At 70.7% G+C, this 56,901-nt stretch carries 46 protein-coding genes and 5 pseudogenes (2 of these 51 cut by a window edge); 24 read left to right on the plus strand and 27 right to left on the minus strand.

Annotation, left to right across the window (positions count from 1 at the left end):
• From OG407_RS04250 to OG407_RS04270, 5 genes are all read right to left on the minus strand, one after another.
• On the minus strand, positions 1-740 hold the start of the coding sequence (locus OG407_RS04250) for a sensor histidine kinase (RefSeq protein ID WP_405855126.1). It extends 1,087 nt beyond the left edge of the window; the window shows 740 of its 1,827 coding nt (coding positions 1-740); it begins with the start codon at positions 738-740; its stop codon lies off the left edge, out of view.
• On the minus strand, positions 737-1,435 hold the full coding sequence (locus OG407_RS04255; protein WP_405855128.1) for a response regulator: 699 nt from the start codon (positions 1,433-1,435) through the stop codon (positions 737-739). Before OG407_RS04255 ends, OG407_RS04250 begins: the two co-directional genes overlap by 4 nt.
• Before the next feature lie 18 nt (positions 1,436-1,453).
• Entirely contained in the window at positions 1,454-2,200 is a 747-nt protein-coding gene (locus tag OG407_RS04260) for a L,D-transpeptidase family protein (RefSeq protein WP_405855130.1), read from the minus strand.
• A gap of 41 nt (positions 2,201-2,241) precedes the next feature.
• Positions 2,242-3,678 (minus strand): M1 family metallopeptidase, encoded by a 1,437-nt coding sequence (locus OG407_RS04265; protein ID WP_405855132.1) that lies wholly within the window; start codon positions 3,676-3,678, stop codon positions 2,242-2,244.
• A gap of 110 nt (positions 3,679-3,788) precedes the next feature.
• Complete coding sequence (locus OG407_RS04270) at positions 3,789-4,268, minus strand: RrF2 family transcriptional regulator (protein WP_405855134.1); 480 nt, start codon at positions 4,266-4,268, stop codon at positions 3,789-3,791.
• Positions 4,269-4,440: 172 nt separating this feature from the next.
• On the opposite strand from OG407_RS04270, the gene OG407_RS04275 reads away from it, so the two are divergent.
• Together OG407_RS04275 and OG407_RS04280 are read left to right on the plus strand one after the other, a co-directional pair.
• The gene (locus OG407_RS04275; RefSeq protein ID WP_405855136.1) at positions 4,441-4,917 is read left to right on the plus strand and encodes a nuclear transport factor 2 family protein; all 477 of its coding nucleotides are present in this window, start codon (positions 4,441-4,443) and stop codon (positions 4,915-4,917) included.
• 33 nt (positions 4,918-4,950) lie between these two features.
• Positions 4,951-5,253: an NAD(P)-binding domain-containing protein gene (locus tag OG407_RS04280; protein WP_405868273.1), complete on the plus strand. Its 303-nt coding sequence runs from the start codon at positions 4,951-4,953 to the stop codon at positions 5,251-5,253.
• Here OG407_RS04280 and OG407_RS04285 read toward each other — a convergent pair.
• The 6 genes and pseudogenes from OG407_RS04285 to OG407_RS04310 form a co-directional block, all read right to left on the minus strand.
• Positions 5,247-6,311 carry an enoyl-CoA hydratase/isomerase family protein gene (locus OG407_RS04285; RefSeq protein ID WP_405855138.1) on the minus strand — a complete coding sequence of 355 codons (1,065 nt, stop codon included), beginning with the start codon at positions 6,309-6,311 and terminating at the stop codon, positions 5,247-5,249. The two genes, OG407_RS04280 and OG407_RS04285, sit on opposite strands and share 7 nt — an antisense overlap.
• A pseudogene (locus OG407_RS04290) lies at positions 6,308-6,598 on the minus strand (acyl-CoA dehydrogenase family protein); the annotation flags it as partial. The pseudogene OG407_RS04290 and the gene OG407_RS04285, both read right to left, overlap by 4 nt.
• Positions 6,553-7,250: pseudogene (locus tag OG407_RS04295) on the minus strand (ECF transporter S component); the annotation flags it as partial. The pseudogenes OG407_RS04295 and OG407_RS04290, both read right to left, overlap by 46 nt.
• 16 nt (positions 7,251-7,266) lie before the next feature.
• Positions 7,267-7,432 (minus strand): annotated as a pseudogene (locus OG407_RS04300) (DUF4430 domain-containing protein); the annotation flags it as partial.
• A 21-nt stretch (positions 7,433-7,453) separates the two neighbouring features.
• Positions 7,454-8,335, minus strand: a pseudogene (locus OG407_RS04305) (oleate hydratase); the annotation flags it as partial.
• A 151-nt stretch (positions 8,336-8,486) separates the two neighbouring features.
• A complete protein-coding gene (locus OG407_RS04310; protein ID WP_405855140.1) occupies positions 8,487-9,233 on the minus strand; it encodes an SDR family oxidoreductase in 747 nt (248 codons plus the stop codon).
• Between the two features lie 96 nt (positions 9,234-9,329).
• Between OG407_RS04310 and OG407_RS04315 the strand changes: the two genes are divergently transcribed.
• Positions 9,330-10,193 (plus strand): LysR family transcriptional regulator, encoded by an 864-nt coding sequence (locus OG407_RS04315; RefSeq protein WP_405855142.1) that lies wholly within the window; start codon positions 9,330-9,332, stop codon positions 10,191-10,193.
• Positions 10,194-10,356: 163 nt separating this feature from the next.
• Here OG407_RS04315 and OG407_RS04320 read toward each other — a convergent pair whose 3' ends face one another.
• Positions 10,357-10,647, minus strand: coding sequence for a DUF5958 family protein (locus OG407_RS04320; RefSeq protein ID WP_405855144.1), 291 nt, complete (start codon positions 10,645-10,647; stop codon positions 10,357-10,359).
• 160 nt (positions 10,648-10,807) lie between these two features.
• Between OG407_RS04320 and OG407_RS04325 the strand changes: the two genes are divergently transcribed.
• The 3 genes from OG407_RS04325 (at position 10,808) to OG407_RS04335 (ending at position 14,284) form a co-directional block, all read left to right on the plus strand.
• Positions 10,808-13,033, plus strand: coding sequence for a glycoside hydrolase domain-containing protein (locus OG407_RS04325; RefSeq protein ID WP_405855146.1), 2,226 nt, complete (start codon positions 10,808-10,810; stop codon positions 13,031-13,033).
• A gap of 53 nt (positions 13,034-13,086) precedes the next feature.
• Entirely contained in the window at positions 13,087-13,755 is a 669-nt protein-coding gene (locus OG407_RS04330) for a hypothetical protein (RefSeq protein WP_405855148.1), read from the plus strand.
• Positions 13,756-13,816: 61 nt separating this feature from the next.
• Positions 13,817-14,284, plus strand: a complete 468-nt coding sequence (locus tag OG407_RS04335; protein ID WP_405855150.1) for a hypothetical protein — start codon at positions 13,817-13,819, stop codon at positions 14,282-14,284.
• Between the two features lie 135 nt (positions 14,285-14,419).
• Here OG407_RS04335 and OG407_RS04340 read toward each other — a convergent pair whose 3' ends face one another.
• Together OG407_RS04340 and OG407_RS04345 are read right to left on the minus strand one after the other, a co-directional pair.
• The gene (locus OG407_RS04340; protein ID WP_405855152.1) at positions 14,420-16,390 is read right to left on the minus strand and encodes a potassium transporter Kup; all 1,971 of its coding nucleotides are present in this window, start codon (positions 16,388-16,390) and stop codon (positions 14,420-14,422) included.
• Between the two features lie 165 nt (positions 16,391-16,555).
• Positions 16,556-17,677 (minus strand): FAD-dependent oxidoreductase, encoded by a 1,122-nt coding sequence (locus OG407_RS04345; RefSeq protein ID WP_405855154.1) that lies wholly within the window; start codon positions 17,675-17,677, stop codon positions 16,556-16,558.
• A 53-nt stretch (positions 17,678-17,730) separates the two neighbouring features.
• Here OG407_RS04345 and OG407_RS04350 point away from each other — a divergent pair, with 53 nt between their 5' ends.
• Complete coding sequence (locus OG407_RS04350) at positions 17,731-18,423, plus strand: TetR/AcrR family transcriptional regulator (RefSeq protein WP_405855156.1); 693 nt, start codon at positions 17,731-17,733, stop codon at positions 18,421-18,423.
• A gap of 72 nt (positions 18,424-18,495) precedes the next feature.
• Here the strand turns inward: OG407_RS04350 and OG407_RS04355 are convergent, their stop codons facing one another.
• From OG407_RS04355 to OG407_RS04365, 3 genes are all read right to left on the minus strand, one after another.
• Positions 18,496-19,707: an RNA-guided endonuclease InsQ/TnpB family protein gene (locus tag OG407_RS04355; protein WP_405855158.1), complete on the minus strand. Its 1,212-nt coding sequence runs from the start codon at positions 19,705-19,707 to the stop codon at positions 18,496-18,498.
• 184 nt (positions 19,708-19,891) lie between these two features.
• Entirely contained in the window at positions 19,892-20,545 is a 654-nt protein-coding gene (locus OG407_RS04360) for a CatB-related O-acetyltransferase (protein WP_405855160.1), read from the minus strand.
• Between the two features lie 35 nt (positions 20,546-20,580).
• Positions 20,581-22,134, minus strand: coding sequence for an FAD-dependent monooxygenase (locus tag OG407_RS04365; protein ID WP_405855161.1), 1,554 nt, complete (start codon positions 22,132-22,134; stop codon positions 20,581-20,583).
• 68 nt (positions 22,135-22,202) lie between these two features.
• Between OG407_RS04365 and OG407_RS04370 the strand changes: the two are divergent.
• A pseudogene (locus tag OG407_RS04370) lies at positions 22,203-22,397 on the plus strand (VOC family protein); the annotation flags it as partial.
• Positions 22,398-22,461: 64 nt separating this feature from the next.
• Here OG407_RS04370 and OG407_RS04375 read toward each other — a convergent pair.
• Positions 22,462-26,715, minus strand: coding sequence for a CHAT domain-containing protein (locus OG407_RS04375; RefSeq protein ID WP_405855163.1), 4,254 nt, complete (start codon positions 26,713-26,715; stop codon positions 22,462-22,464).
• Positions 26,716-26,758: 43 nt separating this feature from the next.
• On the opposite strand from OG407_RS04375, the gene OG407_RS04380 reads away from it, so the two are divergent.
• The 4 genes from OG407_RS04380 to OG407_RS04395 all read left to right on the plus strand — a co-directional run bounded on the left by OG407_RS04380 (position 26,759) and on the right by OG407_RS04395 (position 29,866).
• On the plus strand, positions 26,759-27,103 hold the full coding sequence (locus OG407_RS04380) for a hypothetical protein (protein WP_327406418.1): 345 nt from the start codon (positions 26,759-26,761) through the stop codon (positions 27,101-27,103).
• Between the two features lie 5 nt (positions 27,104-27,108).
• Positions 27,109-28,020, plus strand: coding sequence for a hypothetical protein (locus tag OG407_RS04385; protein WP_405855165.1), 912 nt, complete (start codon positions 27,109-27,111; stop codon positions 28,018-28,020).
• A gap of 377 nt (positions 28,021-28,397) precedes the next feature.
• Complete coding sequence (locus tag OG407_RS04390; protein ID WP_405855167.1) at positions 28,398-29,351, plus strand: serine protein kinase RIO; 954 nt, start codon at positions 28,398-28,400, stop codon at positions 29,349-29,351.
• A gap of 164 nt (positions 29,352-29,515) precedes the next feature.
• On the plus strand, positions 29,516-29,866 hold the full coding sequence (locus tag OG407_RS04395) for a DUF488 domain-containing protein (RefSeq protein WP_405855169.1): 351 nt from the start codon (positions 29,516-29,518) through the stop codon (positions 29,864-29,866).
• Between the two features lie 31 nt (positions 29,867-29,897).
• Here OG407_RS04395 and OG407_RS04400 read toward each other — a convergent pair whose 3' ends face one another.
• The gene (locus tag OG407_RS04400; RefSeq protein ID WP_405868275.1) at positions 29,898-31,571 is read right to left on the minus strand and encodes an FAD-binding dehydrogenase; all 1,674 of its coding nucleotides are present in this window, start codon (positions 31,569-31,571) and stop codon (positions 29,898-29,900) included.
• Between the two features lie 44 nt (positions 31,572-31,615).
• Positions 31,616-32,242: a TetR/AcrR family transcriptional regulator gene (locus OG407_RS04405; protein WP_405855170.1), complete on the minus strand. Its 627-nt coding sequence runs from the start codon at positions 32,240-32,242 to the stop codon at positions 31,616-31,618.
• A 104-nt stretch (positions 32,243-32,346) separates the two neighbouring features.
• Between OG407_RS04405 and OG407_RS04410 the strand changes: the two genes are divergently transcribed.
• The 3 genes from OG407_RS04410 to OG407_RS04420 all read left to right on the plus strand — a co-directional run bounded on the left by OG407_RS04410 (position 32,347) and on the right by OG407_RS04420 (position 35,133).
• A complete protein-coding gene (locus tag OG407_RS04410; RefSeq protein ID WP_405855172.1) occupies positions 32,347-32,976 on the plus strand; it encodes an alpha-ketoglutarate-dependent dioxygenase AlkB in 630 nt (209 codons plus the stop codon).
• A gap of 162 nt (positions 32,977-33,138) precedes the next feature.
• Positions 33,139-33,888 carry an MBL fold metallo-hydrolase gene (locus tag OG407_RS04415; protein WP_405855174.1) on the plus strand — a complete coding sequence of 250 codons (750 nt, stop codon included), beginning with the start codon at positions 33,139-33,141 and terminating at the stop codon, positions 33,886-33,888.
• Positions 33,889-33,897: 9 nt separating this feature from the next.
• A complete protein-coding gene (locus tag OG407_RS04420; RefSeq protein WP_405855176.1) occupies positions 33,898-35,133 on the plus strand; it encodes a DUF4032 domain-containing protein in 1,236 nt (411 codons plus the stop codon).
• A 6-nt stretch (positions 35,134-35,139) separates the two neighbouring features.
• Here the strand turns inward: OG407_RS04420 and OG407_RS04425 are convergent, their stop codons facing one another.
• A complete protein-coding gene (locus tag OG407_RS04425; protein ID WP_405855178.1) occupies positions 35,140-36,177 on the minus strand; it encodes a LacI family DNA-binding transcriptional regulator in 1,038 nt (345 codons plus the stop codon).
• 183 nt (positions 36,178-36,360) lie between these two features.
• Here OG407_RS04425 and OG407_RS04430 point away from each other — a divergent pair, with 183 nt between their 5' ends.
• Both OG407_RS04430 and OG407_RS04435 read left to right on the plus strand, forming a co-directional pair.
• Positions 36,361-37,146, plus strand: a complete 786-nt coding sequence (locus OG407_RS04430) for a TIM barrel protein (RefSeq protein ID WP_405855180.1) — start codon at positions 36,361-36,363, stop codon at positions 37,144-37,146.
• Positions 37,147-37,183: 37 nt separating this feature from the next.
• On the plus strand, positions 37,184-38,215 hold the full coding sequence (locus tag OG407_RS04435; protein ID WP_405855182.1) for a Gfo/Idh/MocA family oxidoreductase: 1,032 nt from the start codon (positions 37,184-37,186) through the stop codon (positions 38,213-38,215).
• An 18-nt stretch (positions 38,216-38,233) separates the two neighbouring features.
• Here OG407_RS04435 and OG407_RS04440 read toward each other — a convergent pair whose 3' ends face one another.
• Positions 38,234-39,106, minus strand: coding sequence for a universal stress protein (locus OG407_RS04440; RefSeq protein ID WP_405855184.1), 873 nt, complete (start codon positions 39,104-39,106; stop codon positions 38,234-38,236).
• A 61-nt stretch (positions 39,107-39,167) separates the two neighbouring features.
• Here OG407_RS04440 and OG407_RS04445 point away from each other — a divergent pair, with 61 nt between their 5' ends.
• The 5 genes from OG407_RS04445 to OG407_RS04465 all read left to right on the plus strand — a co-directional run bounded on the left by OG407_RS04445 (position 39,168) and on the right by OG407_RS04465 (position 46,161).
• Positions 39,168-39,521 carry a VOC family protein gene (locus OG407_RS04445; RefSeq protein ID WP_405855186.1) on the plus strand — a complete coding sequence of 118 codons (354 nt, stop codon included), beginning with the start codon at positions 39,168-39,170 and terminating at the stop codon, positions 39,519-39,521.
• Between the two features lie 120 nt (positions 39,522-39,641).
• Positions 39,642-41,318 carry an FAD-dependent oxidoreductase gene (locus tag OG407_RS04450; protein WP_405855188.1) on the plus strand — a complete coding sequence of 559 codons (1,677 nt, stop codon included), beginning with the start codon at positions 39,642-39,644 and terminating at the stop codon, positions 41,316-41,318.
• Positions 41,315-42,772: an ATP-binding protein gene (locus OG407_RS04455; protein ID WP_405855190.1), complete on the plus strand. Its 1,458-nt coding sequence runs from the start codon at positions 41,315-41,317 to the stop codon at positions 42,770-42,772. Before OG407_RS04450 ends, OG407_RS04455 begins: the two co-directional genes overlap by 4 nt.
• Entirely contained in the window at positions 42,769-43,119 is a 351-nt protein-coding gene (locus OG407_RS04460) for a UBP-type zinc finger domain-containing protein (RefSeq protein WP_405855192.1), read from the plus strand. Before OG407_RS04455 ends, OG407_RS04460 begins: the two co-directional genes overlap by 4 nt.
• Positions 43,120-43,197: 78 nt before the next feature.
• Complete coding sequence (locus OG407_RS04465; RefSeq protein ID WP_405855194.1) at positions 43,198-46,161, plus strand: AAA family ATPase; 2,964 nt, start codon at positions 43,198-43,200, stop codon at positions 46,159-46,161.
• 9 nt (positions 46,162-46,170) lie between these two features.
• On the opposite strand, the gene OG407_RS04470 is transcribed toward OG407_RS04465, so the two are convergent.
• The 4 genes from OG407_RS04470 to OG407_RS04485 all read right to left on the minus strand — a co-directional run bounded on the left by OG407_RS04470 (position 46,171) and on the right by OG407_RS04485 (position 52,831).
• Positions 46,171-47,397, minus strand: a complete 1,227-nt coding sequence (locus OG407_RS04470) for an SGNH/GDSL hydrolase family protein (RefSeq protein WP_405855196.1) — start codon at positions 47,395-47,397, stop codon at positions 46,171-46,173.
• Entirely contained in the window at positions 47,394-49,760 is a 2,367-nt protein-coding gene (locus OG407_RS04475; RefSeq protein WP_405855198.1) for a glycosyl hydrolase family 95 catalytic domain-containing protein, read from the minus strand. The genes OG407_RS04470 and OG407_RS04475 overlap by 4 nt, the downstream gene beginning before the upstream one ends.
• A gap of 22 nt (positions 49,761-49,782) precedes the next feature.
• Positions 49,783-51,582: an alpha-galactosidase D gene (locus OG407_RS04480; RefSeq protein WP_405855200.1), complete on the minus strand. Its 1,800-nt coding sequence runs from the start codon at positions 51,580-51,582 to the stop codon at positions 49,783-49,785.
• A gap of 76 nt (positions 51,583-51,658) precedes the next feature.
• The gene (locus OG407_RS04485; RefSeq protein ID WP_405855202.1) at positions 51,659-52,831 is read right to left on the minus strand and encodes an ROK family protein; all 1,173 of its coding nucleotides are present in this window, start codon (positions 52,829-52,831) and stop codon (positions 51,659-51,661) included.
• A 135-nt stretch (positions 52,832-52,966) separates the two neighbouring features.
• Between OG407_RS04485 and OG407_RS04490 the strand changes: the two genes are divergently transcribed.
• Positions 52,967-53,710 (plus strand): hypothetical protein, encoded by a 744-nt coding sequence (locus OG407_RS04490; protein WP_405855204.1) that lies wholly within the window; start codon positions 52,967-52,969, stop codon positions 53,708-53,710.
• 72 nt (positions 53,711-53,782) lie between these two features.
• On the opposite strand, the gene OG407_RS04495 is transcribed toward OG407_RS04490, so the two are convergent.
• Positions 53,783-55,588: a M4 family metallopeptidase gene (locus OG407_RS04495; RefSeq protein WP_405855206.1), complete on the minus strand. Its 1,806-nt coding sequence runs from the start codon at positions 55,586-55,588 to the stop codon at positions 53,783-53,785.
• A gap of 304 nt (positions 55,589-55,892) precedes the next feature.
• Here OG407_RS04495 and OG407_RS04500 point away from each other — a divergent pair, with 304 nt between their 5' ends.
• A protein-coding gene (locus tag OG407_RS04500; protein ID WP_405855208.1) for a serine hydrolase domain-containing protein crosses the window boundary here: on the plus strand, positions 55,893-56,901 show its 5' portion. 275 nt of this gene lie beyond the right edge of the window; the window shows 1,009 of its 1,284 coding nt (coding positions 1-1,009); it begins with the start codon at positions 55,893-55,895; its stop codon lies off the right edge, out of view.

Consider the following 56,901-nt stretch of genomic DNA (forward strand, 5'->3'; position numbering starts at 1 on the left):
CCGAGGCTCTTGTCGAAGACGTCGACACCGAAGTACGGGACCGTGAGGCTCAGGCCCCCGCGCACCAGGCAGGGCTGGGCGCTCACGATCATGCTCTTCAACGCCTTGCCCTCGGTGGCGGTCGGGGTGTTGAGCTTCCCGTCGGCGCACGGCTCCGGCACGGAATCATTGGCGTCGTTGCCGTCCGCGTCGGTGAGGACGGGACGGCCGCTCGGCGTCATCGTGATGGTCGTGTCGATTCCGTTCTGCTTGAAGCACGCCTGCCGGTCCTTGGCCAGCTTCGCCAGCCGGGCCCGTTCCTTCGCGGTCAGCCGGTACGGCCCGACGACCCGGGGGTCGAGACCGCTGAGCTGTGCGCCGGGTTCCGTGTAGGTGTCGGTGTGCAGCGGGTCGACGCTCGCGGCGGCGCGGGGCGGCAGGGAGGTGCCGTGCGGTGCGGAGTCCGCGATGAGGACGCGGTCGGTGGTCGTGAGGGCGATGCGGCGGCCCATCTTCTTCGACAGTGCGCGGAGGGAGGGTTCGACGCCCTTCCACTCGGGGTGGGTCGCGGCGTATCCGCTGAGCTGCGCGAGGATGCGCATGTCGTCCGCGAGGTCCTGGCCCTGTTCCTCCCGGATGGCCCGGGTGGTGGTCTCCACCGCGAGCCAGGCCGTCGCCCCGACCGAGCAGAGGGCGATGAGCACGGTGGCGACGAGCAGCCGGACCAACAACCGCTTGCGCAGCGGTATCCGGGGCCTCACGCGTGACCACCGCGGAGCTTGTAGCCGACGCCGAACACGGTCAGCAGCCGGACCGGCCGTCGCGGATCGGCCTCGATCTTCTTGCGCAGGTTCATGATGTGGACGTCGACGGCCCGTTCCGTGGACGCCCGGTCGAGACCCCGGGTGTACTGGAGCAACTGCCGCCGGGAGAAGACCCGTTCGGGTTCGGCGGTCATGGCGAGGAGGATCTCGAACTCGGCCGGAGTGCAGTCGACGGGCACCCCGTCGCAGCGCACCTCGTGCCGCACCGCGTCGACCGACAGCCCCGCCGCCCGCACGACGGTGTCCTCCTGCCGATCCTCGGTGGCCCGGCCGCTGCGTCGCAGAACTGTGCGGATGCGGGCCATCAGCTCGCGCGGGCTGTACGGCTTGGTCATGTAGTCGTCGGCGCCGAGTTCCAGGCCGAGCAGGACGTCGTCCTCGGTGGAGCGGGCGGTGAGCATCAGCACGGGGATGTCGTCCTCGCCGCGCAGCACCCGGCACACCCCGAAGCCGTCGATCACCGGCAGCATGAGGTCGAGCACCACGAGGTCGGGTCTCAGCTCCCGGGCGGCCGCGATGGCGGCGGCCCCGTCGTGGACCACGGTCGCGGTGTGCCCTTCCGTCAGCAGGGAGCGTCGTATCAGCTCGGCCTGCATCTCGTCGTCCTCGGCGACCAGCACATGTGCGCACACGTGGCGGATCCTAAGCGGTCAGTGGTCGAGGGCGGCGGCGGCGCCCATGACGACGACGGGGTGCCGGGCCGGGTCCAGGGTGCGCAGGAGTTCCTTCATGTGGTCCTCGGCGATGCTGACGCAGCCGTGGGTGGGGCCGCCGTGGTCGACGTGGATCCAGATGCCGCCGCCGCGCGAGGCGCCGAGGGGGCGGGTCCAGTCGAGGGGCGAAGTGCCGGGCTGGCGGTTGTAGTTGATGGCGATCACGTAGTCGAAGGACCCTGCGAGGGGTTCGCCCTCGAAGCCGGTGCCGGGCGAGACGAAGCCCCTCCCGTGGTCGTACGACAGCTTGGTGCCGGGGTCCTTGAGCAGTCCGCCCGCGTCGGTGAGCGCGTAGACACCGATCGGCGAGCGCAGGTCACCGGCCATGTGGTGGTCGGACCAGCCCTTGAGCGCGTTGTGCGCGGCCCAGCTCGCGGTCTGCTGCCAGCCGTCGTCGGTGCGCTCGTACAGGGCGAGGGTGGAGAGGGGCGAGTCCTCGCCCCGGCCCGTCACCAGGACGACCTGTTCGGTGGCCGCCGGTATGCGCGCCAGCATCTTCGGCCCCACGCCCGGGAGTTGGCGGGGTGCCGCCTCGGCGGATATCTCCGACGAGGGCGACGGCGCGGACGAGGAGGCGGGTGTGGGGGCGGACGTGTGGTCCGTCGCCGCCAGCGCACCGCCGCCGCATCCCGTGAGGAGAACGGATGCGGCGACCAGTGCGACCGAGGGAATACGAGTGATCATGAGTCGACGATGACCGACACATGTGAGGAACTCGTCAGTTCCTACGGCAGGGTCGGCTTTCCTTTCGTGTAGAGCCAGACGTGGAACAGGACGTCCACCGTCTTCACCGACTCCTGCCCCGCCTTCCGCTCCGCAAGGCTGATGAACTGTGCTGTTGTTCCGTGCCCGTGGCGGTGTGCGCTCGCCCAGGCCCGCAGGATCGTGAAGAAGGTCTTGTCGCCGACGGCCAGGCGCAGTTGGTGCAGGGCCATGGCGCCGCGGTCGTAGACCGGCGTGCCGAAGATGTTCGCGCCGCTGCCCGGGTCGCCGGGCGGGAACGACCACAGGTCGTCGGTCGCCTTGCGGGCGTACAGCGCGTCGAAGGTCTGCTGGGCGGTCTTGCCGCCGTGCTGCTCGCTGTAGAGCCACTCCGCGTAGGTCGCGAAGCCCTCGTTGAGCCAGATGTCCTTCCAAGAGGTCAGCGACACGGAGTCGCCGAACCACTGGTGGGCGTTCTCGTGCACGAGGGTGCTGAGGTCCGGCGCCGAGTCGTAGATCGGCCGCCCCTGCGTCTCCAGCGCGTATCCGACGTCCGGGGCGTGGTCGACGATCGACCCGGCCGAGCGGAACGGGTACGGCCCGAACAGCTTGCTCTCCCACTCCAGGACGGAGGGCAGTTTCTTCAACACGGGTGTCGCGGCGGCGACTTCACGCGGGTCGACGGCGTTGTACACCTTGACGCCGTCGCGGGTGGTGTACTGCTCGACCTTGAACTTCCCGACCGTCGCGGTGGCGAGGTAGGCGGCCATCGGCTCCGGCGCGTGCCAGCGGAACGTGGTCTTCCCGTGGGCGGTCTTCTGCCCGAGGAGCACGCCGTTGGCGACCGCGGTGCGCCCCTGCGGGACCGTGATCGTGAAGTCGTACGACGACTTGTCCTTGGGGTGGCTGTTCGCCGGGAACCACGTCATCGCGCCCTGCGGCTCACCGGCCACGAAGGCGCCGTCGTCGGTGGCGATCCAGCCGTCGGCCGAGCCGTCCGGGTCCGTGACCTGCTTCGGGACGCCGTTGTAGGTGACGGTGACCTGGAACCGCTGCCCCTTGCGCACGGCCCGGCGCGGGGTGACGACGAGTTCCTGTCCGTCGCGGCGGAAGTCCGCCTTGGCACGGTCGACGGTGAGACCGGTGACCTTGAGGCCCTTGAAGTCGAGGTCGAAGCGGGTGAGCTTCTCGGTGGCGCGGGCGGTGAGCACCGCCCTGCCCTCCAAGTGGCGACTCGTCGGGTCGTAGCGGAGCGTCAGGCCGTAGTGGGCGACGTGGTAGCCGCCGTTGCCGGAGAGCGGGAAGTACGGGTCGCCCGCGCCGGCCGAACCGATCGTCGTGGCGCCCGCGGGTGCGGCGGCCGCGAGCAGAGCGGTGAGGGCGACGGGGACGGTGGCCACGACTGCGCTGCGGCGGAGGACGGCGGTGCGTCTTGTGGACTGCTGCCGGAGTTGCGTCACATGCGCTCCTAGCGGGTGAGGGGGGTTGATCATCCGCCTCAGAGACTAGGCCGCCGACTCCCTCCGGATCCCTCTTGTTAAAGCAAACTTGTTCGGCACTCGGTGAGCGGCTAGTGGCTGCGCGCGAGGAGCGGCGGTTCCGGAGCGGGAGTGGGGGCGGCCCGGTCGATGGCGCGTAGCTCGTCGAGGCTGTCGGCGAGGGTGCGGCCCGCCAATGTGTGGAGCACGGCCGTCTCGGTCTCGTCGGTGAGCCTGAGGAAGTACTCGGCGGAGTGGTTGGTGACCAGGCACTCGCGGGGTCCCTCCGGCCGGGGGGCCCACAGCGGCTTGTCGCCGATGGACGAGCGGTAGATCTCCTCCAGCGTGATCCGGTCCGCGGGCCGGCCCAGGCGGACACCTCCGCTGCGGCCCTTGATGGACGCGACGAGACCGTCCTGCACCAACGGCACCATCAGCTTCCGCACCAGGCTCGGGTTCGTATCCAGACTCCTGGCGAGCTGGGTCGAGCTGAGGACGGGACTGCCCGACTCCTCGGCATGCCCCAGCAGGAGCATGGCCTTCAGCGCGCTGGAGAACCGCACGTCCAGCATGGTCGCACCCCTTTTCTTCCGCTTCTTCCGCCGCTCGGTCCGGGTGAGCCCCGACGCCCCCATATTAGCAACTCCTACTGTTGCACTTCCGCCCAAGGATATGTACTTTTCACACATGCAGATTGCGGCCGCCCAAGGCGCCCGTCCAAGAGCAAGAGAACTGGAGAACGTCATGAGCACCGAGACCGAGATCAGGCAGATCGTCTCCCGCTACACCCGGGCCGCGGACCAGCGCGACGGCGAGGCGCTGGCCCAGCTCTACGAGGCCGACGCGGTCGTCGAGGTCCACTACCACCGCGGGCCCGACGGGACTGAGCTGCTGGGCAAGCTCTCCGGAGGGGCACAGATCGCGGCGGCCATGTCCACGGCCATGGCACCGCACCCGCCGCTGGGCTGGAGCCACCACACCACGTACGACCACCTGGTCTCCGTCGACGGCGACGAGGCAAGCATCGAAACCCAGTTCATCACCTTCGACGTCGCCGGAGCCAAGAAGCCCGCGGGCGGCTGGCCCGAGGGCACCTTCGGCGCCCAGGGCACCATCAAGCCGATCGAGTCCGGGTACTACCGCTTCACCTTCCACCGGGCCGACGGCGCGTGGCGCATCCGGCACCAGGACGTCATCCACGACATCCCGTACGTCTTCTGATACGTCGTCAGATCACCCGGCGGCCTTGGACTCATCGGCAGTGGAAACCTCGGGGGCACGCTCGCCCGGCTGGCGGTCGACGCCGGACTGGACGTCGCGCTCAGCAACTCGCGCGGGCCGCAGACGCTGTCCGGCCTCGTGGACGAGCTGGGGGCACGGGCCCGAGCGGCAACTCCCGCGCAGGCGGCGGCAGATGGGGACTGGGTCGTCGTGACGATCCCGGTCGGCGCAGTGGGGGCGGTTCCCCGGGAGCCGCTCGTCGGCAAGACGGTCATCGGCACCGGCAACTACTTCGCCCCACGTGACGGCACCACCTGCGCGCCCGACAACTATTGAGTGATGTCCGGTACGGCGAGGCCGAGTTCGCGCTCGCCGAGGGGTGCGAAGAAGCGCTCGACGTCCGCGTCGCCGACCTCGGCGAGTGTCGGCGGTGACCAGTGCGGGGTGCGGTCCTTGTCGATGACCTGGGCACGGATGCCCTCGACGAGGTCGGGGGCGGCCAGTGCAGCGCAGGAGACTCGGTACTCCTGGTTCAACACGTTCTCCAGCGCGCCGAGTTGGCGGGCCCGACGCATTGCGACGAGGGTGACCTTCAGTGCGGTGGGCGACTTGGTGAGCAGGGTTTCGGCGGCCTGCTTCGCCGCGCTGTCGCCGTGGTCGAGCAGGCGCTCGATGACCTCCTCGACGGTGTCTGCCGCGTAGCAGGCGTCGATCCAGGCCCGTGCCTCCGCCAGTTCGCCGAGTGGCGCCTCGCGCGTGTACCGGCCCAAGGCCTCCCGTACCGGCGCGTCGGCGAGGTCGTCGAGAAGCTGGGGCAGGGACTCGGAGGGGATGAAGTGGTCGGCGAGGTCGCAGTGCAGGGAGTCGGACGCGCCCACCGCGACTCCGGTCAGTGCCAGATGGGTGCCGAGTTCGCCGGGCACGCGGGCGAGGAGATACGTGCCGCCGACGTCCGGTACGAAGCCGATACCCGTCTCCGGCATGGCGACCCGCGACCGCTCGGTGACGATCCGGAAGCCGCCGTGCGCGGAGACGCCCACGCCGCCGCCCATGACGATGCCGTCCATGACGGCGACGTACGGCTTCGGGTAACGGGCGATACGGGCGTTGAGCCGGTACTCGTCGCGCCAGAACGCGGCGGACGCCGAACCGTCCCCGTCCCGCGCGTCGTTGTGGATGGCGCGGATGTCGCCGCCCGCGCACAGTCCCCGCTCCCCCGCGCCTGTCAGGACAACGGTCTCTACGGCCGGGTCGTGTTCCCAGGCCGTCAGCGCCTCGTCGATGCGGCGGACCATGGTGTGGGTCAGGGCGTTGAGGGCCTTGGGCCGGTTGAGGGTGAGGTACGCGGCGCGCCCTTCGACACGTACGAGTACGGAGTCCTCGGTGCCGTTCATCCGAACACCTCTGCCAGACCGCGGGCCATGGTTACGCGCATGATCTCGTTGGTTCCTTCCAGGATCTGGTGGACCCGCTGGTCGCGGACGATCTTCTCGCTACCGTATGCGCTCAGGTGGCCGTAGCCGCCGTGGAACCGGAGGACGCGGGCGGCGATGCCGAGACGGCCGCCGTTGAGCGCGTTCAAAGCGATGCAGAACCCCTCGCCCTCGGAACCGGTCGGCGGTCGGCGGTCGGCCGTCAACCGGACGCGGTCCAAGGCGACTTGGCGGGTCGGCCGGGCGCTCGGAAACCGTCCGGATCAGCAACCGGTGCGGGCGCCGCGAAGCGCACAGGCGCCTGGAAACGGGCCTTGCGGGCGGCCCGGCGGAAGGCGGTCAGGACCGCGGGCCCGGCCAGCAGGACGCAGACGAAGTTGGTGACCGCGCGGCCGGTGTCCCAGCCGAGGGATGTGGCGAGGTCGAAGGCGAGGTAGCGGTGCCACTGCTCGGTGAAGGGCAGGCCGGACAGATAGGCGATGGAGCTGTTCGGGTTGAGGGAGAACGGCCAGAAGGAGAGGTTGAGCAGGAAGCCGAACAGGTAGCCGGAGAGCGACCCGTAGACGGCCAGCATCAGCACCTCGTACCGGCCCCGCGCTCGGGGCAGGAACCCGGCGAGCATGCCGACGAAGGCGCAGCCGTACATCTGGTACGGCATCCAGGGTCCGACCCCGCCCGTGATGAGCGCCGAGGCGAACAGCGAGGTGCAGCCGAGGACGAAGCCGAAGCCAGGGCCGTAGACGCGGCCGGCGAGGACGAGGACGAAGAAGACGGTCTCGATGCCCTCGGTGCCGGCGCCCAGCGGGCGCAGCGCCGCGTTGACGGCGGACAGGACGCCGAGCATGGCGAGGGCCTTGGAGTCGATGCCCCCTCGGCGATCTCGGAGAGGACGACGCACAGCTGTGAGCCCCTCCGCTCAGAACACGGTCCAGGTGAAGGCCACCTTGTCGCCCAGGGTTCAGCTTGAACTGGCAGCCGCCGACCGGCGTCGGGGTGCCGTTGACGGAGATGTTCCAGTAGGCGGTCCCGCCCCCGGAGACGTTCTCGATCGTGTCGACCGAGTAGTCGTCGAACGAGGCGTGCTCCTCCGCTCGTTCGGCTGGTCAGTGGCGGTGCATCGTCTGCAGGGCCTCGACCAGGACCTTCGGGTCGTGCCCGCCCTTGTAGACCGGCGGTGGTTGCCGGTCCAGGTGCAGGAGTTGGGCTACGGCGGTCCAGGCGGTGCGTACCGAGTACTCCACGGTAAAGACGACATCGTCGGGGACCTCGGCGTACTGGCCGATGAAGGCCAGGTTGGTGGAACCCTCCGGGACGACCTGCGGCCGGTCTCCCGAACTGCGCACCAGGAACTGGCTGGTGATGTACGGCATCAGCACCGGGATGACGATCGAGCGGTCGAGGATCCGCGGACCCTCCTCGAAACGCAGATGCCGCAGAACCTCGTCCAGGACCTCCCGGCCCGTACACGCACGCATCGGCTTGCGCACGAAGTCGCCCTCCCTGTCCGGGAAGAGGCCATAACCCCACCACACGAAGGTGTCCTCGGGCTGCCCGCGGAAGTGCGGCTGGTGGTTGAGGACGATGGTCAGCAGCCAGTTGGAATCCTTGAACGTGATCAACCCGCCCCTGCCGGCCTCACTGCCGCTGAACTTCTCCATCAGCTCGAAGAACGCCGGATCCTTCGTCGTGACCGTGAAAGACGCCCAAGTCGAGTCCGGGATGGAGGAGTTGAAGACCGACGGGGCCCCTACTCGGCCCGGCCGCTTCGCCGCGAGCGTCTCCCACAGCCGCCAGGATCCCGCGTCACCGGAGGTGTCCAGCACGGGCGCGGTGTCGCTGGAACCGAGCGCGGAGCCGGCGGTCATCGAGCCGTTGGTGACCAACACCAGGTCACCCGGGCCGAGTTCCGTCTCCTCACTACGGCCCTCCCGCGTCCAGGCAAGGGCCTCGACGGTGAGCGCGTCCCCGTCGGCGAGACGCAAGTCGCCTTGATGCCTTGACGCCGCGACCACGAGCGGCCCGGGCGGAGGCACGGGCACTTCACCGGCGCGCGATCGGCTTTTCCAGGGTCGGGTGCGGGGTGGTCGCTCGCAGCAGGGCGGGGCCGGACGGGTGATCTCGCCGACAGGTGGCGGGCTACCAGGGAATCACCCCGTCGTCCTCCAAGAACGACCCGGTCGGGCCTCCGTCGGGCAGCGTGGCGAGCCGGATCGCTGTGGCCGCGCCCTGCTCAGGGGTGCGGGGTCCGTGGAAGCCGGTGAAGTCGGTGGCGACCAGGCCCGGGCAGGCGGCGTTGATGAGGATGTTCGTGTCGGCCAGTTGGCGGGCGTACTGGACGGTGACGGCGTTGAGGAACGTCTTCGACGGGGAGTAGGCCGCCATGACGGGGCCGATGTCGATGTCCGGGTCCGCCTGGCGGGTCAGGGAGGCGACGGCGCTGGAGATGTTGACGATGCGGGGCGAGGTCGAGCGTCGCAGGAGCGGCAGCATCGCGTTGGTCACCCGGATGATGCCGATGACGTTGGTCTCCATGACCGTGCGGACCAGGTCGAGGTCGAGCGTGGTCGGGTCCTGGATCCATCCCGGCCCCATGTCTCCTGAGATACCGGCGTTGTTGACCAGGACGTCCAGGCGCCCGGCGAGTCGTTCGATCAGTTCCGCGGCAGCGGTGACGCTCCGGTCGCCGGTCACGTCCAGCGGCACCCCGAACGCGTCGGCCCCGCCGGCGCGCAGCTTCTCCACAGCACTCTCGCGCCGGGCCTCGTCGCGGGCTCCCACGCCCACCCGGTACCCGAGGGCACCCAGCCCGGCCGCGATCTCGTACCCGATTCCCTTGTTCGCGCCGGTCACCAGCGCGGTCTTCGCAGTCTTCGTTTCGCTCATGCCGTTGATGGTCACTCGCGGGCCAGCGGTGCGGCCAACACCGATACGGTGCCCTGTCATACCCGGTGGGTATCACCCGGAAGTTACGCTGGGGCCATGGACGCCCTGGAGACCCGCGAGTTGAGGTACTTTCTGGCCGTCGCCGAGGAACTGCACTTCGGCCGCGCCGCCGAGCGCCTCGGCATGGCCCAGCCGCCGCTGTCCCGGGCGATCCAGCAGCTCGAACGGCGCCTCGGCGTCCGCCTGTTGGAGCGCGACCGGCGTGGCGTCGCCCTGACCGGTGCCGGTGAGGTGCTGCTGCACGAGGGCCGCGCCGCCCTCGACGCGAGCACCGCCGCCGCTCGCCGCACCCGTCGCGCCGGCGGCGCCGACCGTCCGGACGGTCCCCGCGACCGTCTGGTGCTGGCGGTGAAGGCCGCCGCGTCCCACGAACTGCTGCGGAAACTCCTCGACGCCTACCTGTCCGAGCCCGGCGCCGCCGAGATCGAGGTGCTGCCGTGCGGCATGTGCGAGCAGCCGGAGATGCTGCGCGACGGCCGCGCCGATGTGGCCCTCATGCACGCGCCGTACAACTCCCTCGCCGGGTTCGACAGCGAGGCACTGATGACGGAGGGGCAGATCGCCGTCCTGCCCGCCGGGCACCCCCTCGCCGCGCGCAAGGCGTTGACCATGGCCGACATCGACGACATCCCCGACCTTCCGCCCGCCCGCTGGCCCAACCACGGCACATACCCACCCGGCCCGGGCCCCGAGATCCACGACCAGACGCAGCTGGCCCAACTGATCGCCCTCGGACGCACCATGGCCGTCTTCCCCGAATCCGCCCGCTCCTGGCTGTGGGCCGGACACACCGCGGTCCCCCTGACCGACGCGCCTCCTGTCGTCACCCACATCGCCTGGCCCGCCCACAGCCGCTCGCTCGCCCTCGCGGGGCTGGTCCGCACGGCCGTAGAGCTATGACCCTTACGGCGGCTGAGGGTTAAAGGCTGGGGCGCACTCGGCGACATACCGGCCGACAGCCTGGGGGCATTGCGGCGCCACCCTCCGCATCACCCACAACGCCCACAGCACCCACGCGTCATCGGCGCTCACCACCGACCCCCACGGCTCAACACCCCGCCGTTCAGCCCGAATCCATCGGCCCCGCTTTCCGGACCAGCTGATGCCAGGCATGGGTGCACCCCTCGGCACAGAACCGCTCCCGGCGGCGCCCGTGCGTCGGCCGGATGCCGGCCAGACGCACGCTCTCGGGGCCGTCCTCCAGCGTCGCGCGGGCCTGCACGCAGAACCCGCCGAGGTCGCGCAGGACCTCGAACTGCTCGGCGGCGGCAAGGCCCTCGAACCACTCGACCCCCTGTACGAGCGGACGCAGTCCCCGCGCCAACTCGTTGAGCTTGACCGTGCGTTCATCCATCCACCCACCCCGTGATTCAGCTCGGGCCGACGCCTCTGCGGACCCATCGAAGCAGGCCGGCGCAGCAGATCGCGCAGGGCGACCGGCGTAGACGTACGACTGGAGTATTAGAGCGTGTTCGAATTCATTGCGAGGCCACCGCCCTTCGCGAAGTCTGTCGGTGCACCGTCAGCCGACCGAGCACGGTGCAGGGGGCGAGCCGGTCGTGGCCGACGCGATGGTGGAACAGGCTCAGAGATTCATCAACAGCTATGACGTCGACGGCATCCCGAAGGTGGAGGTCGACGGCAGGACCAGCTGGACGGTGATGTTCGCGCTCACCCGGGCGCTCCAGCACGAGTTGGGCATGACCACTCTGGCCGACAGTTTCGGACCGGCCACGCTGGCTGCTCTGCAGGCCCGTTTCCCGGTGATCGACGGCAACACCCGCAACGGCAACATCTACCGGATCGTGCAGTCCGGCCTGTACTGCAAGGGGTACGACGGCGACCAGATCAACGGCGACTACACGGAACGCGTCTCCGCGTCCGTCACCAGCCTCAAGCGGAACATGGGCGTCGACGCCGCCTACCCGGGCGACAGCCTGACCCCCAAGGTCTTCAAGGCCCTGTTGACGATGGACGCGTACGTGCTCGTCGAGGGCGGCACGGACGCCATCCGCTCCGTCGAGCAGTGGCTCAACAGCCGTTACGTCGGCCGCCGGGACTTCTTCGTGATCCCCTGCGACGGCAACTTCTCCAGGGACGTGCAGAAGGCGCTGATCTACGCCATCCAGTACGAGATCGGCATGAGCGACGACGTCGCCACGGGTGCGCTCGGCCCCGCCACGAAACAGGGACTGCGCGACCACACCGTGGCCCAGGGCTCCACCGGCACCTGGGTCGCCCTGTTCAGCGCGGCGATGCTCTTCAACCGGCGGCCCGGAAGCTCCTTCACCACCACCTTCGACGCCGGACTCGCCTCCAGGGTGCGGGACTTCCAGAGTTTCGTACGGCTCACCGTGAACGGTCAGGGCGACTTCCCCACCTGGGCCTCCCTGTTGGTGTCCACGGGCGACAACACCCGCGCCGGCACCGCCTGCGACACCGTCACCGAACTCACCCCAGCCCGCGCCACCGCCCTGTACTCGGCCGGCTACCGGTATGTCGGCCGCTACCTCTCCAACGTCCCGGGCTCCACCCTCAACAAGCAGCTCCAGCCGGGCGAGTTGACGGTCATCGCCGCGCACGGCCTCAACGTCTTCCCGATCTATCAGACCTACGGCGGAGAGGCGGCGTACTTCCGTCGTGCGCAGGGCATCGCCGACGCCCACGCCGCGATCGAGCGCGCCCGCCACTACGGCTTCAAGGCCGGCACCCGCATCTACTTCGCCGTCGACTTCGACGCCCTCGACTACGAGGTGACCGACAGCGTCCTGCCGCACTTCCGCGGCATCAAGGCCGTCATCGACGAGTACGGCCCCGAGTACCGCATCGGCATCTACGCCCCGCGCAACGTGTGCAGCAGGGTCGGGGCGGAGGGGCTGACCTCGGCCAGCTTCCTGTCCGACATGTCGACGGGCTTCTCGGGAAACCTCGGTTACCCGCATCCCGCGGACTGGTCGTTCGACCAGATCGCCACGATCTCCGCGGGCAGCGGCTCCGGCGCGATCTCCATCGACAACGACATCGCGTCGGGCCGTGACGAGGGGCAGAGCAGCTTCCTGGAGGAGAACGACGACAGTCACCTGGACGGCCGGTTCGACACGTTCTTCCGGGACGTACTGCTCGCCGACGTGCAGAACTACTTCGTCAACTCCATGGGGGTGCCCGAGCAGGGCGGTGAGGGCTCCCGGGCCTACAGCGTCCGCACCACCACCCAGTCGTTCCAGATGGTGATGGACCTGGACTGGCTGATCACCTCGCTGTCCCGCACGTACGGGATGCGCAAGGCGCTGATCCAGTGCCCGCTGCTGTGGGAGCTCAGGGCCCTCAACCTCGCCGACAAGGTCGCGGACGACGCCGTGGAGGCCGGCCTCGTGGACGACAGCAGCACCGGCCTCGGCCAGATCCGGGCGCACACCGGCATCGACGCCCGCAACTACTGCGTGGACGCGGGCATCATCACCGGCCGCATCATGAGCGTCGACAACGCCGACGACCTCAGCACCATGTGGCACAGCCTCCATGACGACGACGTCTACAACATCAGCACCATTCCGGCCGTCCTCGTCCAGGGAGCGGGCCTCATCGGCGTCGCGCGTCCCTCGGTCACCAGCAGCGACGCCGACAGCCAAGGGATCATGGGCCGCTACAACGGGACCGGCGAAGGGGCCCGGCAGTACGGAACCGCGATGATCGGCCTCTACGCCGTCTTCGAGAAGTACAACAGCCTCATGCGCGACTGACCGCGCCCCCCACTCACGTACTTCCCCCCTTCTTCTCTCCCCGGAGCCACGCCATGTCCCTACCCAGCCCTGCCCCGACCCGGCGCGTGCTGTTGCGCACGGCCACCGGACTCGCCGCCGCCGTGGCGGTACCCGGACTCGCCACCGCCGCCGTGGCGGCAACGGACGCGCCCGGCCCCGCAGTTGGCCCGTCTTCCCGAGTCGATCCGCGCACGGGCGACACCAGCGCGAACGGCTGGCCCACGGAGAAGGGCGCCGACATCGGGGGCGCCGTATGGACCAGAGCCGTACCGGGCACCGGCGCCACCGTCGCACTGCGGCTCGGCGCGGCCGCCGCCGTGCTCGTCCATGTGATCAGCCGCTACCACTACGAGGTCGAGGCGCTCGAACCGGACGACGTCCAGGGCTTCCGGGCACCGCGGGGCCTGACCGGTTTCCGGACCAACTACGCCTCCGGCACCGCCGTCGCCCTCCGCCCGGGCGCCCATCCGCCGGGCGCGACCGGCACCCTCTTCCCCGCACAACGCGCCGCGATCGCCGACATCGTCGCCGACTGCGCGGGCGTCGTGCGGTGGGGCGGCACCTTCAGCACCCCCTACGAAGCCCACTTCCAGATCGACGTCCCGCCGTCCGACGACCGCCTCGCGCGGCTCGCCGACCGGATAGGACGCCGCGATCTCGCGCTCGGGCAGGGCCCGGGAACGTTCGCCCTGCGCGGCTGAGACGTCACCCCGCACCACCAGCCACCGAACCGAACATGACCACGACCACGAGGAGACAGCAGTGAGAAACACCGCGAAATCGCTGGCCGCGACGTTCGCCGTCATGGCGGCGGCCGTCGTCACGGCCCTCGGCGTCACCGCCGCCCCGGCCTCCGCCGCGCCTTCCAGCGCGCAGTACGACACGGCCTGCAACGTCACCTACTCCTACATCTCGGGCGGTTCCCACCACGGCGCCGGCGAGGTGAACTACTGCCGCCTGTGGGGCGGCAGCATCGGCGTGCGCTCGGCACCCGGGTCCAGCACCCTCGTGGGCACCGTCAGCAGCGCCAACATCAACTGGTTCCGCGGGGACACCCTGAGTTCCACGTTCTGTTCCGGCAGCTACTGCAACGACGCCTGGGCCTTCACCGAGGCGGACAACGGCAATTGGGGCTGGGTACCGGAGGTGTACTTCTCCAGCTCCAACACCAGCTGGGACCCGAACCTCCGCGCCTGCGCCAGCCAGGCGGGCCTCTGCGCACCGTTCTAGGACCCGGCTGACGGAACCGCCGGCCACCAGGAACCATGAGCCATTCATGGCCGCGGCGCGTGTGCGCCGCGGCCATGAATGGCGTCGCCCGCGCTCAACTCCCGTGGTGCGACGGGCCGTAGACCACAGGCATGCCTACACCTCGATGTGCCAGCCCATGATGATCGTCCGGTCGCGGGGCAGGCCGAAGTGTTCGGCGGCGTCGGCCGTGATGTGGGACGTGGCGATGAACAGCCGTTTGCGCCAGGGGGCCATCGTCGGGGCGGGGCCACGCCGTAGGTCGATCGTCGACAGGAAGTAGGACGCCTGGTCGAGGAGAAGCGGCCCCTCGGTGTCGGACGGGTCGAGCATCGCCAGTGTGGCGGGCACATCCGGTGTCTCCATGTAGCCGAACCGGGCGGTGACGTGGATGATCCCGTCGTCGGCGTAGCCGAGGCCGTCGACGACGATCCGCCGGTCGGCCGGGACACGGGGCACGGGTTCGGTCTCGATGGAGAGGATCACGACCTGCTCGTGCCGTACGTGGTTGTGTTCCACGTTGGCGCGCATGGCCAGGGGCGCCGTCCGCTTGCCCCGGTTGAGGAACACCGCCGTACCGGGGACCTGGAGCACCGGCCGTTCCCCGCTGCGGAGTTGGTCGACGAACTCGCGCAACGAGCCCTCGTGTTCCGCGCGTTCCGCGGTGACGACCTCGCGGCCACGCTGCCAGGTCGTCATGACGGTGAACGCGGTGATGCCGATCAGCAGCGGCAGCCACGCGCCGTGGACGAGCTTGGTCAGGTTGGCCGCCACGAACAGCAGGTCCACGGAGAGCAGCAGGGTCGCGCCGGTCGCGATGAGCCAGAGAGGCGTGCCCCACTTCGCGCGGGCGACGTAGAAGAACAACAAGGTCGTGATGGTGATGGTGCCGGTGACCGCCATGCCGAACGCGAAGGCCAGGGCAGCGGAGCTGCGGAAGGCGAAGACGAGGGTGAGGACCGAGACCATCAACAGCCAGTTGATCCAGGGGACGTAGATCTGGCCGATGGTGGATTCGGAGGTGTGCGCGATCCGCAGCCTCGGGAGGTACCCGAGTTGGGCCGCCTGCGAGGCGACCGAGTACGCGCCGGTGATCACGGCCTGGGAGGCGATCACCGTGGCCGCCGTGGCCAGCAGGACCATCGGCCAGCGTCCCCAGTCCGGCACGAGCAGGAAGAACGGGCTGCTGATGTTGGCCGGGTCGTCGAGGATCAGCGCGCCCTGGCCGAGGTAGCTCAGGACGCAGGCGGGGAAGACGAGGAACATCCAGGCGCGGGTGATGGCCCGGCGGCCGAAGTGCCCCATGTCCGCGTAGAGGGCCTCCGCGCCGGTGACCGCGAGCACGACCGCGGCGAGCGCGAAGAAGGCGGTGCCGAAGTGGCCGAAGAGGAAGCCCAGGGCGTAACTCGGCCACAGCGCGCGGAGGATGGCCGGGTGATCGGCGATGGCCACGACGCCGCACGCGCCGATGGCCACGAACCACAGGATCATGACCGGCCCGAACACCCGCCCCACCGCCGCGGTCCCCCGCCGCTGGACCAGGAACAGCAACACGATGATCACCGCGGTGATGGGCACGACCGCGTCGTCCAGCGACGGTTCGACGACCTTGAGCCCCTCGACCGCGGACAGCACCGAGATCGCCGGGGTGATCATGCTGTCGCCGAAGAACAGCGACGCGCCGAAGATGCCAAGTCCGGTCAGCACTACGGCGGCTCGCCGCCCCCGCTGCGAACTCCACTGCCGCACCAGCGTGATGAGCGCCATGATGCCGCCCTCACCCTCGTTGTCGGCGCGCATCGCCAGCAGTACATAGGTGACCGTGACGATGACCATCACCGACCAGAAGACCAGCGACACCACCCCGTACACGTTCTGCGTGCTGACCGGGACCGGGTGCGGGTCGCTCGGGCTGAACACGGTCTGGAGGGTGTAGATCGGGCTGGTCCCGATGTCGCCGAAGACCACCCCGAGAGCCCCGATCACCACCGCGAGCCGCACGGTCTCCCGCGCACTCGCCCGGCGAGCCTCCGGCGGCCCCGCCGCGGACCCCTCGTCCGCTACGGCCCCGTGCCCACGCTCGGCCATGGTGATCCTCCCTCTGGCGGACCGCGGTACCGCAGGCCCGGTGCATCGGGGCGGACACTACCCATGCGCCGGCGCAATCGCCCGCAGGCGCCCGCCACTTCGCCTCGGACCGTGTCGCGTCACGGACGAGGAAGTGGTGGGTTCTGATGCTCGCGCGCCTAGCGTTCAGGTCGGCTGGACCTGGTCGAAGACGGCGAGGGCTTCGGCGGGGTCCGGGCTCACGAGGCGTTCCAGACCGGCTGTCGTGATCTTCGCCCACCTGCCGGCCCGTGCCCACATCTGTTCCTCGAAGGCGCGGACGGCCTCGTCCAGATCTTCGGGGTCGGTGGCGATGGACTCGGCGAGTTCGGCGCCTTCCAGCATCGCGAGGTTCGCGCCCGCGCCCAAGGGGGGCATCAGGTGGGCGGCGTCGCCGAGCAGCGTGACCCCGGGGACGTGGGTCCAGGTGTGGGACACGGGCAGGACGTGCAAGGGGCGGTGGACGAACGCGGTGCCGTGGCGCAGGAGGTCGAGGACGGGAGCGGCCCAGCCGTCGAACAGAGCCAGCAGACGCGATCGCACGGCCTCGACGTCGGCCAGGTCCAGGTCCGTGTGCCAGTCCAGCGGCGCGCGGAATCTCGTGTACACCTTCACGTGCCCGCCGCTGTTGCGCTGGGCGACGAGGCTTCGGTTCACGCCGTACACAGCCACAGAACCGTCGCCGATCAACCGGGCGAGGTCGGAGTGGCGGGTGTCGACGTCGTCGAGGGAGGTCTCGATCGAGGTGACGCCGGTGTAGTGCGGCGTCACCGACGAGACGGCCGGGCGGACCCGGGACCAGGCGCCGTCCGCGCCGACCACGAGGTCGTACGTATCCTGTCGTCCGTCCGCGAAATGGACCTGTACGCCACCGTCCCGGGCCCCCGGCACCACCCGCGTCACGCTCCGACCCCACTCGACGTCGAGCGGGCCGAGCAGCAGGTCACGGAGTTGCCCGCGGTCGATCTCGGGGTTGGCCCGGTCGTCCGGACGGGGCCGCCAGTCGCGCAGCACGGTCCCGTCGGTGTCCAGGATGCGCATGGCCTGCCCCTCGGGACGGGACAGCGCCTCGAACTCCGCCACCAGCCCCGCCTTCTCCAGCGCGAGCTGGCCCAGCCCTTCGTGCAGGTCCAGCGCGCCGCCAGGAGGACGGGCGTCGGGGCCAGGATCGCCTTCGAGGACGGCGGCAGCGTGGCCATGGCGGTGCAGGACACGGGCGAAGGTGAGGCCGGCGGGGCCGCCCCCGACGACAGCGATGCGAAGTCTCATGCCGATACACTGTATTGACTCGATACGGCGCATCGCAACAGTACGATGTGGTCATGACTGTGTGGGACAGGCCGGAGCCGCCGACTCGCCCCGTGCCGCTGGACCGGGAGCGGATCGTCGCCGCCGCGATCGCGCTGGCCGACGAGGGCGGACTGGAAGCGGTGTCGTTGCGCAAGGTCGCCGCCCGGCTGGAAGCCGGCCCGATGCGGCTGTACGGCTACATCGCCACCAAGGAGGAGCTGTTCGACCTCATGGTGGACGAGGTCCAGGCCGAGATCCTCCCCGAGGAGCAGCCCGGTGACTGGCGGGAGGCGCTGCGTGTCCTCGCCCACCGCACCAGGCGGACCGCTCTCCGTCACCCATGGCTGGCCGACCTGCTCGGCGGCCGCCCGACCCTGGGCCCGAACGGCCTCGCCGTGACCGAGGCGACGCTGTCCGCCCTCGACGGCCTCGCCGACATCGACACCGTCATGCGTGCCGTGGAGACCATCAGCGCCTACTCCACCGGCGCGATCAGACGCGAGATCGCGAACCTGCGGACCGAGCGCGCCACCGGCCTCTCCAAGCGCGACTGGCAGCGCGCCCACGGCCCGCATGTGACGAGCATGCTGGCCACGGGCCTCTTCCCGGCACTGGCCAAAGCGGTGCACGACGGCACCGACGTGGACGCCGAGACATCCTTCGCGACCGGCCTGGACTGGGTCCTCGACGCCGTCGCCGCCAAACTCACCCGACCACCGGCCTGACGCTCAGTCCTTGCCGAGGGTGAGCGACGTCGCGGGCTCCGACAATGCCGCGCAGTTGACTTCCTCCCCCGCCTAAAGGCGGGGGATTCCAGCGGTCGCCCGCTGGGGTTCCTGCTTCACCGACGACTGCCCCGTCCGGGAGGACTCCCGTTGAGGTCTTACACCGTCTCCACAGGCTGCTGCCGCCAGCCCGGCGGCCAGGATGTTGCGTGCCGCGTTCACGTCGCGGTCATGCACGGCACCGCAGTGCTCGCACGTCCACTCACGGACGTTCAGCGACAGTTTCCCGCGGACCGTGCCGCAGCTTCCGCACAGCTTCGAGCTGGGGAAGAAGCGGTCGATCACGACGAGTTCCCGCCCGTACCAGGCACACTTGTACTCCAGCATGGAGCGCAGGTCCGTCCAGGCCGCATCGGAGACGGCGCGCGCGAGCGTGCCGTTCTTCAGCAGGTTGCGGACGGTCAGGTCCTCGATCACGACCACTTGGTTCTCGTGGACGATGCGCGAGGTCAGTTTGTGCAGGAAGTCGCGGCGCCGGTCAGCGATCCGCGCATGCACGCGGGCCACCTTGCGGCGGGCCTTTTCCCGGTTCGCAGAGCCCTTGGCCTTGCGCGACAGCTCCCGCTGCGCGCGGGCCAGACGGGCGCGATCCCGCCGCTCGTGCTTCGGATTGGCGATCTTCTCCCCGGTGGACAGGGTCACCAGGGAGGTGATCCCAGCGTCCAGGCCGACCGCTGTGTTCATGGCGGGAGCCGGGGCGATCGTGTCCTCGCACAGCAGGGACACGAACCAGCGGCCCACCGCATCGCGGGACACGCTCACCGTGGTCGGCTCCGCACCTTCAGGCAGGGGGCGCGACCAGCGGATGTCCAAAGGCTCCGCCATCTTGGCCAGCGTGAGCTGTCCTTCGCGCCAGGTGAAGGCGCTGCGGGTGTACTCGGCCGACGCACGGGACTTCTTCCGCGACTTGTAGCGCGGATACTTCGCACGCTTGGCAAAGAAGTGGGCGAACGCCGCCTGAAGATGACGCAGCGCCTGCTGGAGCGGAACCGAGGACACCTCCGCCAGGAAGGCCAGTTCCTCGGTCTTCTTCCACTGGGTGAGCGCGGCGGACGACTGCACGTAGGAGATCCGGCGCTGCTCGCCGTACCAGGCCCGGGTGCGCTCCTCCAGCGCCTTGTTGTACACCAAGCGGACACAGCCGAACGTGCGCGACAGCTCCGCCGCCTGCTCGTCCGTGGGGTAGAAGCGGTACCTGAACGCCCGCTTAACCTGCTCCGCCATACCTCACACTCTATCAACTCCCGTGTGAGAGGCGGGTATCGGACGGTGGGCGCCGGTCCGCCCCAGCGGCGAACCGACTCCTCCTGCCCTGCTTCGCAGGAGCTTCGTTTCCTACCCCGGCCTGAAGGCCGGGGTATCCACGAAGGAAGGCCCCGATGAACTGGTCGCGCTGGCGGCTCGATTCTCAGTGCGGTGCGGGGGCGGGTGCTACGGCCTCCAGGTCGTCGACGGCGCCGGACATGACCGTGCGGAGATGGTCGGTGAGGTGCGGCAACGGCCAGTCCCACCAGGCCAGCGCGAGGAGGCGCTCGATGTCGGCGTCGTCGTAGCGGCGGCGCAGCAGCCGTGCGGGGTTGCCGCCGACGATGCCGTAGTCGGGGACGTCGTCGACCACGACGGAGCCGGAGGCGATGATCGCTCCGTGACCGATGCGGACGCCGGGCATCACCATGGTGCCGTAGCCGAACCAGACGTCGTTGCCCACCGTGGTGTCGCCCCGTCCGGGCAGACCGGTGATGAGGTCGAAGTGGTCGGCCCAGGAACCGCCCATGATCGGGAAGGGGAACGTCGAGGGGCCGTCCATCCGGTGGTTGGCGCCGTTCATGATGAACCGCACGCCCTCGCCCAGTGCGCAGAACTTCCCGATGACGAGCTTCTCGGGCCCGTAGTGGTAGAGGACGTTGCGGGTCTCGAAGGCCGTCGGGTCGTCGGGATCGTCGTAGTACGTGAACTCCCCGACCTCGATCAGCGGTGAGGTCACCAGTGGCTTGAGGAGTACGACCCGGGGCTGGTCCGGCATCGGATGCAGCAGGGTCGGGTCGGCGGGAACGGGTGGCATCTGCGATCGCTTTCTCTCTGAGGCGGGCGGGGACGTCAGACGTCGCTCTCAGGGTCGCCGAACCAGCGGGTGAGCGCGTCGCGCAGCGCCGGTACGGAGTCGTCGGGGCACTCGTCGACGGCCGCGGCCCAGGCGATGTGCGCGTCGGGCCGGATGAGGATGGCGTCGGCGGGGCGGTCGTCGGTCTTGGCGGTGTGGACGTCGACGCGGGAACGCCAACTTCCGGCCGCCCGGCGGAGATCCTCGCGGTCGGCCAAGTCCAGGAGGAGGGGTCGTGCGGTGTGCAGGAGGTCGCCGACGCCGGTCGTTCCCCGGTCGCTGTGCAGGGTGAGGTCGGCGACGAAGGCTCCGGCCAGCGGGTGGTGGCCGGGAGGTCCGGGCATCGGGTAGCGGATGTCGGTGCCCGCGATGAACGCCCCCAGGCGGCGCTGCGGCTGCTCGTCGGCGAGCAGTTCCTGGAAGACCTCGCGGAGTGCCTCGGCGGCCGGGTCGGTGCCGCGCCGCAGCGCTACTTGGGCCTGGGTGTGCAGCATGGTGCGCGCGCCGGCGGGGTGCCGTTCGTCGTGGTAGGTGTCCAACAGACCGTCGGGGGCCCGGCCGTGGAGGTGGGCGGCCAGCTTCCAGGCCAGGTTGACCGCGTCGAGCATGCCGGCGTTGATCGCCACGCCGGTCGCCGGGAACAGGTGCGCCGCGTCACCGGCCAGCAGGATCCGCCCTTTTCGGTACTGCGCGGCCTGCCGGGCCTTGAAGGTGAACCGCGACAGCCGGATCGCCTCGCGCACGGGGAGATCCGTGCCCAGGACGCGACGGAGGCTGTCCTGGAACTCGGTCAGGGACATCGGGATGTCGTCGTCGTACTCGTCGGCCTCGTCCTCGGTGGTGTCCTCGGTGGTGAAGAGGGAGACCACGGGTGAGTCGGGCGATGCGCCAACGCCCAGGAGACCGCGGTCCGTTCGCGTGAAGCCGCCGGGGACCGTTCCGTATCCGACGACGTCGAGATCCCCGTTGCCGAGCACGGTCACCGTGTCAGGAAAGGTGACCTGGGCCAGCCGGTTGACCTCCGGATAGGTGGTGCCGGGGAAGGCGATTCCCGCTCCGTCGCGGATCCGGCTGCGGGCGCCGTCGCAGCCCGCGAGGTACCGGGCCGTCACCCGGTACGGCCCGTCCGGGCCGAGCACCTCCGCGGTCACCGCCGCCGGGTCCTGGACGACCTCGGACACCTGGTGTCCGCGGCGGATCTCGACACCGAGTTCAGCGGCGCGTTCGGCGAGCACGTCTTCGAGCCGCTGTTGCGGAAGGGGCAGGGCGTGCAGCGGAGGATCGGCGAGCCGGGTCAGATCGAGATGGATGCCGCCGAACGGGAACCGGGGCGCCGGGACTGGACCGGTGCAAGCGGCCTCGCATCGCTCCAACAGGCCCCGGTGGCGCAGCAGTTCCAGGATCCGCCCGCCGAGGCCGCCGGCCTTCGCGGTGTCCCGGCGGTGCGACTGACGCTCCAGCACCAGCGGGCGCACCCCGGCCAGGCGCAGTTCGCACGCCAGCATCAGACCGGTCGGACCGGCTCCCACGACGATCACGTCGGCATCCATGCGACCTCCCCCTACGGCACGGCACGCGCCAAATGCCGCGTCGCCAAGGAGAGTTCATGAACTGATATTCCGTCAAGAACCGCCTCCACCTCGACGTCAGCCCGATCGACGGCAGCACGGAGGACGAGGTGACCAGGCTGCTCGGCCTCGGCGCCACCACGGCTGATGTGGGCCGGGGCCCGGACCGGGACTGGGTGGTCATGGCCGATCCCGAGGGCAACGAGTTCGATGTGGTGCGGAGCCTGGCGCCACGGGAGAACTAGGACGCGATCACGGGCACGGTGGTGAACATCCCGCAGCCGCCGCCGAGTTCAGCCCCGGTTCGGGCTACGGCCCGCTGTGGATCAGGGACGCCCACAGATGTGGTCGGCCGGAGTGTTCGGTGCGCAGGTTTCGGATGACGCGGTGGAGTGCGGTCGCCGAGTCGTCGGCGGACGGCGTGTCCGGCATCAGTCGGTAGAAGTGGTCGGCCGCGGTGGCCGCCACGTGGTCGGCCAGTGGCCAGAGGCTCGCTACGACGTGCCGGAAGCCGGCCAGTTGGAAGGCCGAGGCGAGGTGGATGGACTCGTCCGCGTGCCGTCGTCCGACGTGGCCGGTGGAACACGCGGACAGGTAGGCCAGTTCGGCCTCGTGGAGGTCGAGGCGGCCGATCTCCGCGATGGACAGCACACCGTCGTGGAGGTGGAGCCCGCCCTCGGACGGCGCGTCGGGGTCGGTGCCCGCGTGGCAGGCGAAGTGGGCCCAACTCGCCCTGGGGAGCGCCCCGGTCACCCGGGGAGCCGTTGCCTGCTCGTTGGTGAGGAGCGGCATGTCGGGGTGGGCGGCGTGCAGGTTCGCCGCCTCGGCGGCCGTGGCCGGCAGGTCCGGCAGACCCGGGGTCCGGTCGAGGGCGACCGTGAGCCGGCGCTGGGCCGTCGCGGCGGGGCGTCCTTGCGCACGGGCCAGGGTGCGCATCGTGGGCGTGTACGACGAGATCACCCGGTCCAGCGCCCCGGCGGCACCGGGGTGTCCGGCCGCGTGCAGCGGCAGCAGCGCGAGCGGTCCGGTCGGCATCCACCACACGCGGGGCAGTACTCCGCCGTCCGGGCGGAGCCGGTCCTGGATCGCATCGAGGACCGGCTCGACCGTCGTGTCCCACAGCCGGCCGAGCAGCTCCGTCAGCACCCGTTGGCAGCGCAGCTCGCCGGTGAACGAGCCCGCGTTGTGCGTCGCCTCCGTCAGCTCGGCGGCCCACAACTCGACGTCGGACAAGCGCAGTTCGGGCAGTGGCACCGGCAGCAGGGGCCCGTCGGCGGTGACGATGACGGCGTCGCACCGCTGCAGGCCGGCGTTGAGCAGCACGACCGCCTCACCGGCGCCGGTCGGCCGCAGCCGGGTCCACCTCTGCGGGAGCAGGAACCGGTCCAAGCCCGGCAGGCCGCGGATCTCCGCCAGTACGGCGTCGTGCTCGGCCCACAGCCGTTTGCGCCGGTCGACATGGTCGACGTCCTGACCGTCGGGCGTGGCCATGGCCGGGGGATCCGGCGCGTTGAGGGCATCGCGCACCCGGCTCAACCGGCCGGCCAGTGCCGGGTGTTCGGCTTCGAGGTCGCCGAGGGGTGTCCGCAGCGCCAGCCGGGACGTCAGCAGGATCGACCGGCCCAGCTCGGCGGCCTGGACCGCGCCGCCCGGATCGTCGAGGGCACAGTGCACGGCGATCGTCTCGCCGACCAGTCCGTGGTTCGCGCCGAGGCGGTACTCGTGGTCCGTCGCCGAGGTCTCCCGTGCCGCGACCAACGGCAGCAGTTCCACCGCCGTGTCGAACAGCAGCCGGGCGGTGTGCGGTTCGTCCAGTACGTAGGCGAGCCGGCCGACCGCCCAGCAGGCGCGGAGCCGGTCGAGCGGGGGCGATGTCGTGGCCGCGAGCGCCTCCTCCGCGAGCCGGATGATCCGCGGCCGGTCGACGGCGCTGCCGGTGTCCCACCTCCTGGTGTGACAGATCGCGAGGAGGTAGATGCGTGAGGCCCGCCGGGGATGGTCGACGGGGGTTGCCGTGACGGTCCGTTCCGCGGCGTCGACGGCGCGGTCGAGGTCGGACGGGTCGCCGGTCCGCTGGAACCGTAGCCGGTGGGTGTTGCCGAGGTTGAACAGATGCTGCGCGCGGACCGGATCGTCCGCCGGGACGGCGTCGGCCGTCTCGCGCGCCAGGTCGACCGCGCGGTCCAGGTCGGCCGGATCGCCCGAGCGCTCGTACCGTGCCTGATAGGACCGTCCGAGGTTGTACCGGCGCAGCAGTCGGTCGGGGTGGTCGGCGGGGGTGGCCGCGAGCGCCTGGAGCGTGTGGTCGATGGCGTTGTCGAGGTCGGCGTCGCCGGTCCTGCGGGACCGCGCCTGGTAGGCGGTTCCGAGGTTGGACAAGTGCATCGCCCGGTTCGGGTGGTCGTCGGGCGTGGCGGCCACGGCCTCTTCGTGATGCGCGATGGAACGGTCCAGGTCGTGAAGGCTGCCGCTGTGCTCGAACCGCTGCTGGAGGGCGGTGCCGAGGTTGTTCAGGCGCATCGGACGGTCCGGGTGGTCGTCCGGCGTGGCGGCCACCGCCCGTCTCGCGGCGTCGATGGCCGCGTCCAGGTCGGACACGTCTCCGGTGCGGGTGAGCCGGGACCAGTGGGCGACGCTGAGGTTGGACAGGTGCATGGCCCGGTTCGGGTGGTCGTCGGGCGTGGTGGCCACGGCCTGTTCGTGATGCGCGATGGAACGGTCCAGGTCGGCCACGTCACCCAGCCGCTCGAACCGCCCTCGCAGGGTCGTCGCCAGATTGGACAGGGCCATCGCGCGGAAGGGGTGATCGGCCGGTGTGACGGCGACGGCGCGTTCCAGGCTCTCCACGGCCCGGTGCACATCGGCCAGGTCCCCCTTCCGGTCGGACCGCGCGTCGTACGCGGTGCCCAGGTTGGACAGTCGGTGGGCGAGATCCGGGTGGCCCTCGGGCGTGGCGGCCACGGCCTGTTCGTTGTGCGTGACGGCCCGGTCCAGATCGGCAACGTCACCCAGCCGCTCGAACCGCGTCCCGTACACGATGCCGAGGTTGGACAGGATCGTCGCGAACTCGCGGTGCCCCCGGGGCGCCGCGGCGGCGGCACGATCGAGGTGGCCGATGGCCCGGTCCAAGTCGGCTTCCCGCCCGAGCCGTTCGAACCGCGCGTGGTACGCCATGCCGAGGTTGGACACGTAGGTGGCGCCGTCGAAGGCGTTGTCCGGAGTGGCGGCCACCGCCTGTTCGTAGTGGCCGATCCCCCGGTCCAGGTCGGCCAGGTTCCCGGTCCGCTCGAAGCGGTCGGCGTAGGCGGCGGCGAGGTTGGACAGGGCGGTCGTGCGGTGCGGGTTTCCGGTGTCGGCGGTGGCCTGTTCCCCGAAGCCGATGGAACGTTCCAGGTCCGCCGGACGGCCCGCCCGCCCGAACCGTGCCCAGTAGGAGGTGGCGAGGTTGGTCAGGGTCGTCCCCAGGTGAGGGGAGTCGACCGGGGTGACAGCCATCGCCTGCTCGCCACTGTCGATGGAACGGTCCAGATCCGCGAGCTGCCCTGTTCCCTCGAACCGCCGCAGGTAGCCCATGGCGAGGTTGGTCAGGATCGTCGGCCGGTGAGGGGAGTCGGCGGGAGTGACCGCCATCGCCCGCTCACCGTTGCCGATGGAACGGTCCAGATCCGAGACCTGCCGGGTCTGCTCGAACCGCAGCAAGTAGGCGTTCCCGAGGTTGGTCGAGGTCGTCGCGCGGTGGGGGGAATCGACGGGGGCGACAGCCATCAGCCGCTCACCACTGCCGATGGAACGGTCCAGATCCGAGGTGATCCCGGTCCGCGCGAACCGCAGCAAGTAGCCCGTGGCGAGATTGGTCAGGGTCGTCGGCCGGTGGGGAAAATCGGCGGAGGCGACAACGATCACCTGCTCGCCTCTGTAGATGGAACGGTCCAGATCCGAGAGCTGACCCGTCCGCTCGAAGCGCAGCAAGTAGCCCGAGGCGAGATCGGACAAGGCTGTCGTCCGGTGAGGCGAATCGGCGGGGGCGACAGCCATCACCCGCTCACCGATGTCGATGGAACGGTCCAGATCCGCGAGCTGCCCTGTTCTCTGGAACCGCAGCAGGTAACCCGTGCCGAGGGTGGTCAGGTGGAACGCGATGTTCGGGTTGGCGCCGGGCACGCCAACAGTCCGTTCCCCGAACTCGACTACCCCGTCCAGGTCGTGCGGGTGCCCGATCCGCTGGAACCGCAGGAGATGGGTGGCGCTGAGGTTGCCCAGGATCAGTGCGGAGTTCGGGTCGCCGTGGTGGAGGGCGGCCACGGCCTCTCGCCCGATGCCGATCGACCGGTCGGCGTCGAACTCCTGCCCCGTCAGGGCGTACAGCGCCCGATGGGACTCGGCGAGGTTGTACAGACGGGTGGCGCGGCGTGGATGGTGGAGCGGTGTGAGGGCGACGACCTCCTGGAACAACGAGACGCAGGTGCCCAGTTGTGCCGTGTCACCGGCCCTGGTGGCCCGGTTCAGCAGGTCGACCGCCTGCTGGTTCAGCAGCTCCGGATCGGGCTGGTGGAAGGAGGACATCGCCCATGAGACTATCGGCCGACTGGCGGAAGGAGGAGCCCCGGTGGACGCCGAACGATCGGCCCTGACCACGTTGTGCCAGGAGTTCGAGGCGCTGATCGGCGAGACCGGGCTCCACTCCGCGGAACGTCAGGAACTGCTGCGCCGGATCGTGGCCGAGGCACGGGCCCGGCGTCCGGTGCTCGCCCTGCTGGGCCAGTTGCTGAACACCGACCGTGAGACCACCCTGCGCACGCTCTCGACGGGGCTGCCGGGATCCGGGCCGGGCTTCGCCCGTCAGGAGACCTTCCGCTGCCCGGACGGCGCCTGCGACCGGACGGCGGTACCGCTCCCGGCGGGCGCGATCCCACGCTGCGCCGTCATGGGCCGGCCCCTGGAACGGGGGTAGCGCACGTGGGCGGTTTCTTCGAGCAGTTGGCCAAGACGCTCGCCGACCGGTGGATCAGCCTGCTGGTGCTGCCCGGTGCGTTCTTCCTCGGCGCGGTGTGGCTGGCCGTCAACCTCGGCCATGCCGACGCGTGGAACGTAGCGTTGGCCGCCCGGCGGATCGAGAACACCGCCGACACGGTCAGGGACCTGCCGAGCGGGGCGCAGGCACTGCTCGTCGTGGCCGTACTGGCGGCCGCCTCCGGTGTGGGCTTCGTCGTACAGGCGCTGGCCGGAGTCACCCGGCGCGTCTGGCTTGGGCCGTGGCCCCGCCCGTTCCTCGCGGTCGCGGCGGCGCGGACGGCGCGTCGGCGTGCGCGGTGGCACCAACTCGTGGAGGAACGCCGGGCGCTCGAAGCCGCGAGTCCGGGCACCCCCACCCGCGAGCAGCAGGACCGGATCGACGCCGTGGCCGACCGTGTCACCCGGCTGGCCATGGCCGAACCGGGCAGGCCGACCTGGATGGGCGACCGGATCCACGCCGTGGAGTCGATCGCTTACCACCGCTACGGACTCGACCTGGCCTACGGCTGGTCCCGGCTCTGGCTGGTCCTCCCCGACGCCGCACGCACCGAACTCACCGCCGCGCACTCGGCGTTCGCCGCCGCGGTCGCCACCGGAACCTGGGCCCTGCCCTACCTCGTACTCACCGTGGTGTGGTGGCCCGCCGCCCTGATCGCCGCGGGCATCGGCCTGACCGGATGGGCCCGCGCCCGCTCCGCCGTAGCCGATCTCACCACCCTGACCGAGGCCACCCTCGACCTCCACGGCCGCACGCTGGCGGTCGCGCTGGGCGTCGGCGACCCCACGGAGTCGACCGGCCCCCTCACGATCGGCGAGGGCGAGCGCATCACCGACCTCGTACGGAAGGGCCGCTAGCAGAACTCCGTTGCTGTGTGCGCGGGTTGACGCCGGACGGGCGACGCGAGTCGACCCGGGCGATGACCGCACGCTGCTGGACGGCGACGAGCACCTGGGTCCGGCCATCGCCCACCCGACCTCCGCCGGCCCACAGAGCCGGGACAAGTCCGGTACGGAGGAGCACTCCGGAAACCTGCGGCACTGCTGCGGCACTGCTGCGGCCGCTCGACGCGGGCCGACTTAATTCGGTTGCCGCTCCCCGTACCCGCCCCTCACCATGGGCGGGCGACCGGGAGCCGCCCGGTGCTCCACGAGAGGAGGCGCGACCGTGAACACGACTGTCCTCGGCCTGCCCGCCGACCGCCTCCCTCTCACCTCATGGAGCACCCCCAGCGATGTCTCGCAACGATGTCCCGCAGCACCCTCAGCACCCTCAACTCCCGGCGTTTCCTGACGACTTCAGCACCGCTCCCTACCGCCACGTCCCGCCGCCGGGCAACGCGGTACCGGACGACATCGACGACCGGTTCGTCTTCGACTTCCGCCCCTACGACGACCTCGCCGACGGCCAGCGCTGGTCGACCTGGCTCCGCGTCGAACCCCTGAGCCGAGGCCCTGAGCCGCTCCCGGACTGGGTGGTGACCTCGCAGGGCGCGATCGACACCGAACTCGGCGTCCTCAAGACCGGCAAGGAGGCCGACGTCCACCTCGTCGAGCGCGCCGACCCGCGCGACCCCGCCCCCGGGGTCGTCATGGCGGCCAAGCGGTACCGCTCCCCCGAGCACCGGACCTTCCACCGCACCGCGTCCTACACCGAGGGCCGCTCGGTGAAGCGCTCACGCGACGAGCGTGCCCTGAAACGGAAGAGCGCCTTCGGCCGGCAGGTCGCGGCCGGCGAGTGGGCGGTGTCCGAATGGGCCGCGCTGGTACGGCTCTGGAACCTCGGGCTGCCGGTCCCCTACCCGGTGCAGATCGACGGCACCGAGATCCTGATGGAGTGGATCACCGTCGTCGACGAGGACGGCACTGTCCAGACCGCGCCTCGGCTCGCCCAGACCCGCCCCTCACCCGAACTGCTGGCGGCGTACTTCGAGCAACTCACCGACGCGCTCGCGGTGATGGTGCAGAACGGCCTCGTGCACGGTGACCTCTCGGCGTACAACATCCTGGCGGCGGGCGAGCGGCTGGTCATCATCGACCTGCCACAGATCGTCGACCTGGTCGGCAACCTCAACGGAATGACCTACCTCCAGCGCGACTGCGCCAACATCTGCGGCTGGTTCCGCTCCCGGGGCCTCGACGTCGACGAGCACGCGCTGTTCGCGGAACTGATGGCACACGCCTTCTGAACCGGACGGTTCGTGCCGCATCGGGCAACGACTGCCATGTCGGCGACGGCGCGTGGGCGCCGGTCGTCGGCATGGCGGTTCCGCCGGACGACGTAGTGACGGACGCGGCTTCAGGACGCACACCGTAGGCTCACCGCACCACCGCCACCCGAGGGAGCCCGCCCGTGACCGTCCGTGTGCGTCGTGTCTACGATCCGCCCGAGCCGCAGGACGGTGTGCGCGTCATGGTCGACCGACTGTGGCCGCGTGGTCTGTCCAAGGACGCGGCCCGGGTCGACGAGTGGCCCAAGGAGATCACCCCGTCGACCGAGCTGCGCCGCTGGTACCACGCGGGCGAGGGCGACTTCGACGAGTTCAGCAGCCGCTACGAGGCCGAGCTCGCCGAGCCCGAGGCGGCTCAACTCCTGCACACCTTGCGGAACTTGGTCCGTATGGGGCCGGTGACGCTGGTGACGGCGGTCAGGTCGCCGGAGCGGAGTCACGCCTCGGTGCTGGCCCGCCTCCTGGAGGGGTGAGGAGACGGGCCGCGGGGCCGACCACGTACCGCTAGGCCGTCTGCTTCGCCGCCGCGCGTCCCGCCGCCCGGCCCGAGAAGAGGCAGCCACCCAGGAACGTGCCTTCGAGCGCGTTGTATCCGTGGACGCCCCCGCCGCCGAAGCCGGCGACCTCGCCCGCCGCGTACAACCCGCCGATCGGCTTGCCGTCGGCGGCCAACGCCCGTGAGTCCAGGTCCGTTTGGATGCCGCCGAGCGTCTTGCGGGTCAGGACGTGCAGCTTGACGCCGATCAGGGGGCCGGCCGCCGGGTCCAGGATGCGGTGCGGGGTGGCCACACGGCCCAGGCGGTCGCCGATGTAGCGGCGGGCGTTGCGGATGCCCTGGACCTGGGAGTCCTTGCTGTAGGGGTTGGCCATCTGGAGGTCGCGGGCCTCGATCTGGCGCCGTACCACGGCCGCGTCAAGGAGGGGCTTGTCGGTCAACTGGTTCATCTTCTCGACCAGTTGCTCAAGGTTCCCGGCGGTCACGAAGTCCGCGCCCTTGCGCAGGAAGGCGTCCACCGGACCCGGGGCACCCTTGCCGAGGAGCCGGTCGCGCAGGACCGCCTTCTTGTCCTTGGCGGTGATGTCGGGGTTCTGCTCGGAGCCCGACAGCGCGAACTCCTTCTCGATGATCTTCTGGGTGAGGATGAACCAGGAGTGGTCGTGCTCGGCCAAGTCCTCGGTGGTGCGCAGGTACTTGAGGGTGTTGAGGGTGTCGTAGCCCGGCAGGCACGGGTCGGGGAGGCGGCGGCCGAGGGCGTCGAACCACAGGGACGACGGGCCGGGCAGGATGCGGATGCCGTGTCCTGGCCAGACCGGGTCCCAGTTCTGCAGGCCCTCGGTGTAGTGCCACATGCGGTCGCGGTTGACGAGTCGTACGCCCGCCTCGGCGCTGATGTCGAGCATGCGCCCGTCGACGTAGGCCGGGACGCCGGTGACCATCTCGGCGGGCGGGGTGCCCAGGCGCTCGGGCCAGTACTCGCGGACGATGTCGTGGTTGGCGCCGATGCCGCCGGTGGTGACGACGACGGCCTGCGCGGTGAGTTCGAACGCGCCGATCGCCTCGCGGCTGGAGGTGACGCCCCGGGCCGCGTTGTCCTCGGCGAGGACCGTGCCGCGGACGCCGCGCGCCTCGCCCTCCTCGACCACCAACTCGTCCACCTGGTGGCGGTAGTAGAAGGTGAGCAGTCCGTCGCGGGCGGCCTGCCTGGCGTAGTTCACGAAGGGTTCGACGACTCCGGTGCCGGTGCCCCAGGTGACGTGGAAGCGCGGGACGGAGTTGCCGTGGCCGTGGGCGCGCAGGTCGCCGCGTTCCGCCCAGCCGACCGTGGGCAGCAGCTTGATGCCGTGCCCGTCGAGCCAGGTCCGCTTCTCGCCGGCCGCGAACTCGACGTAGGCGCGCGCCCAGCGCACCGCCCACGAGTCCTCGTCGTCGACGCGGTCGAAGCCGGCGCTGCCCTGCCAGTCGTTCCAGGCCAGGTCGAAGGAGTCCTTGATGCCGAGGCGGCGCTGTTCCGGCGAGTCGACGAGGAACAGTCCGCCGAAGGACCAGAAGGCCTGTCCGCCGAGGTTGTTGGCGTTCTCCTGGTCGACGAGCGCGACCCGGCGTCCCCGGCTGGTCAGTTCATGGGCCGCGACCAGACCGGCCAGCCCGGCTCCGACGACGATGACGTCCGCATCCATGGCGACGTTGCCCTTCTCAAGTGGGGTCATTCACAAGTGGGTTGTCATTCAGGGGTGTTACTGCCGTCCGTCAGCAGCGCGGTGAGCAGTTGCTTGAGCCAGACACGGGCGTGCTCCACGTCCTTGTCCAGCAGCAGTTGAGTGGTGACTCCGTCGTACGCGGCGATCACCGCGTACGCGGCGCTGTCGACATGGTTGAGCACAGTGGGCAGTCCGAACCGGCCGGCCGCCAGGGCGAGCCGATCGGCGATCACCGCGCGCAGTCGCGCCCGGTGGTCGAGCAGGCTCTGCGCGACGGCCGGGTCCCGGGCCGCGTGCACCAGGAAGTCCGTCTTGACCAGGAGCCAGTCCAGGTCGAGGAGGAGCACGTCGGTGACGCGGTCCACAGCGGCCGGTACATCGAGGTCCGGCCCGTCGAGGGCGAAGGCCTCGGACACCTGGTCCGCGATCAGCTCGGCCCGCTCCTGGTAGAGGGCGAAGAACAGCTCGTCCAGGCTGTCGAAGTTCGAGTAGAAGGCGCCTCTGCTGTAGCCGGCGGCTTCGCAGACCTCCTCGATGGAGACCCGGCCGTATCCCTTGGCGGCGAACACCGCGAACGCGGCGGCCAGGAGGTTCGCCCGTGTGCGGACACGGCGCCTGGTCACACGCTTGGGCGTCACCTCAGTCACCATGCCCGGACCTCCAGTCGATACGCGAATGTATCCGATACACCGATGTATCGAAAGAGCGGAGTTCGAATGGGAACAGATATTCGAATAAGGGGTACGCTGGTCCCATGACCGCGCACCACCTCCAGGGCTCCCTCTTCGACCAGACCGACCAGCTCCGCCTCGGCCCCCTCGACGGGACACGCCGTACGGCACTGGGGCTCGGCGCCTGGATCGACGTGCTGCCCGGGTGGCTCGGCGGCGCCGACGCGCTGTTCGAGGAGCTGGCCGCCGAGGTGCCGTGGCGCGCCGAGCGCCGTCAGATGTACGACCAGGTCGTCGCCGTACCGCGACTGCTCGCCTACTACGGCGCGGCCGACACGCTCCCCCACCCGGTGCTGGCCGAGGCCCGGGACGCGCTCTCGGCGTACTACGCACGGGAGTTGGGCGAACCCTTCACCACATCCGGGCTCTGCTACTACCGCGACGGCCGGGACAGTGTCGCCTGGCACGGGGACCGGATCGGGCGGGGTGCCCGCGAGGACACGATGGTGGCGATCCTCTCCGTGGGCGCGCCCCGCGACCTGCTGCTGCGACCCGTGCGCGGCGGCGAGTCGGTGCGGCGCCCGCTCGGGCACGGCGACCTGATCGTGATGGGCGGCTCCTGTCAGCGGACCTGGGAGCACTGCGTCCCCAAGACCACTCGCGCCGCGGGACCGCGCATCAGCGTGCAGTTCCGCCCGCACGGCGTGCACTGAGGCGGAGAGGCGGCCGCTTCGGACGCACGCGGGGGCCGCCCCCGGCGGACGGCGCCGGAGGCGGTTTCCCCCGCACTCCCCTCGCACTCCCCCGCACGAGCCGAGGTCATCCGCGTCTGGTTGGCTGTCCTCGTACGGGGCACCACCTCACGAGGGACGATCATGCGGGCAGATGTACGCCAAGTCGCGGACGGCACCTATCTGGTGCACGGCAGCAACACCAACTGGGTGATCCTCACGGACGGCGACGCGGTCACGCTGGTGGACACCGGGTACCCCGGGGACCGTCCCCTGGTGCTCGACTCCCTTGAGCAGGTGGGGAGTTCACCGAAGGCCGTCACGGCGGTGCTGATCACCCACGCCCACAACGACCACCTCGGGTCGGCGGAGTACCTGCACAGCGCCTACGGCACGCCCGTGCTGCTGCACGAGGCCGAAGTACCGCACGCCCGCCGGGAGTTCCTGCAGCAGGTGACCGTCGGGGACGTGCTGAAGAACGTCTGGCGTCCGGGTGTCCTGCCCTGGATGGTGCACACGATCCGCGCCGGAGGCACCGAGCAGCATCCCGTCGCCTCGGCCGAGGCGTTCCCGGGCGCGGGCGGCCCGCTCGACCTGCCCGGTCGGCCCGTCCCCGTGCACACCCCCGGCCACACCGGCGGGCACTGCGTCTTCCACCTCCCGGACAGCGGGATCGTGATCTCCGGGGACGCCCTGGTGAGCGGCCACCCGACCTCCCGGATCAAGGGCCCGCAGCTGCTGCCCGACATGTTCCATCACGAACGCGAGCGTGCCGTGGCCTCGCTGGACATCCTCGAAGCGCTGGACGCCGAAACCCTGTTGCCCGGCCACGGCCAGCTGCACACCGGTCCGGTCCGTGAGGCGGCTCGGCGCGCCCGCGAACACGCGATCTAAGGTCACCCCATGGCACTGCAGATCAACGCGACGAACCCGGAGCATCCGGTCCTCCTGCTGGAACTGCCCTGGGACGTCCCCCTGGAGGAGTGGCCGGACGAGTACCTGGTGCCGCTGCCGCGCGGCATCTCCCGCCACGTCGTGCGCTACGCCCGCGCCGGCAGCGAGGTCATAGCCGTCAAGGAGCTGGCCGAACGGCCCGCGCTGCGCGAGTACGAGCTGCTGCGCGACCTGGACCGGCTCGGCATCCCCGCGGTCGACCCCCTCGCGGTGGTCACCGGGCGCGTCGACGCCGACGGCGAGGCGCTGGAGCCGGTGCTGATCACCCGGCACCTGGGCGGCTCGATGCCGTACCGCTCGATGTTCGAGACAACGCTGCGGCCGGCCACCATGCACCGGCTCATGGACGCCCTCGCGGTGCTGCTGGTGCGGCTGCACCTGGCCGGGTTCGCATGGGGCGACTGCTCGCTGTCGAACACCCTGTTCCGGCGGGACGCGGGCGCCTACGCCGCGTATCTGGTGGACGCGGAGACCGGCGACCTGCACCCGGCGCTGAGCAACGGGCAGCGCGACTACGACCTCGACCTCGCCCGCGTGAACATCAGCGGGGAGCTGCTCGACCTGGAGGCGTCCGGGGCGCTGCACCCGTCCGTCGACCCGATCGAGTTCGGCATGGAGATCTGCGCCCGCTACCAGAGTCTGTGGGAGGAGCTGACCCGCGTCTCGGTGTACCCGGCGGGCAAGTACCACTTCATCGAACGCCGGATCCGGCGCCTGAACGAACTCGGCTTCGACGTCGCCGAGATGCAGATCGAGCACTCCTCCAACGGCGACACGGTCACCTTCGTCCCGAAGGTCGTCGACGCGGGCCACCACCAGCGTCAACTGCTGCGCCTGACCGGCCTGGACGCCGAGGAGAACCAGGCACGGCGGCTGCTCAACGACCTGGAGTCCTGGATGGCCACCCAGGACGACTACGCCCCGGGCGATCCCCTCGCCGCCCGGCCCGAGGTGCTCGCGCACCGGTGGGTGCGGGACGTGTTCCGGCCGACCGTGCGGGCCGTACCGCTGGAACTGCGCGGCTCCATGGACCCGGCCGAGATCTATCACGAGCTGCTCGAACACCGCTGGTACATGTCCGAGCACGCCCAGCACGACATCGGTCTGGACATCGCGGTCGAGGACTACCTCAAGAACATCCTGCCGAAGGTGCGCGAGACGCTGGCGCCGACCACCCCGGAGTGACCCGGGTCAGCCCGTAGCAGGCGGGGCCGTCGTGCCGCGGACGACGAGCCGCGGCGGAACCACACTCTCCCCCTCCGCTACGGCCTCCCCGTCCAGGCGGGCGATGGCGCGGCCGACGGCCAGTTCCGCGAGGCGCGGGATGTCCTGGGCGACGGTGGTGAGATCGATGTGGGCGAGCCGGGACAGGCTGGTGTCGTCGAAGCCGACCACGGAGATCTCGCCGGGGACGGAGACACCGGCGCGCAGGAGGGTGTCGAGGACGCCGGTGGCGCAGCGGTCGTTGAAGGCAAGTACCGCGCCGGGCCGGGAAGTTGAGACTTCGGCGAGCAGGGTACGAGCGCCCCGCGCGCCGTCGTCCTCGGTGAGCCCGCCGGCCAGCACACGGACGTGGTTGTCGAGGCCGTGGCGGTGCATCGCGGTGCGGTAACCGCGGCGGCGGTCGGCGGCGCCGGGCGCCCGGCCACCGTCGATGTGGGCGATCGCGCGGTGACCGAGCGCGACCAGGTGGTCCACGGCCTGACGGGCGCCCTCGTCGTCGGCGGTGCGGACGACGTCCACGGCAGGCGGCGCGGGCCGCAGCCGCCGCGCCACCGAGACCACCGGGACCTGGGTCGCGAGGTGCGCGAGGCGGGCGGCCGGGACCTCGGGGCCGAGCAGGACGAGCGCCTCGCACCGGTCGGCGAGCAGCGCCTCCACGGCCTGCCGCTCACCGCGCGTGGGGGCGACCGCGCTCAGGGCCACCTGGTAGCCGGCGGGTTCGGCGGCAGCGTAGATGCCTTCCACCAGGTCGGTGTGGAAGGGATGGCGCAGCCCGAACTGCACGCCCAGGAGGCGTGAGCGGTTGCTGCGCAGCACCCTGGCCCGGGTGTCGGGCCGGTAGCCGATCTCCTCGGCGGCCTTGAGCACCCGCTCACGGGTGGTCGCGCTCGCGCCGTAGGCCCCGCGCATCACGATGGAGACCAGCGCGACGGAGACGCCCGCCCGGGCCGCGACATGGGCCAGCGTGGGCCGCTTTCCGTCGGGGACCGCGGGGGTGGTCGGCACGGTTGTCCTTCCGGTCGAGGTGTCGTTGCGTTTCGGGATCGTAGCCGCTCCGAAAAGTGTGCAACATCGCTGCTCCGAAGGTACTGCAACGTTCTAGAAACTTGCCCGGCGAAGTCTTGACACAGGAATCCAGCAGTGGCGTACTACTGCCATCTAGAACGTTCTAGAAGAGGGCGAGCAGTCATGTACACGTTGGCGGTCTGTGCCGAGATGGTCTTCCGGGACCTGCCGGTCCACGAGCGGGCGCGGCGCATCCACGAGGCCGGTTTCCAGGTCGAGATCTGGGACTGGACCCGGCACGATCTGGACGCGCTCACGCGGACCCCGGCCGAGTTCTCGTCGATGACGGGCTACATCCGGGGCAGCCTCACCGACGAGGCGGGCGCCGCCGAACTCCTGCGCACCGCCGAGGAGTCGGTGAAGGCCGCCGATCAACTGGGCTGCCCCCGGCTGAACTTGCACGGCACCGGCCTCGACTCCGAGGGCCTGCCGGTGGTTCCGGTGACGGGCGAGCCCACGGGCGCGATGTGGATCGCCGCCCACCGCACCCTGACCCGCCTCGCCGAGCTGGGCGAGAGCGCCGGAGTCACCTTCACGCTGGAGAACCTGAACGCCGCGGTCGACCACCCGGGCGTCCCGTTCGCGACGGCCGCCGACACCCTGGCCCTGGTCAAGGCGGTGGACCGGCCCGGCCTGCGCATGAACCTGGACCTGTACCACGCACAGATCGGCGAGGGGAACCTCATCGAACTCGTCCGCAAGGCCCACGAGTTGGACCTGATCGGCGAGATCCAGGTGGCGGACGTACCCGGCCGCCAGGAGCCCGGCACCGGCGAGATCAACTACCCGGCGATCGCCCGCGCCCTCGCCGACATCGGCTACGACGGCACAGTCGCGATGGAGGCCTGGGCCTCGGAGAGCGAGAGCGAGCGCGCCCTGGACCGCTTCCGCACCGCGTTCACGGTCTGACCCGCCCCGGATTCACACGGCACCAGGGAGAACCCCCATGACCACCCAACTGCCCCTCACCATCGGCCTCGTGGGCGCGGGCCGCATGGGCTCCTTCCATGCCGAGACCCTCGCCCGCCGGCTGCCCGGCGTCCGTCTCGCCGCCGTGGCCGACCCGGCCCCGGGCGCCGCACGGCGCCTGGCCGACCGGCTCGACTGTCCCACGGCGTACACCGAGATCGGCGACCTGCTCGCGGATCCGGAGGTCGACGCGGTGGTCATCTCGACGCCGGCCCGCACCCACGCGGACCTGGTCGTGGCGGCGGCCCGAGCGGGCAAGGCCGTCTACTGCGAGAAGCCGATGGCGACCACCCTCGCGGACGCCGACCGCGCCATCGCGGCCGCCGCCGAGGCGGGCGTACCGCTCCAGATCGGCTTCAACCGCCGCTACGACGCCGGGTTCCGGGCCGCGCACGACAAGGTGGCGGCGGGCTCGATCGGCACCCCGCAGCTGCTGCGCTCGCTCACCCGCGACCCGAAGCTGGCCGACCCGGCCCCCATCCCGCCGTGGACGATCTTCCTCGAAACCCTCATCCACGACTTCGACACCCTGCGCTTCCTCAACCCCGGTTCCGAGCCGGTCGAGGTCTTCGCCATGGCCGACGCCCTGGTCCGCCCCGACTTCAAGGACCGCGGCCTGCTCGACACGGCCGTCGTCACCATCCGCTTCGACAACGGCGCCCTCGCCACCGCCGAGGCCAACTTCCAGGCGGTGTACGGCTATGACGTACGCGGCGAGGTCTTCGGCTCGGCGGGCATGCTGACGATGGGCGACATCCGGCGCACCCATCTGACGTCCTACGGAGCGGACGGCATCGCGGCCGAGACCGTCACCTACGACCAGGACCTGTTCTACGACGCGTACGTAGCCGAGCTGGCCGACTTCGCCGAGACGGTCCGCACCGCCCGCACCCCGTCGGCCACCGGCGAGGACGCGCGCGCCGCGCTGACGATCGCGCTGGCGGCGATCCGGTCGGTGGAGAAGGGCGTGCCGGTGCGCATCGAGGAGATCCGCGCCGAGGCCAACTGACCGAGTTCTCCTGAGGGTTCAGGACGTCGGCACCACGGCCACCGGGCACTCCGCGTGGTGCAGCACCCCGTGCGCGACCGAGCCGATCCGCGCGCCCACCGCCGTACGACGGGCGCGCCGCCCGACGACCATCAACTGGGCGCGCCCCGCGAGCGACAGCAGCACCTGCCCCGCGCTGCCGATCTCCACGTGCTCGACCACGGGCACGTCGGGGAACCGCTTCCGCCACGGCGCCAGCGCCTCGGCCAGGCCCTTCTTCTCGTACGGCTCCAGGCCACCGGCCTCGTCGAGGAGCCGCAGGGAACCGGGGCTGTAGGCGAACACCGGCGGCAGGGTCCACGCCCGTACGGCACGGACCGTCGCGCCCCGCGCCGCCGCCGTCTCGAAGGCGAAGCCCAGCGCGGCGGCGCTGTCCTCGGGGTCCCCCTGCTGGCCCACGACGATCTCGCGCCCGGCGGCCTCCCCGGCCGCTTCGTCCCCGGCGCGCACGAGCACGACGGGCCGTACGGAGTCGGCGATGACCTGCTGGCCGACGGAACCGAGCAGGAAGCCGACGACGGGCCCGTGGCCGCGCGAGCCGAGGGCCAGGAGTTCGGCCTCGGCAGCGGCGGCGGTCAGCGCGTCGACGGGGTCGCCCTCCAGGACGTCGGTGGTGATGTCCAGACCGGGGTGGCGTTCGGCGACCTCCCGGGCGGCCCCGGCCGCAGCGTCCCGTACCCAGCGGTCCTGGGTCTCCCGGTCCCCCGCGTCGAGGGCGTGATGTTCCTCGTACCGCCAGACATGCACCACCCGCAGCGCCAGCCCCCGCCGTACGGCCTCCCGGCCCGCCCAGGCGAGTGCGGCGAGACTCTCCGCCGATCCGTCGACGCCTGCGGTGATCGGTCGTGTCATGCGGTGGCCTCCCGGTGGTGCGGTCACGTGCGTCGGGCCCAGTCTTCACTACGGTGCCCGCATGACCTTGGAGTGGGAGCAGGTAGTGGTGGACGCGGCCGACCCCGTCACGCTGGGACGCTGGTGGGCCGAGGCCCTCGGGTGGGTGGTGGTGGGCGAGGCGCCGGACGAGTTCGAGATCCGGCCCGAGCCGGAACGGCTGCCCGGGCTGCTCTTCGTGCCGGTGCCGGAGGGGAAGACGGTGAAGAACCGGCTGCATCTGGACTTCCGCCCCGACGACCAGGAGGCCGAGGTGATCCGGCTGCTGGCCCTGGGCGCGCGGACCGCGGACGTCGGGCAGGGCGAGCAGTCGTGGGTGGTGATGGTGGACCCGGAGGGGAACGAGTTCTGCGTGTTGCGCTCCCGGCGCCCCTGAGGCCCCCGTCTCGGGTGTAGCGGAGCGCGACACGGCGATCGACCATACGATGGTGGGGAGCCGGCGCGGTGACAACGGCGCCGCCGTGCCGTGAAGCCGACCACTCGGGGTGGGAGACGTATGGCACAGGCCGCCGAAGCCGCGCGGACCGTCATCATGACCGTTGACGACGATCCGGGAGTATCCCGTGCCGTCGCCCGTGACCTGCGGCGGCGCTACGGCGAGTCGTACCGCATCGTGCGCGCGGAGTCCGGCGAGTCCGCGCTGGACGCGTTGCGCGAGCTGAAGCTGCGCGGGGATCTCGTGGCCGTGATCCTGGCGGACTACCGCATGCCGCAGATGAACGGGATCGAGTTCCTGGAGCAGGCCCTCGACGTCTATCCGGGCGCGCGCCGGGTGCTGCTGACCGCGTACGCGGACACGGACGCGGCGATCGACGCGATCAACGTCGTGGACCTCGACCACTATCTGCTGAAGCCCTGGGACCCGCCGGAGGAGAAGCTCTACCCGGTCCTGGACGACCTCCTGGAGGCCTGGCGGAACAGCGACTACCGGCCCGTGCCCGCCACGAAGGTCGTCGGGCACCGCTGGTCGGCGCGCTCCTCGGACGTGCGGGAGTTCCTGGCCCGCAACCAGGTGCCGTACCGCTGGTACTCGGCCGACACCCCGGAGGGCCTGCGGCTGCTGTCGGCCGCCGGGCAGGACGGGCAGCGGCTGCCGCTCGTCATCACCGCCGAGGGGAACGTGCTGGTCGAGCCGGAGGCGACCGAACTGGCCGCCGAGGTCGGGCTCGCGACCACACCGACGGCGGACTTCTACGACCTCGTCGTCATCGGCGGCGGCCCGGCCGGGCTCGGCGCGGCCGTGTACGGGGCTTCGGAGGGGCTGCGGACGGTTCTCGTCGAGCGGTCGGCCACCGGTGGGCAGGCCGGGCAGAGTTCGCGCATCGAGAACTACCTCGGGTTCCCCGACGGGGTGTCCGGGGCCCAACTCACCGACAGGGCACGGCGGCAGGCCGGAAAGTTCGGCGCCGAGATCCTGACCGCCCGTGAGGTCACGGGACTTGAGGCCAACGGGTCGGCGCGGGTGGTGCGTTTCGCGGACGGCTCGACGGTCGCCGCGCACGCCGTGATCCTGGCGACCGGCGTGTCGTACCGGCAGCTACAGGCCCCCGGCACGCCCGACCTGACGGGCTGCGGGGTCTACTACGGCTCGGCGCTCACCGAGGCCGCCTCCTGCCAGGGCCACGACGTGTACATCGTCGGCGGCGCCAACTCCGCGGGCCAGGCGGCGATGTACCTGGCCAAGGGCGCCAAGTCAGTGACCCTGCTGGTGCGCGGGGGCTCGCTGGCCGCGTCGATGTCGTACTACCTGATCCAGCAGATCAACGAGGCGGAGAACATCTCCGTGCGCACCGGCACCGTGGTCGACGCCGCGCACGGCTCCGACCATCTGGAGCAGCTCACCCTGCGCGACACCGAGAGCGGGACGACCGAGCTCGTCGACGCGCAGTGGATGTTCGTGTTCATCGGCGCGGCCCCGCTGACCGACTGGCTGGACGGGTCGGTGCTGCGGGACGAGCGCGGGTTCATCCTGTCCGGGCCCGACCTCAGCGCGGACGGGAAGCCGCCCGCGAGCTGGGAGTTGGACCGGGCGCCGTACCACCTGGAGACCAACATTCCCGGCGTGTTCGTGGCGGGCGACGCGCGCGCCGAGTCCGCGAAACGTGTCGCGTCCGCCGTCGGAGAGGGAGCCATGGCCGTGATGCTCGTCCACCGCTACCTGGAGCAGTCATGAGCGGGCAGGTGCTGCCGTGCAGCCCGCAGGAGATCGGCACGCTGTTCCTGTTCGAGAAGCTGACGCCGGAGCAGCTCGGCCGGCTGTGCTGCGACGGGCAGGTGGAGCAGTTCGAGGCCGGGCCCGTCTACACCGAGGGCGACCCCGCGACCTGCTTCTACGTCATGATCGAGGGCACCGTCGTGCTGTCGCGGCGGGTCGGCGGCGACGACGTGGAGGTCAGCCGGACCTCCCAACGCGGCGTGTACACCGGCGCGATGCAGGCCTACATCGGGGACCGGGTGCAGCAGGTGTACCTCAACTCGATGCGGGTGACGGAGCCGACGCGGTTCTTCGTGCTGCCGGCCGAGACGTTCGCGGCCATCATGAGCGAGTGGTTCCCGATGGCGGTGCACCTCCTGGAGGGCCTCTTCTTCGGTTCGAAGAGCAGCCAGTTGGCGATCAGCCAGCGTGAACGGCTGCTGGCGCTGGGCTCGTTGTCGGCCGGGCTGACGCACGAGCTCAACAACCCCGCCGCCGCTGCCGTCCGGGCCACCTCGACGCTGCGCGAGCGGGTGGCGAAGATGCGGCACAAGCTGCGCGTCATCTCCTCCGGCCCGTACTCGCGGGAGGACCTCGCCAACCTCATCGACATCCAGGAGCGCACGGCCGAACGCGTCGCCAAGGCACCGACGTTGAGCCCCCTGGAGGCCTCGGACCGCGAGGACGCGCTCACGGACTGGCTCGACGACCACGGCATCATGCAGGCCTGGCAGATCGCGCCCACGTTCGTGCAGGCCGGTCTCGACATCGACTGGCTGGACCAGGTCGCGGCGGCCGTGGACGAGGACGTCCTCCAGGCGGCGGTCGGCTGGCTCAGCTACACGGTCGAGACCGAGCTGCTGATGACGGAGATCGAGGACTCCACCACCCGGATCTCGAACCTGGTCGGCGCCGCGAAGCAGTACTCGCAGCTGGACCGCGCGCCCTACCAGGTCGCCGATGTGCACGAACTCCTCGACAGCACCCTGCTGATGCTCGGCGGGAAGACCGGCGACCGGATCAAGGTCGTCAAGGACTACGACCGCACGCTCCCGAAGATCCCGGCCTACCCGGCGGAACTCAACCAGGTGTGGACCAACCTGATCGACAACGCGGTCTCCGCCATCAACAGCACCGGCGGGGAAGGCACGTTGACGGTGCGGACGGCGCTGGTGCACGACCAGCTGATGGTCGAGTTCCGTGACACGGGCCCCGGTGTGCCGCAGGAGATCCGCAGCCGTATCTTCGATCCGTTCTTCACCACCAAGCCGGTGGGCGAGGGCACGGGGCTCGGTCTGGACATCTCCTGGCGGATCGTCGTCAACAAGCACCACGGCACCCTCCAGGTGGAGTCGGTGCCGGGCGACACCCGCTTCCAGGTCCTGCTCCCCCTCACCGCCGTCGACGACGAGACGCCCGAGGAGTCCGCATGAGCGACATCACCGGAATCGACCCCCAGGTCCCGCCGAGCGGCGCCGGGTGCGTGGAGTGCGACGCGGACCAGGGCTGGTGGTTCCATCTCCGGCGGTGCGCGCAGTGCGGTCACGTCGGCTGTTGCGACGACTCCCCCGCCAAGCACGCCACGGCCCACTACCAGTCCACGGGACACCCGTTCATCCAGAGCTACGAACCCGGCGAGGACTGGTTCTGGAACTTCACCACCTCCGAGCTGTACGACTCCGGTCCCGAACTCACCGCCCCGGTGAGCCACCCTAAGGACCAGCCGGTGCCGGGTCCCGCGGGACGCGTTCCGGCGAACTGGGCCGAGACCCTGCGCTGAACCCCGGCCCGCCGGGCGGGGACCGTCTCCCGCCCGGTGGCCAGGTGCGTTGTCAGTGGCGCGTGCCAGGATGGGGGCGTGACGTCATCCGTGGCAGCAGCACCGCTCATCGGCCGGGACGAGGAACTCGCCCGCCTCGCCGGTGTGCTGGAGCGCGCCCGCGCGGGTACGGCCGGGGCGGTGCTGATCGCCGGGGACGCGGGCGTCGGCAAGACCCGGGTCCTGGACGAGATCGCCGGGCGGGCCACGGCCGCCGGGATGACGGTCCTCACCGGGCACTGCGTCGACCTCGGTGACGTCGGTCTGCCCTATCTCCCCTTCACCGAGATCCTCGGTGTCCTCGCCGACGACGAGCGCTTCGCCGCCGCGCTGGCCGCGCATCCGGCGGTCGACCGGCTGCTGGGCGCCGGTTCGGACGCGGCGCGGGACGCGGGCGGCCGGCTGCGGCTCTTCGAGGGCATCGCCGGACTCCTCGCCGACCTCTCCGACATCGCTCCCCTGCTCCTGGTCCTGGAGGACCTGCACTGGGCCGACCAGTCCTCCCGGGACCTGCTCCGCTTCCTGCTCAGCCGCGGCATCCTCCAGCGCCCGGCGGGCGGCGCGCCCACCCACCGCCTCGCGGTGTTCGCGTCGTACCGCGCGGACGACCTCCACCGCCGCCATCCCCTACGGCCCCTGCTGGCCGAGCTGGTGCGGCTGCCCGCCGTGGAGCGACTGGAGCTGCGGCCCATGGGGGACGCGGAGGTCGCCCGGCTGGTGCGCGCGCTGCGCACGGGTCCGGTGCCGGACGGCACGGTCCGCCGGATCGTCGAGCGCGCCGAGGGAAACGCCTTCTACGCCGAGGAGTTGCTCGCGGCGAGCGACATGGAGGCGGGCGGGGTGCCGAGCGGTCTGGCCGACGTCCTGCTGATCCGTTTCGAGCAACTCTCCGACACCGCCCAGCAGGTGCTGCGCACCGCCGCCGTCGCCGGGCGCCGCGTCGAGTACGACCTGCTGCGGGACGCGGTCCAACTCCCCGAGGACGAGCTGGAGTCGGCGCTCCGCGAGGCCGTCGAGCGACAGCTCCTGGTCCCCGGGCACGCCGACACGTACTCCTTCCGGCACGCTCTCGCCCGCGAGGCGGTGTACGCAGACCTCCTCCCCGGCGAGCGCTCCCGGCAGCACGGCGCGTTCGCCCGTCTCCTCGCCTCGCGCGGTCACCCGGCCGAGAGCGCGGCGGAGCGCGCCCACCACTACCGCGAGAGCCACGACCTGGCCGAGGCGCTGGCCGCCTCCCTGGAGGCCGCCGACCACGCCCAGCGCGTCGGCGCACCCGCCGAGGAGCTGCGGCATCTCGAAACCGTCCTCGATCTGTGGTCGTCGGTCGACACCGCGGCCCGGCCCTCGGGCGAGGGCATCGGCAGTGTGACCCTCACCCTGCGCGCGTCTGCGGCGGCAGCCCACGCCGGGGACTCGCACCGCGCGGTGTCCCTGACCCGGTCCGCGCTCGCCGGGATCGGCCAGGACACGGACTCCGAGCTGGCCGCGCGGGTCCGCTACACCCTGGCCGGCAATCTCATGGGCGTCGACAGCCTCACGGCCGCGTTCGCGTACAGCAGCGAGGCGCTGGCGATGATCCCCGCCGAACCGCCCTCCCGGACCTGGGTGTGGGCCGCGGCCACCCATGTGCTGGCGGCCCGTCAGGTCGGCGAGAACGAGATCGCGCTGCGGATCGCCCGCCAGGCCCTGCGCACCGCCGAGGAACTCCAACTGACCGACGCCCGGGCCGACTTGCTGATCTCGCTGGCCACGCTCGAAAAGGGCGGCCGGCGCACCCGGGAGGGCCGGGAGCGGCTCGCGCAGGCACGCGAACTGGCCCGGCAGGCCGGGCACTCCCCCGTGGAGATGCGCGCCCTGTTCCATCTCGCGATCGGCAGTTTCGAGTCCGGGGACCTGGAGGAGTCGCTGCCCTGGCTCGCCGAGGGCCTGGACCGGGCCCGTCGCGCCGGACTGCTCTCGTCGCCGTATCCGCTGGAGATGCGCTATCTCCAGCTCCTGGTGCTGTACACGCTGGGCCGCTGGGACGAGTGCGTGAAGGTGGCCGCGAGCGACGCGGACGTGCTGCCGCACGCGGGCGGTTTCACCATGGGGCCCGCGCTGTATGTGGCGCTGGCGCGCGGTGACTTGGGGGCGGTGGAGCGGGCCCGGGCCCTGCTGGAGGGGCCGTTCGACTGGATGGCCGCGATGGTCGCGGGCATCGTGCTCACCGACGCGGCTGCCTTCGAGGGCGACCCGGGGGCGGCCGTGGAGCGGATGCGTGCCGCGGTCACGGCCCTCACCGACGACTCCGGCCGGCGTCCCGACCTGACGGTCCGGCTCGCCGCCCTCGCCCTGGCCGCGCTCGCCGACAAGGCCACCGCGCTACGGCTGACCGGGGACGAGGCGGGCGTGCGCCGCTGGACGGACACCGCGACGGAACTCGTCGAGCTGGCCCGGTCCGTGGCCGACGCGGGTGGCGAGGCCCGACCCCAGGGCCCGGAAGGACAGGCGTGGCTGGCCCGCGCCGAGGCCGAGTGGACACGGGCGGCCACCGGACCGGACGCGGCGGCCTGGGAGAAGGCGGTGGCCGCGTTCGACTACGGCGATGTCTATGAACGGGCGCGCTGCCAATTCCGTTTCGCGGAGGCCCTGTTGGCGGCCGACCGCCGTGAGGAGGCGACCGCCCAGGCCCGTGCGGCACGGGAGACGGCCGCCCGGCTCGGTGCCGCGCCCCTGCTCGCGCGGCTGGACACGCTGATCCGCCGTGGCCGCCTGGGCGACCCGGCGCAGGACACCGGGGACCGCCCCTCGCCGCTGACGGCCCGCGAGCGGGACGTGCTGCGACTGCTCGCCCTCGGGCGCAGCAACCGCCAGATCGGCGAGGAGCTGTTCATCACCGGCAAGACGGCGAGCGTCCACGTCTCCAACATCCTCGCGAAGCTGGGCGCCGCGAGCCGTACGGAGGCGGTGGCGATCGCCTATCGCCAGGGACTGATCACCCCCGAGGCGACGGCGTCCGGCTGACTCCGGCGTTCACTTCGCGCAGTCGAGACTCTTGAGGTCGACGGCGTCGGCCATGGCCGCCATCCCCTTGTCGTTGGGGTGGAGATGGTCACCGCTGTCCAAGAAGGGGAGCATCCTCTCCTGGTCGTAGGGGCTGCGCAGGATGTGGTCGAAGTCGGTGACCGCGTCGAACTCCCCGCCGCTCCTGATGAATTGGTTGACCTCCTGGCGGACCGCCTCGGCCGCCGGGTCCCATTCGGACCAGCCCTTGAACGGGCCGACCGTGGCGCCGACGACACACTTCCCGGCCGCGTGCGCCCGCTCGATGATCTCGCGGTAGCCCGCGATCATGTCCTGGGCGGTGACGCCGGAGTGGGCCTTGATGTCGTTGACGCCCTCGAAGAGGAACACGGCGCGGACGCCGGGCTGGGACAGCACATCGCGCTGCAGCCGGTTGCGGGCGCTCTCCCCGGCGCCGTCGGCGAGGACCTTGTTGCCCGAGATCCCTTCGTTGGCCACGCCCTTGACGGCCGTGTCGGCGCGCGCGAGCCGCCGGGCCAGGTAGTCCGGCCAGCGCCGGTTGAGGTCCGACGTGGACGCCCAGCCGTCCGTGATGGAGTCGCCGAGCGTGACCACGGCACCGATGCCCGCGCTCGGCCGTACGGAGACGGCGTCGAGGTAGTACCAGGATCCGGTGGTGCCCGTCCAGGCGGCGGCGCCTTCCTCGCCGGTGTGGTCGCCCTGGGAGATGTACGACGTCTGCATGGCCATGCCGTGGCCGGTCGCCGGGCCCGCCGCGTCCGGGGAGTGGATGCTGACCACCAGGTTGGTCGCGGCGGGCGTCTTGCCGGAGAGCGGGTCGCTGTAGGCGACCGCGCCCGCCGGGATCGTGACCGACTTCGCGCCGTCGAAGGTGAGCCGCCGGTTGGAGCCGGGGACGAGCGCGGCGCCCGTCCGCTGCACACCGGCGTGGACGTCGTCGAAGGTCAGCGGCCGGTCGCCGAAGGCGTTGGAGAGCCGGATCCGCAGATCGCTGCCGGCCACGCTGGTGTGCACGATCAGCCGGTATCCGCGGTCGGCGACGCCGTCGCCCAGGTGGTCGGCGCTCGCTCCCCAGGTGATGACGGATGTCGGGTTCTTCAATGCCTTCACCTGTGTGGCTGCCTGGGGTTGTGCGTGTGCGGGGCCGGCCTGGAAGGCGGCGACGAGCAGGAGAAGTGCGGCCGTACGGCGCAGTCGTGCCCGTCGGGCCGTCACCGGGCGAAGTCCCGCAGCGTGACGGACGCGCCCGGTGTCAGGCGCACCGTCCGTGTGGTGTCGCCGAAGGCCACCGTCGTGGTCCGGCCGTTGATGCTGCGGATCTTCACCTCGGTCGGTTTCCCGTTGCGCCAGTGGAGGTCGACGACGAAGCCGCCGCGGGCGCCGACCCCCGTGACGGAGCCGGACGCGGCCCAGGCGTCGGGGAGGGCGGGGAGGAGTTCCAGGTGGCCCGGGCGGGAGTAGAGCAGCATCTCGATGATCGCGGCGGGGGTGCCGAAGTTGGCCTCGATCTGGAAGATGCCGCGGCCCACCTCGACCTGGTAGATGTCGAAGAGGTTGGAGGCGGTGCCGTTGCTCCCGTCGGTGGACGGCCGAAGGTTGTTGACGACCAACTGGTAGGCCTTCTCGGCGTTCTTGAGCCGGGACCAGCAGAGACTGCGCCAGGCGTTGGCCCAGCCGAAGCTGTCCATGCCCCGGGCTGTGAGCAGCGCGGTGGCGCCGTCGACGATGTCCTTCGGGGTGGAGCCGTCGGGGCGGATGCGGTCGCCGGGGAAGAGTCCGATGAGCGGCGACAGGTGCCGGTGTGTGGTCTCTCCCAGGTTGTCCGGGGACATCCACTCCTCCAGCCAGCCCGTCTTGGGGCTCACCACCGGGAGGTACAGCTTCTTGCGGAGTCCGGCGATCGTGCCCGCGTAGCCGGTGTCCTTCTTCAACTCGGCTGCCGCGACACAGTAGTTGCCGAACAGCGCCCACACGAGTTCCTGGGCGTAGGTGATGCCCTTCGCGTCGAGCGGCCCCTGTTCGGGCGACCAGTCGCTGTCGGCGATGAGCACCTCCTTCGAGCTGCCGGGCAGGGTGGTGGTGAGCAGCCGCGCCTCCCAGAACTCGACGGCACCCTTGAGGAGCGGGTAGATCTTCGCGAGGTGGGCGCGCGAGCCCGTGAACTCGTAGTGCTCCCAGAGGGTGTTGCTCAGCCAGGCGTTACCGGCCGGGTGCCACCACCAACCCCCGCCGCCGTACGGGTTGGTGGAGATCGCGACGGTCCAACCGGCGTTCTTGCCGCTGGAGTTGCGGTAACGGTTGCGGGAGTCGTTGAAGAGCCTGCGCGTGAGGTCGGTCCAGTCGGGGAGCTGGGCGACGCAGTAGTCGGTGAACGCGTCGAAGCACTGGGACAGTCCGGCGCGGTCCGCCATCCAGTAGTTCATCTGGATGTTGATGTCGGTGTGGTAATCCCCCATCCAGTCGGGGTCGTTGCCGTCGAGCCAGTTTCCCTGGAGGCCCATCGGCAGACTCCCCCGGGAGCCGGCGATCATCAGATACCGGCCGAACTGGAGGTAGGCGGCTTCGAGTTCCGGGTCCGGCTCGCCGTCCCGGGCGCGGGCCTGGACGCGCTCCCAGGTGTCCAGTGCGCGCTGGTCGGCGGTCGAGGTGCCGAGCGAGATGTCCAACTGCCCGAACAACGCGCCGTGGTCGGCGACATGAGTGCGCAGCAGGGTGTCCGCCGAGTGCTTGGCAGCCGCGCTCACCTTGGTGCGGGCCAGCTTCTGCGGGTCGAGGGACGGATCGCGGTAGTGGGCCGCCGCGTTGGGCGCGTAGTTGGTGCCGCCGCTCAGTACGACGGTGACGTCCTTGCAGCCGGAGAAGGCGACGCGCGAGCCGGTCACCGTGACGCTGCCGCCGGTGCCGTACGCGGTGACGGCTGCGCCGTAGCGCAGGCCGTTGGCGAGGGTGGCGCCGAACGAGCGGGCGTCACCGGCCGGTTCGCCGTGCGTGCCCGCCAGCTCGACGGTGCCGGTGTAGCGTCCGCCGCCGCTCTGGGTGAAGTGCAGGACGATCACGTCGTCGGGGCGGCTGGCGAAGAGCCGCCGCTGGTAGGTCACTCCGGAGCGGACGTACGAGGCGCTCGCCACGCCCTGTTCGAGGTCGAGGGTGCGGCGGTAGCCGGAGACCGCGCCCAGGTCGTGGTCGGGTATGTCGACGGTGAGCCGGGCGAGCAGCGTGAGGGAGCCGAAGTCGGCGCGGCCGTAGGGGAATTGGCCGTCCGAGTCGAGCGTGTCGTTGAGGCCGCCGGTCCACAGGGTGGCGTCGGTGACGAGGAGGACCTCATGGCCGGGGTCGTTGCTCGCGAGGGCGCCGAGGCGGCCGTTGCCGATCGGGAGGCCCTGCTCGATCATCGAGTTGTCGTCGGCCGGGGCCTGCCACCACAGGGTGTGGCGTGAAGTGCCGCTGCTGTACGAGGTGTTGGCGGGTCGCTGCGGCGTCGCCGAGGCGGTGAAGGCGGGCAGGCCGGCGAGGGCGCCGGTGGCCGCGGCGAGGGCGAGCAGATCGCGCCGGGGCAGGTCGGGCAGTGCACTGGACATGGCGGTCTCCGAAAAGGTCGGCTCAGGAGGAGGAGGTGGGCACGTCGATCCGGTCGATGTCCGGCGCGTAGCCCGAACCGCTGTCGAAGGTGATCGTGTTGGCGCCCGCCTTCAGGGTCACCGGCACGCTGACCGTCCCGACGGTCCCCCAGTCGCCGGTGGACGGGAACTTGTGGCTGGTGGCGCCGTTGCCGTTCGCGGAGATGCTCGCCGGGCGGGAGTCACCGCTGACGTAGGCGATCTTCACCTGGTAGGTGCCGGCCTTGGCGACGACGACGTTGTTGATGGTGAGCTTGCCGCCGACGTAGAGGTTGCCGACCTTCTTGCCGCCGGAGCAGGCCGAGCAGTCGGCGATGTCGGCGTTGCCGCCGAGGGTGTTGGTGGTGGCCTCGGCCTCGTAGGCGGTGGTGGTGACGGCGCTGCCGTGCGGGGTGACGGTGAAGAGGCGGGAGCCGTGGGCGGGCAGGGCCTCGGTCACCTTGTTGGTGTAGGTGCCGAGGTCCTCGTGGTTCCAGAGGTCACGGACGGCGGCCTTGCCGGTGAAGCCGAGGGTCGTCCAGTTCGCGGAGACGGCGGCGGGGGCGTCGGCGAGGTTGAACAGGGCGACGGTGTAGGTGCCGTTGGGGTTCTTCGCGGCCCACACCTGCTGGGCGTCGGACGGGGTGACCGGGCGCGCGGGCGGCGCGTCGCTCTGGTCCACGCCGATGACCTCGCGGTTGGTGAGCAGCGAGAGGCCGTAGTCGTCGAGGCGGGCGAGGTCGTCACCGGTGAAGAGCGGGGACTTGGCCACGGCCCAGAGGGTCGCGTAGCTCTGGCGCTCCGCCTTGGTCAGGCCGTCCATCGCGCCGCTGCCGACGTCGAGGGAGTCGAGGTCGTTCCAGCCGCCGGGGCCTGCCTGGCCGGTCCACGCGGGGGCGTCGTCCCAGCGGTCGTCGACCGAATTCTCCCAGCTGACAAGGGTGTTGCAGTAGCACTCGACGTCCGTGTCGATGCGCCAGCCGTTGGAGTACTTCTTCCAGTCGGCGGCGTGCCCGTAGTCCAGGGACCAGGACAGCTCCAGGTGGATGGGGCGTCCGACGGCGGTGATGGCCTTGTTCCAGGCGGCCACGTCGGCAACGTTGTCGTACTGGTCGCCGCTCTTTCCGGACCCCGGGCCGACACCGTCGAGCTTGAGGAAGTCGTAACCCCAGTCGGCGATCAACTGGGCCTGCGAATCGATGTACTTCTGGGTGCAGGGCCGGGAGAAGTCGAGCTTGTACGAGCTGTCCCAGCCGTTCGTGGTGCGCAGGTCGCTGTAGACGATGTCGGCGGTGGTGCAGCCGTCGGCGTTCCAGATCGGTGTCTTGCCGCTGTTGTAGGCCTCCTTCTCCAGGCCCGCCGGGAGATAGATGCCGGCCTTGAGGCCCTTGGAGTGGATGCGGTCGGCGACGGCCTTCATGCCACTGGGGAAACGTTTCGGGTCGGCCTTCTGGCGGCCGTACTGGTCGTACTCGGGCGTCCAGGCGTTGTCGCGCCACCAACCGGCGTCGATGTTGACGTAGTTGTACCCGTACTTCTTCAACTTGCTCGCCAGCGCGTCGGTCTGCTTGTTGACGTTCGCCTCGGTCAGGTAGCTGTAGTCGCCGTCCGGGTTGAGGCCGGGGTACTTGGACGACTGCATGCTCCAACTCGACCAGCCCATATAGGGCTTGGCCGCGACAGCCGTAGCGGTGTCCGCCGTGGGGGTGGCCGCCTCCGCGGCGGGGAAGTAGGTGGCGAAGCCGGCGGTGAGGGCCAGGACCACCATGGCTCTCAGGGCGCGGACAGGCGTGAGGGAGTACATCGTCGGGCTCCTCGTGCGGGTAGGAGTGTGTGGGGCGGGGAGTGCGCGGGTTGGGGGTGGGGGTGTGATCGTGCGGCTAGGTGTCCGATCGGATGAAGGACTGGATCGCGGTCGCGGCGGCCCCGCGCGCCCATTCGTCGAAGGGCAGGGGACGGGTGTGCACGTCGCACCGGGCGGCGGAGCCGAAGGCGGCGGCGGTGAAGGAGTCGCGGATCTGCTCGGCGAACAGGTCGTAGGCGGCCAGGCCCTCGCCGGAGATGATCACGCGTTCGGGGCCGAACAGGTTGACCACGGTCGCGATGCCCCGGCCGATCGCCTCACCGGCCCGCGCGTACACCTCGCGCGCTCCGGCGTCGCCCCGGTGGGCGAGGGCCAACGCCTCGGCGGTGTCGGCGACTTGGACGCCGGTGACCTCGCGGACGCGGGCGACGATCGCGGCGTCCCCGGCGATCGCCTCGACGCAGCCGCGGTTGCCGCAGTGGCACAGGGGCCCGGCGGGATCGACGACCACGTGCCCGATCTCACCGGCCACCCCGTGGGCACCCGCGACGACCCGGCCGTGCACGACCAGTCCGCAGCCGATGCCCGCGCCGACAGTCACCACGGCGAAGTCCGTGAGGCCCGCGCCGGCGCCGAACCACTGCTCGGCGACGGTCAGCGCACGCACGTCGTTGTCGACGGTGACCGGCAACCCCGTTGTCATGGCGGCCAGTTCGGCCAGGCGTACGTCACGCCAGTCCAGGAACGGCGAGTAGCGGACGACCCCTTCGCCGCGGTCCACATCGCCGGAGACCGCGAGCCCGAGGCCGAGCACCCGGATGCCCAGGTCGTCCGCCTCGGTGCGGAGTTCCTGGGCCAGGTCCGCGATCGACGCCAGCACCGCCTTGGGGTCGTGGTCGGTCAGCGGCACATGGCGGGCGACCCGGATGCGGCAGCACAGGTCGGCGAGGACGCCGATGATCTCGTCGCCGGTCACCTTGACCCCGATGAACAACGCCCGCCCGCCGTCGACCCGTACGAGGTTCGCGGGCCGCCCGAGCGCCGGGGGCGCGTCCTGGTCGGCGCCCTCCGCCAGGTACCCGGCCTCCATCAACGGCCGGACCGCCTTGGTCACGGCCGCCGCCGACAGCCCCGCCCGGCGGGCCACCTCAAGACGGGTGAGGGGTCCGTGGGAGAGCACGGTCGTGAAGACCTGTGAGACGGCCGGCGTCTGTGCCGGGAACGACTCGGTGCGGGGGATCGAGCGCATGGCGGGAACCTAGGTCCCTTCATTTCCGTCGTCAATAAAAGAAGCAGGATTCGTCGAAGCGAAGTTGTGAGTCACCTGAGCGGAGCTGATGCCTCCCGAGGCCTCGATGTCAGTGCCGGGCGGCACAATCGCCGTATGACGACGATCGATTGGTCCGAGCTGACCCACGCCTACGGCAGCGCCGAGGACATCCCGGGCCTGTTCGCGCGCCTCGGTGGCACCGAGGACGAGGCCGTGTGGCAGGAGTTGTGGGGCTCTCTGTGCCACCAGGGCTCGGTGTACGACGCGAGCTGGGCGGCGCTGCCCGTGCTCACCGACATCGCGCTCGGCCGGGCGCCGGGCGGGGCGATCCAGGCGGTCACCATGGCCGGGCTGATCACCACGGACCCGGACGAGGAATGCCGTGCGCGGTACACGCACGAGATAGGCCAACTGCTTCATGTCGCACGGGTGTTGCGCGCCGATCCGGGGCAGGACGCGCACACCTTCGTCTATCTGCAGATGGCCGTGCTCGCCTTCGAGGGCGACGACGGGGTGTGGGCCGAGGCGCTGGAGAGGATCAACGCCGAGGAGTACGACCTGGAGTGCCCCGAGTGCGAGGAGGGCCTGTTCGTCGCGTTCGGCTCGTACGGCGTCTTCACCTCGGCCGGTGACTATGTGTCCGGCGCCGACAAAGAGGCCGCGGAGGGGCGGACCGAGCTGATACCGGCCACGCCCGACGGGCTCGACGGCATCGGGGCACAGCTGCACGGCGAGGCGGTCGCGTTCGGACAGACGGAGGTCGCGACGGCGTTGACGTACGTGTTCGGGAAGGCCAGTTGCCCTTCCTGCGAGGCCGTGTTCACGGTGTCCGAGGAGGTCGAGAAGCAGTGGATCTGAGGAGGTCGACAAGCAGCGGGCCGAGGCCGGGCGTCCGGGTGCCCCGCTCGTGGCAGGGCACCCGGACGGTCATCAGTGCCTGGCGGCAGGGGTGTTGTCGACCGTGACGTTCACGGCGGCCCAGGCCTGGTCGACGGTCTTGTACGCCGTGCTGTTCGCGCCGTAGAGGTCCGCCGCGGCCTTCAGCGTCGCGAGGCGGGCGTCGTGGAAGTCGGTGGTGGACACCATGTAGCGGGTGAGCGCGCGGTAGAAGATCGCCGTGGCCTTGGTGCGTCCGATGCCGGTGACGGTCGAACCGTCGTAGGTGGGCGAGTCGTAGGCGAAACCGCCGATCGTCTTGCTGCCGCTGCCCTCCGCGAGGAGGTAGTACGCGTGCGAGGAGACTCCGGAACCGGCGTGCACCTCGGCGTCGTACGTCTGCGGCGACCAGTAGTCGATCGTGCCCTCCAGCTTGTCGAGGGAGGGGTGGTCGAGGCGGCGCAGGAACTTCTGGGCGAGGCCGAGCTTCTCGCCGATCAGGTAGTTCGGCGGGTTCTTGGCGTTGTTGGCGCTGAACTCGACGTTGGAGCCGAAGATGTCCGCGAGGGACTCGTTCAGGGAGCCCGCCTCGCCGTACTGGTTGCCGTCCGCGTCGACGCGGGTGGGCTCCAGCTTGGCGGTGGCGTCCACGACGCCGTGGGTGAGTTCGTGGCCGGTGACGTCGAGGACGACGAGCGGCTTCTTGAACATGTCCCCGTCGCCGTCGCCGTAGAGCATGCAGCCGCAGGTCGAGTCCCAGAACGCGTTGGCCACCTTGTTGCCGAAGTGGACCATGCCGCGGGCGGCCTTGCCGTTGTTCGCTATGCCCTTGCGGCCGAACGTCTTCTTGTAGAAGTCCAGCGTCTTGGTGATGCCGTACTGGGCGTCGACGGCTGCGGTGTCGCGGTGCGAGACGGCGCCGTTGCCCCACTTGTCGGTGGTGCTGGTGAACTTCTTGCCCTGCGCGAAGCTCTCCAGCTCCTTCCCCTTGGCGTCGCGGGTCTCGGTGCCCCAGCGCGTCGGGTCCTTGAGGAGGTAACTGGTGCGCGCCGTACGGGTGGTGGTGAGCGGCACCTTGCCGACGAAGAGGGAGGTGCCGGTGCCCGACGCGGTGACCGGGTAGTGGACCGCGCGCGTCACGGCGGCGGCTCCGGTGAGGGACTTCGGCTCGACGACCGTGCCGGTGGCGGGGTCCATGGTCTCGCCGCGCTCGCGCAGGGTGTCGAGCAGTTTGGGCGAGAGGAACTCGTCGCTGTCGGGGGTGTTGCTGCGGACCTTGCCGGTGACGGCGTCGATGACGACGGTCCGGGTGCCGGTGGCCTCGGCGGTGCTGCTGTCGCTGACGGGTATCCGGTAGGCGAGGACGGCTCCCCCGTCCCGGGCGTCCACCACGAGCTGAGCGGTGCCCGCGTCACCCTTTCCGATGGCGGCGGCCTTCGCCTCGGCCTGACCGGCCGTCAACTCGGGCCGCGTGGTCGCGGGCCGGACACTCTGCTCGGCCGCGCGGGTGACGCCGGTGTAGGCCAGCCGGTGGGACAGATGGACGACGAGGTCGCCGCCGAGGACCGGCATGCCCTGGTGCGTGCGTATGAAGCGCACATGGCGGGCGCCCTCGGGGTCGATCATCACGTCCTGGGCCCGGAGTTCGTCGCCCCGCGTGACACCGGTCGCCGACGCGTGCGCGAACGCGGCGGCCCGCGCGGCCGTGACGACGGACGCGGCACTGGTGCCGGATTCGGTCGAGGCCGTCGCACCGTCCGTCCCCGTGGCCGGTCCCGCGAAGGCCGTGCCGGCCAGCCCCGTGGCGGCCGTCGTCACCGCGACGGCGACCGCCAGGCTGCGTATGTGGGGTCCACGCATGGATGAGGGCTCCTCCGTACGAAGGCGGCCGGGATCACCAACGCCTTGAGACAGGGCGCTGTTGAACGCGCCCACGGGGCTGGTCGGGCCCCGAACCGAAACCCTCACGTATCCACCATGCACATGTAAAGCCGAAATGAACGGTTTTCGAGCGCTTCATGGCAATACTTGGCAAATCCGTATCGCTCAGTGATCAACGAATGACCAACTGTGCGTCAGCTGTGGAGATGTGACGGGACGCGAGAAGGTTGCCTCGCGCCACTGTGATCGATCTCGCATACCGAGAAAAACGGGAGAGAACCGGATGGTCTCAAGAACGGTGCGCAGGGCCACGGCGTCGGCGGCGGCTCTGCTGACGCTCGCGGCGGTACCGGCGCATGCCGCGACCCACGAGTCGGACACCACGCGAACCAGCAGCACAGCACCGCTTCCGGCCCCCGACGCGGCGGGCCTTCCCGCCCCCGACATGGCAGGCCTCCGTGCCGTCCTGCGCACGCTCACGGCGCAGGGCGCGCCCGGGGCGATCGCCCGCATCGACGACCACGGCACCGTCCACACGGCCGCCGCGGGCATCGACGACCGCACGACACGCCGGGCCATCGGCAACGCCGACCGCTTCCGCATCGGCAGCATCACCAAGGCGTTCTCGGCCGTCGTCCTGCTCCAACTGGCCGACGCCCACAAGCTGAACCTGGACGCCTCGGTCGACCGCTACCTGCCCGGGCTGCTGCCCGACCGGCGCATCACCGTGCGCCACATCCTGAGCCACCGCAGCGGTCTGTACGACTACACGAACTCCATGTTCGCCAGCTCGGTCTCCGGCTTCGAGGCCGTACGCGACAAGGTCTTCACCTACCGCCAGCTGGTCCAGCTGTCCCTGAAGCACGCGCGCACCAACGCACCGGGCGCCACCTACTCGTACTCGAACACCAACTTCGTCGTCGCCGGGATGCTCATCGAGAAGCTGACGGGCCACTCCGTGGGGACCGAGTACCGCGACCGCATCATCAAGCCGCTCAAGCTGCGCGACACCTTCTACGTCCACCCGGCCACGAAGATCCCGGGCCGCTACGCCCACGGCTACCTCACCCCGGACCGCGCGGGCGCACAGCTCGTCGACGCCACCGACCAGACCGTCTCCTGGGCGCAGAGCGCCGGCGCGGTCATCTCCACCACCCGCGACCTGAACACCTTCTTCTCCGCCCTGCTCGGCGGCCGGCTCACCTCCGCCGCCCAGCTCGCGCAGATGGAACGCTGGACCCCGGTCAACAGCACGACCCGGTACGGCCTCGGACTGCGGCGCCGCGATCTGT

Origin of the sequence: Streptomyces sp. NBC_01515 (assembly GCF_045040345.1) — a bacterium.
GTDB lineage: Bacteria > Actinomycetota > Actinomycetes > Streptomycetales > Streptomycetaceae > Streptomyces.

Bases quoted from the DNA above. Each gene is read 5' to 3' on its own strand.
- OG407_RS04260 (WP_405855130.1), bottom strand. From the start codon at position 2,200: ATGATCACTCGTATTCCCTCGGTCGCACTGGTCGCCGCATCCGTTCTC.
- OG407_RS04270 (WP_405855134.1), bottom strand. From the start codon at position 4,268: ATGCTGGACGTGCGGTTCTCCAGCGCGCTGAAGGCCATGCTCCTGCTG.
- OG407_RS04275 (WP_405855136.1), top strand. From the start codon at position 4,441: ATGAGCACCGAGACCGAGATCAGGCAGATCGTCTCCCGCTACACCCGG.
- OG407_RS04285 (WP_405855138.1), bottom strand. From the start codon at position 6,311: ATGAACGGCACCGAGGACTCCGTACTCGTACGTGTCGAAGGGCGCGCC.
- OG407_RS04310 (WP_405855140.1), bottom strand. From the start codon at position 9,233: ATGAGCGAAACGAAGACTGCGAAGACCGCGCTGGTGACCGGCGCGAAC.
- OG407_RS04315 (WP_405855142.1), top strand. From the start codon at position 9,330: ATGGACGCCCTGGAGACCCGCGAGTTGAGGTACTTTCTGGCCGTCGCC.
- OG407_RS04320 (WP_405855144.1), bottom strand. From the start codon at position 10,647: ATGGATGAACGCACGGTCAAGCTCAACGAGTTGGCGCGGGGACTGCGT.
- OG407_RS04330 (WP_405855148.1), top strand. From the start codon at position 13,087: ATGTCCCTACCCAGCCCTGCCCCGACCCGGCGCGTGCTGTTGCGCACG.
- OG407_RS04340 (WP_405855152.1), bottom strand. From the start codon at position 16,390: ATGGCCGAGCGTGGGCACGGGGCCGTAGCGGACGAGGGGTCCGCGGCG.
- OG407_RS04345 (WP_405855154.1), bottom strand. From the start codon at position 17,677: ATGAGACTTCGCATCGCTGTCGTCGGGGGCGGCCCCGCCGGCCTCACC.
- OG407_RS04350 (WP_405855156.1), top strand. From the start codon at position 17,731: ATGACTGTGTGGGACAGGCCGGAGCCGCCGACTCGCCCCGTGCCGCTG.
- OG407_RS04355 (WP_405855158.1), bottom strand. From the start codon at position 19,707: ATGGCGGAGCAGGTTAAGCGGGCGTTCAGGTACCGCTTCTACCCCACG.
- OG407_RS04360 (WP_405855160.1), bottom strand. From the start codon at position 20,545: ATGCCACCCGTTCCCGCCGACCCGACCCTGCTGCATCCGATGCCGGAC.
- OG407_RS04365 (WP_405855161.1), bottom strand. From the start codon at position 22,134: ATGGATGCCGACGTGATCGTCGTGGGAGCCGGTCCGACCGGTCTGATG.
- OG407_RS04375 (WP_405855163.1), bottom strand. From the start codon at position 26,715: ATGTCCTCCTTCCACCAGCCCGATCCGGAGCTGCTGAACCAGCAGGCG.
- OG407_RS04390 (WP_405855167.1), top strand. From the start codon at position 28,398: ATGTCTCGCAACGATGTCCCGCAGCACCCTCAGCACCCTCAACTCCCG.
- OG407_RS04400 (WP_405868275.1), bottom strand. From the start codon at position 31,571: ATGGATGCGGACGTCATCGTCGTCGGAGCCGGGCTGGCCGGTCTGGTC.
- OG407_RS04405 (WP_405855170.1), bottom strand. From the start codon at position 32,242: ATGGTGACTGAGGTGACGCCCAAGCGTGTGACCAGGCGCCGTGTCCGC.
- OG407_RS04410 (WP_405855172.1), top strand. From the start codon at position 32,347: ATGACCGCGCACCACCTCCAGGGCTCCCTCTTCGACCAGACCGACCAG.
- OG407_RS04415 (WP_405855174.1), top strand. From the start codon at position 33,139: ATGCGGGCAGATGTACGCCAAGTCGCGGACGGCACCTATCTGGTGCAC.
- OG407_RS04420 (WP_405855176.1), top strand. From the start codon at position 33,898: ATGGCACTGCAGATCAACGCGACGAACCCGGAGCATCCGGTCCTCCTG.
- OG407_RS04430 (WP_405855180.1), top strand. From the start codon at position 36,361: ATGTACACGTTGGCGGTCTGTGCCGAGATGGTCTTCCGGGACCTGCCG.
- OG407_RS04435 (WP_405855182.1), top strand. From the start codon at position 37,184: ATGACCACCCAACTGCCCCTCACCATCGGCCTCGTGGGCGCGGGCCGC.
- OG407_RS04440 (WP_405855184.1), bottom strand. From the start codon at position 39,106: ATGACACGACCGATCACCGCAGGCGTCGACGGATCGGCGGAGAGTCTC.
- OG407_RS04445 (WP_405855186.1), top strand. From the start codon at position 39,168: ATGACCTTGGAGTGGGAGCAGGTAGTGGTGGACGCGGCCGACCCCGTC.
- OG407_RS04450 (WP_405855188.1), top strand. From the start codon at position 39,642: ATGGCACAGGCCGCCGAAGCCGCGCGGACCGTCATCATGACCGTTGAC.
- OG407_RS04455 (WP_405855190.1), top strand. From the start codon at position 41,315: ATGAGCGGGCAGGTGCTGCCGTGCAGCCCGCAGGAGATCGGCACGCTG.
- OG407_RS04460 (WP_405855192.1), top strand. From the start codon at position 42,769: ATGAGCGACATCACCGGAATCGACCCCCAGGTCCCGCCGAGCGGCGCC.
- OG407_RS04475 (WP_405855198.1), bottom strand. From the start codon at position 49,760: ATGTCCAGTGCACTGCCCGACCTGCCCCGGCGCGATCTGCTCGCCCTC.
- OG407_RS04480 (WP_405855200.1), bottom strand. From the start codon at position 51,582: ATGTACTCCCTCACGCCTGTCCGCGCCCTGAGAGCCATGGTGGTCCTG.
- OG407_RS04485 (WP_405855202.1), bottom strand. From the start codon at position 52,831: ATGCGCTCGATCCCCCGCACCGAGTCGTTCCCGGCACAGACGCCGGCC.
- OG407_RS04490 (WP_405855204.1), top strand. From the start codon at position 52,967: ATGACGACGATCGATTGGTCCGAGCTGACCCACGCCTACGGCAGCGCC.
- OG407_RS04495 (WP_405855206.1), bottom strand. From the start codon at position 55,588: ATGCGTGGACCCCACATACGCAGCCTGGCGGTCGCCGTCGCGGTGACG.